49 protein-coding genes and 1 riboswitch (1 of these 50 cut by a window edge) are annotated in these 57671 nt (G+C 46.7%); of the genes, 25 read left to right on the top strand and 24 right to left on the bottom strand.

Annotated features, from left to right (window positions below; genetic code table 11):
- Nucleotides 1-30: 30 nt before the first annotated feature.
- The 3 genes from ACQEXP_RS06385 to ACQEXP_RS06375 all read right to left on the bottom strand — a co-directional run bounded on the left by ACQEXP_RS06385 (nt 31) and on the right by ACQEXP_RS06375 (nt 3298).
- A complete protein-coding gene (locus tag ACQEXP_RS06385) occupies nt 31-495 on the bottom strand; it encodes a hypothetical protein (RefSeq protein ID WP_426968892.1) in 465 nt (154 codons plus the stop codon).
- 242 nt (nt 496-737) lie between these two features.
- Nucleotides 738-2258 carry an aldehyde dehydrogenase (NADP(+)) gene (locus ACQEXP_RS06380; RefSeq protein ID WP_269375191.1) on the bottom strand — a complete coding sequence of 507 codons (1521 nt, stop codon included), beginning with the start codon at nt 2256-2258 and terminating at the stop codon, nt 738-740.
- 38 nt (nt 2259-2296) lie between these two features.
- A complete protein-coding gene (locus ACQEXP_RS06375) occupies nt 2297-3298 on the bottom strand; it encodes a 4-hydroxyproline epimerase (protein WP_269375190.1) in 1002 nt (333 codons plus the stop codon).
- A 111-nt stretch (nt 3299-3409) separates the two neighbouring features.
- Here ACQEXP_RS06375 and ACQEXP_RS06370 point away from each other — a divergent pair, with 111 nt between their 5' ends.
- The 7 genes from ACQEXP_RS06370 (at nt 3410) to ACQEXP_RS06340 (ending at nt 11317) form a co-directional block, all read left to right on the top strand.
- Nucleotides 3410-4675 carry an NAD(P)/FAD-dependent oxidoreductase gene (locus ACQEXP_RS06370; protein WP_426968890.1) on the top strand — a complete coding sequence of 422 codons (1266 nt, stop codon included), beginning with the start codon at nt 3410-3412 and terminating at the stop codon, nt 4673-4675.
- A gap of 157 nt (nt 4676-4832) precedes the next feature.
- Complete coding sequence (locus ACQEXP_RS06365) at nt 4833-5912, top strand: polyamine ABC transporter substrate-binding protein (RefSeq protein WP_426968888.1); 1080 nt, start codon at nt 4833-4835, stop codon at nt 5910-5912.
- A gap of 74 nt (nt 5913-5986) precedes the next feature.
- On the top strand, nt 5987-6952 hold the full coding sequence (locus ACQEXP_RS06360; RefSeq protein ID WP_426968886.1) for an ornithine cyclodeaminase family protein: 966 nt from the start codon (nt 5987-5989) through the stop codon (nt 6950-6952).
- Nucleotides 6953-7031: 79 nt separating this feature from the next.
- A complete protein-coding gene (locus ACQEXP_RS06355) occupies nt 7032-7946 on the top strand; it encodes a dihydrodipicolinate synthase family protein (RefSeq protein ID WP_269375185.1) in 915 nt (304 codons plus the stop codon).
- Nucleotides 7947-8067: 121 nt separating this feature from the next.
- Nucleotides 8068-9189: an ABC transporter ATP-binding protein gene (locus ACQEXP_RS06350; RefSeq protein WP_426968884.1), complete on the top strand. Its 1122-nt coding sequence runs from the start codon at nt 8068-8070 to the stop codon at nt 9187-9189.
- Complete coding sequence (locus ACQEXP_RS06345) at nt 9186-10466, top strand: ABC transporter permease (RefSeq protein ID WP_426968882.1); 1281 nt, start codon at nt 9186-9188, stop codon at nt 10464-10466. Before ACQEXP_RS06350 ends, ACQEXP_RS06345 begins: the two co-directional genes overlap by 4 nt.
- A 2-nt stretch (nt 10467-10468) precedes the next feature.
- The gene (locus tag ACQEXP_RS06340) at nt 10469-11317 is read left to right on the top strand and encodes an ABC transporter permease (RefSeq protein WP_269375182.1); all 849 of its coding nucleotides are present in this window, start codon (nt 10469-10471) and stop codon (nt 11315-11317) included.
- 143 nt (nt 11318-11460) lie between these two features.
- Here the strand turns inward: ACQEXP_RS06340 and ACQEXP_RS06335 are convergent, their stop codons facing one another.
- Nucleotides 11461-12348 carry an AraC family transcriptional regulator gene (locus ACQEXP_RS06335; RefSeq protein WP_426968880.1) on the bottom strand — a complete coding sequence of 296 codons (888 nt, stop codon included), beginning with the start codon at nt 12346-12348 and terminating at the stop codon, nt 11461-11463.
- A 177-nt stretch (nt 12349-12525) separates the two neighbouring features.
- On the opposite strand from ACQEXP_RS06335, the gene ACQEXP_RS06330 reads away from it, so the two are divergent.
- Nucleotides 12526-13737 carry a sugar efflux transporter gene (locus tag ACQEXP_RS06330; protein ID WP_426968878.1) on the top strand — a complete coding sequence of 404 codons (1212 nt, stop codon included), beginning with the start codon at nt 12526-12528 and terminating at the stop codon, nt 13735-13737.
- On the opposite strand, the gene ACQEXP_RS06325 is transcribed toward ACQEXP_RS06330, so the two are convergent.
- The 7 genes from ACQEXP_RS06325 to ACQEXP_RS06295 all read right to left on the bottom strand — a co-directional run bounded on the left by ACQEXP_RS06325 (nt 13727) and on the right by ACQEXP_RS06295 (nt 22993).
- Nucleotides 13727-14266 carry a nucleotidyltransferase family protein gene (locus tag ACQEXP_RS06325; protein WP_426968876.1) on the bottom strand — a complete coding sequence of 180 codons (540 nt, stop codon included), beginning with the start codon at nt 14264-14266 and terminating at the stop codon, nt 13727-13729. The genes ACQEXP_RS06330 and ACQEXP_RS06325 overlap by 11 nt on opposite strands.
- Nucleotides 14267-14294: 28 nt before the next feature.
- Nucleotides 14295-16520, bottom strand: coding sequence for an ATP-binding protein (locus tag ACQEXP_RS06320; RefSeq protein WP_426968875.1), 2226 nt, complete (start codon nt 16518-16520; stop codon nt 14295-14297).
- Nucleotides 16517-18733, bottom strand: a complete 2217-nt coding sequence (locus tag ACQEXP_RS06315; RefSeq protein WP_426968873.1) for a GGDEF/EAL domain-containing response regulator — start codon at nt 18731-18733, stop codon at nt 16517-16519. The genes ACQEXP_RS06320 and ACQEXP_RS06315 overlap by 4 nt, the downstream gene beginning before the upstream one ends.
- Before the next feature lie 158 nt (nt 18734-18891).
- Entirely contained in the window at nt 18892-19548 is a 657-nt protein-coding gene (gene ribB, locus ACQEXP_RS06310) for a 3,4-dihydroxy-2-butanone-4-phosphate synthase (protein ID WP_269375176.1), read from the bottom strand.
- Between the two features lie 108 nt (nt 19549-19656).
- Nucleotides 19657-19812: riboswitch (FMN riboswitch) on the bottom strand.
- A gap of 128 nt (nt 19813-19940) precedes the next feature.
- Nucleotides 19941-21326, bottom strand: coding sequence for a TRAP transporter large permease (locus ACQEXP_RS06305; RefSeq protein ID WP_269375175.1), 1386 nt, complete (start codon nt 21324-21326; stop codon nt 19941-19943).
- Complete coding sequence (locus ACQEXP_RS06300) at nt 21313-21855, bottom strand: TRAP transporter small permease subunit (protein WP_269375174.1); 543 nt, start codon at nt 21853-21855, stop codon at nt 21313-21315. The genes ACQEXP_RS06305 and ACQEXP_RS06300 overlap by 14 nt, the downstream gene beginning before the upstream one ends.
- Before the next feature lie 64 nt (nt 21856-21919).
- Complete coding sequence (locus ACQEXP_RS06295; protein WP_269375173.1) at nt 21920-22993, bottom strand: TRAP transporter substrate-binding protein; 1074 nt, start codon at nt 22991-22993, stop codon at nt 21920-21922.
- 213 nt (nt 22994-23206) lie between these two features.
- On the opposite strand from ACQEXP_RS06295, the gene ACQEXP_RS06290 reads away from it, so the two are divergent.
- The 6 genes from ACQEXP_RS06290 (at nt 23207) to ACQEXP_RS06265 (ending at nt 29837) form a co-directional block, all read left to right on the top strand.
- Nucleotides 23207-24592, top strand: coding sequence for a cache domain-containing protein (locus tag ACQEXP_RS06290; RefSeq protein ID WP_426968869.1), 1386 nt, complete (start codon nt 23207-23209; stop codon nt 24590-24592).
- On the top strand, nt 24589-25218 hold the full coding sequence (locus ACQEXP_RS06285) for a response regulator (protein ID WP_426968867.1): 630 nt from the start codon (nt 24589-24591) through the stop codon (nt 25216-25218). The genes ACQEXP_RS06290 and ACQEXP_RS06285 overlap by 4 nt, the downstream gene beginning before the upstream one ends.
- Complete coding sequence (locus ACQEXP_RS06280; protein WP_426968865.1) at nt 25218-26150, top strand: LysR family transcriptional regulator; 933 nt, start codon at nt 25218-25220, stop codon at nt 26148-26150. The genes ACQEXP_RS06285 and ACQEXP_RS06280 overlap by 1 nt, the downstream gene beginning before the upstream one ends.
- Nucleotides 26151-26255: 105 nt before the next feature.
- Nucleotides 26256-27836: an acyl CoA:acetate/3-ketoacid CoA transferase gene (locus tag ACQEXP_RS06275; protein ID WP_426968863.1), complete on the top strand. Its 1581-nt coding sequence runs from the start codon at nt 26256-26258 to the stop codon at nt 27834-27836.
- A 53-nt stretch (nt 27837-27889) separates the two neighbouring features.
- Nucleotides 27890-28624: a beta-ketoacyl-ACP reductase gene (locus ACQEXP_RS06270; protein ID WP_426968861.1), complete on the top strand. Its 735-nt coding sequence runs from the start codon at nt 27890-27892 to the stop codon at nt 28622-28624.
- Between the two features lies 1 nt (nt 28625).
- Complete coding sequence (locus ACQEXP_RS06265; protein WP_426968859.1) at nt 28626-29837, top strand: acetyl-CoA C-acetyltransferase; 1212 nt, start codon at nt 28626-28628, stop codon at nt 29835-29837.
- 51 nt (nt 29838-29888) lie between these two features.
- Here ACQEXP_RS06265 and fdhF read toward each other — a convergent pair whose 3' ends face one another.
- Nucleotides 29889-34097 (bottom strand): formate dehydrogenase subunit alpha, encoded by a 4209-nt coding sequence (gene fdhF / locus ACQEXP_RS06260; RefSeq protein ID WP_426968857.1) that lies wholly within the window; start codon nt 34095-34097, stop codon nt 29889-29891.
- Between the two features lie 317 nt (nt 34098-34414).
- Here fdhF and napG point away from each other — a divergent pair, with 317 nt between their 5' ends.
- From napG to ACQEXP_RS06245, 3 genes are all read left to right on the top strand, one after another.
- Nucleotides 34415-35176, top strand: coding sequence for a ferredoxin-type protein NapG (gene napG, locus ACQEXP_RS06255; protein ID WP_269375165.1), 762 nt, complete (start codon nt 34415-34417; stop codon nt 35174-35176).
- Complete coding sequence (napH, locus tag ACQEXP_RS06250; RefSeq protein ID WP_426968856.1) at nt 35176-36030, top strand: quinol dehydrogenase ferredoxin subunit NapH; 855 nt, start codon at nt 35176-35178, stop codon at nt 36028-36030. The genes napG and napH overlap by 1 nt, the downstream gene beginning before the upstream one ends.
- 339 nt (nt 36031-36369) lie before the next feature.
- Nucleotides 36370-37950, top strand: a complete 1581-nt coding sequence (locus ACQEXP_RS06245) for an ATP-binding cassette domain-containing protein (protein WP_426968854.1) — start codon at nt 36370-36372, stop codon at nt 37948-37950.
- On the opposite strand, the gene ACQEXP_RS06240 is transcribed toward ACQEXP_RS06245, so the two are convergent.
- Nucleotides 37947-38897 (bottom strand): endonuclease/exonuclease/phosphatase family protein, encoded by a 951-nt coding sequence (locus tag ACQEXP_RS06240; protein WP_426968852.1) that lies wholly within the window; start codon nt 38895-38897, stop codon nt 37947-37949. The genes ACQEXP_RS06245 and ACQEXP_RS06240 overlap by 4 nt on opposite strands.
- Nucleotides 38898-38916: 19 nt before the next feature.
- On the bottom strand, nt 38917-40683 hold the full coding sequence (locus ACQEXP_RS06235; RefSeq protein WP_426968850.1) for a tetratricopeptide repeat-containing diguanylate cyclase: 1767 nt from the start codon (nt 40681-40683) through the stop codon (nt 38917-38919).
- Nucleotides 40684-41103: 420 nt separating this feature from the next.
- Between ACQEXP_RS06235 and gloA2 the strand changes: the two genes are divergently transcribed.
- On the top strand, nt 41104-41517 hold the full coding sequence (gloA2, locus tag ACQEXP_RS06230) for an SMU1112c/YaeR family gloxylase I-like metalloprotein (RefSeq protein WP_426968848.1): 414 nt from the start codon (nt 41104-41106) through the stop codon (nt 41515-41517).
- Here gloA2 and ACQEXP_RS06225 read toward each other — a convergent pair.
- Together ACQEXP_RS06225 and ACQEXP_RS06220 are read right to left on the bottom strand one after the other, a co-directional pair.
- Nucleotides 41492-42292 carry a Cof-type HAD-IIB family hydrolase gene (locus tag ACQEXP_RS06225; RefSeq protein WP_426968846.1) on the bottom strand — a complete coding sequence of 267 codons (801 nt, stop codon included), beginning with the start codon at nt 42290-42292 and terminating at the stop codon, nt 41492-41494. The genes gloA2 and ACQEXP_RS06225 overlap by 26 nt on opposite strands.
- Nucleotides 42293-42419: 127 nt before the next feature.
- A complete protein-coding gene (locus tag ACQEXP_RS06220; protein WP_426968844.1) occupies nt 42420-44171 on the bottom strand; it encodes an SgrR family transcriptional regulator in 1752 nt (583 codons plus the stop codon).
- A gap of 189 nt (nt 44172-44360) precedes the next feature.
- On the opposite strand from ACQEXP_RS06220, the gene ACQEXP_RS06215 reads away from it, so the two are divergent.
- Complete coding sequence (locus ACQEXP_RS06215; RefSeq protein ID WP_426968843.1) at nt 44361-44483, top strand: hypothetical protein; 123 nt, start codon at nt 44361-44363, stop codon at nt 44481-44483.
- A gap of 184 nt (nt 44484-44667) precedes the next feature.
- On the top strand, nt 44668-46104 hold the full coding sequence (locus ACQEXP_RS06210) for a coniferyl aldehyde dehydrogenase (protein ID WP_426968842.1): 1437 nt from the start codon (nt 44668-44670) through the stop codon (nt 46102-46104).
- Here ACQEXP_RS06210 and ACQEXP_RS06205 read toward each other — a convergent pair.
- On the bottom strand, nt 46101-47000 hold the full coding sequence (locus tag ACQEXP_RS06205) for a LysR substrate-binding domain-containing protein (protein WP_426968838.1): 900 nt from the start codon (nt 46998-47000) through the stop codon (nt 46101-46103). The two genes, ACQEXP_RS06210 and ACQEXP_RS06205, sit on opposite strands and share 4 nt — an antisense overlap.
- Before the next feature lie 150 nt (nt 47001-47150).
- Between ACQEXP_RS06205 and ACQEXP_RS06200 the strand changes: the two genes are divergently transcribed.
- The 3 genes from ACQEXP_RS06200 to ACQEXP_RS06190 all read left to right on the top strand — a co-directional run bounded on the left by ACQEXP_RS06200 (nt 47151) and on the right by ACQEXP_RS06190 (nt 49137).
- Complete coding sequence (locus ACQEXP_RS06200) at nt 47151-47870, top strand: SDR family oxidoreductase (protein WP_426969058.1); 720 nt, start codon at nt 47151-47153, stop codon at nt 47868-47870.
- Between the two features lie 244 nt (nt 47871-48114).
- Complete coding sequence (locus tag ACQEXP_RS06195) at nt 48115-48882, top strand: PilZ domain-containing protein (RefSeq protein WP_269375154.1); 768 nt, start codon at nt 48115-48117, stop codon at nt 48880-48882.
- 81 nt (nt 48883-48963) lie between these two features.
- A complete protein-coding gene (locus ACQEXP_RS06190) occupies nt 48964-49137 on the top strand; it encodes a hypothetical protein (RefSeq protein WP_269375153.1) in 174 nt (57 codons plus the stop codon).
- A 66-nt stretch (nt 49138-49203) separates the two neighbouring features.
- On the opposite strand, the gene nagB is transcribed toward ACQEXP_RS06190, so the two are convergent.
- A complete protein-coding gene (gene nagB, locus ACQEXP_RS06185; RefSeq protein WP_269375152.1) occupies nt 49204-50004 on the bottom strand; it encodes a glucosamine-6-phosphate deaminase in 801 nt (266 codons plus the stop codon).
- A 385-nt stretch (nt 50005-50389) separates the two neighbouring features.
- Here nagB and ACQEXP_RS06180 point away from each other — a divergent pair, with 385 nt between their 5' ends.
- Complete coding sequence (locus ACQEXP_RS06180) at nt 50390-51535, top strand: tetratricopeptide repeat protein (protein WP_426968836.1); 1146 nt, start codon at nt 50390-50392, stop codon at nt 51533-51535.
- A gap of 50 nt (nt 51536-51585) precedes the next feature.
- Here the strand turns inward: ACQEXP_RS06180 and sstT are convergent, their stop codons facing one another.
- From sstT to ACQEXP_RS06150, 6 genes are all read right to left on the bottom strand, one after another.
- The gene (sstT, locus tag ACQEXP_RS06175; protein ID WP_426968835.1) at nt 51586-52806 is read right to left on the bottom strand and encodes a serine/threonine transporter SstT; all 1221 of its coding nucleotides are present in this window, start codon (nt 52804-52806) and stop codon (nt 51586-51588) included.
- 211 nt (nt 52807-53017) lie between these two features.
- Complete coding sequence (rsgA, locus tag ACQEXP_RS06170) at nt 53018-54082, bottom strand: ribosome small subunit-dependent GTPase A (RefSeq protein ID WP_426968833.1); 1065 nt, start codon at nt 54080-54082, stop codon at nt 53018-53020.
- Nucleotides 54083-54321: 239 nt separating this feature from the next.
- A complete protein-coding gene (locus ACQEXP_RS06165; RefSeq protein WP_269375149.1) occupies nt 54322-54768 on the bottom strand; it encodes a copper chaperone PCu(A)C in 447 nt (148 codons plus the stop codon).
- A gap of 4 nt (nt 54769-54772) precedes the next feature.
- Nucleotides 54773-55366, bottom strand: coding sequence for an SCO family protein (locus tag ACQEXP_RS06160; protein WP_269375148.1), 594 nt, complete (start codon nt 55364-55366; stop codon nt 54773-54775).
- Nucleotides 55363-55791, bottom strand: a complete 429-nt coding sequence (locus tag ACQEXP_RS06155) for a hypothetical protein (protein ID WP_269375147.1) — start codon at nt 55789-55791, stop codon at nt 55363-55365. The genes ACQEXP_RS06160 and ACQEXP_RS06155 overlap by 4 nt, the downstream gene beginning before the upstream one ends.
- Nucleotides 55792-55885: 94 nt before the next feature.
- Nucleotides 55886-56425 carry a GNAT family N-acetyltransferase gene (locus ACQEXP_RS06150; RefSeq protein WP_426968831.1) on the bottom strand — a complete coding sequence of 180 codons (540 nt, stop codon included), beginning with the start codon at nt 56423-56425 and terminating at the stop codon, nt 55886-55888.
- 223 nt (nt 56426-56648) lie between these two features.
- On the opposite strand from ACQEXP_RS06150, the gene ACQEXP_RS06145 reads away from it, so the two are divergent.
- Nucleotides 56649-57671, top strand: the 5' portion of a protein-coding gene (locus tag ACQEXP_RS06145) for an HD domain-containing phosphohydrolase (protein ID WP_426968829.1). Its footprint extends 255 nt past the window's final position; the window shows 1023 of its 1278 coding nt (coding positions 1-1023); it begins with the start codon at nt 56649-56651; its stop codon lies off the right edge, out of view.

Here is a 57671-nt window from a genome sequence, read left to right as displayed (position 1 = left end):
GAGTCATAAACGCCTTAAAAGTTCAACAAACTAATCCAGAGTCGGTATCTCACTAAGATGAGTGCGGCTTGATAGGCTTTGATTACGTTCAATATGCTGTTTAATCTGGTTGCTAATTAAGAATAAACAACCACTCAGAACAATCAGCTCGCCCACATGAGCAAAAAACGAGATTGAACTACTCACTAAGCCACGATCAATAAATGGCAAAACGACTTCAGCCGCAACGGCCAATGACATCGTGGTGTAACCGAGCAGTCTTTGCCAACCTTTGAGCATTTCGGACAACTGATGAAAAGCCAACAAGTAGAAGACAGAAAAAATCGGTAATATGAACCAGGTGATGACTTCTAATGAATTGATTAGCAAGAGCTCCTCCCCTCCTGTTACCCCAATAAGGATTGGCAGTACAAAATTAAGCAACGAGTAAGTAATCGGGTAAAGGACGATACCCAACCCTAATAGTTTGGACGCTCTCACAACTCTATTTTCCACTTGTACACCTTAATCAAGTTTTAGATTTTATCGATAGTGACTGAACTAAAATCAAACACGCCAATTATCGGTCTTATTGGCAGATTTGCTTGTAGAGTGGAATAGTATCACAGCAGATTAAGAAACTAGTGGCATTTTAAAGACATCTGTTGCTAATAAGTTCTTAAAATTCAATGTGGTTTGGGTTAGGACAAAATAGACGAAAACCAACCTGTAATGAGGTTGGTTTTGTCGCTGGCTTTTTAGGCAGACTGGCCATCAATACTGCGGCGAACATTGAGTGGGTTGGCGGTTTTCAATGCGTCTGGCAGCAAGGCTTCAGGGACAGACTGGTAAGCCACTGGTCTCAACCAGCGTTTGATAGCTTCCGCACCGACAGAGGTACTTGCCGGCATAGTAGAGGCGGGGTAAGGGCCGCCATGCACCATGGCATAACTGACTTCAACACCAGTTGGCCAGCCATTAAATACGATACGACCTGCAATCTCTTCAAGTTCGCAGATTAGGCGTCCGGCGCTGTGATAGTCTTCCTTTTCGGCGTGAATCGTGGCCGTCAGGCTACCGTCCAGAGATTGACTTAACTCAAGCATGTCTTGTTCGTCATCACACACCACGACGATAGATTGTGGGCCAAAAATCTCTTCTTGCCATTGTGGGTTATTACGCCAGTCGAGGCTGGTGGTCTCAAACAAGATCGCAGGAACGCCTTGTTCTGGGGAAGATTGGGTGTGGGTTAGGCCTTTTTGCAAAGCACGTTTTTCGCTTTGCTCGAGATAGTTTTGCTTGATGCCACAAGTGAGCATAGTTTGGCCTTGCTGACTGGCAATACCTTGGCGTACTAGCTGCATGAACTGTTCAGTCGCTTCGCCTTTTGTCACAAATACCACGGCTGGTTTGGTACAGAACTGACCGCAGCCCATATTCATTGAGAGCAAGTACTCTTCCGCGAGTGACTGGCTGTGCATTGCCATACGGTTTGACAGGATAAATACAGGATTCGAAGCGCCAAGTTCGCCATAAAAGGGAATAGGTTCAGGACGACTTTGAGCGAGATCAAAAAGGGCACGACCACCATGGATTGATCCGGTAAAACCGACAGCTTTAATCGCGGGATGAACCACGACCGACTGACCCAATTCATGAGTTGTGCCTTGCAGCAGGGTAAAAATAGCTTGTGGCATCGAAAGGGAGTCTAGTGCCTTAGCAATACAACTAGCCACGATTTGACTGGTGCCTGGATGGGCAGGGTGGCCTTTAACAATCACTGGGCAACCAGCGGCAAGTGCAGAGGCGGTATCTCCGCCGGCGGTAGAAAATGCCAGTGGAAAGTTTGATGCGCCAAATACAGCCACCGGGCCTATAGCGATGTTTTGGCGACGAATATCCGCTTTTGGCACAGGCTCACGATTTGGGTTCGCACTATCGAAGATCGCCTCTTGCCATAGACCACCTTCCACTACGTCAGCGAACAGACGTAGTTGTGCGGTTGTTCGGCTTAACTCGCCGTTAAGTCTTGCCAGCGGGAGGGCTGACTCAAGATTCGCACGTTCAACAATCGCGTCACGTTGCGCTTCTAAGCAGTCTGCGATTGTTTGCAGTAACTGGCTGCGCTGGGCTGGAGTGGTTTGGCGATAGCTTTTAGCGATCTCTTGGGCTGCTTTCGCTGCACAATCAACATCCTGATGGGTGTGTTGTGGAAAAACACCGGCGAGAGGCTGCTCTGTCGCTGGGTTAAGTGCCGAAAAAGTGGCAAGTGTACTCATAACATAATCCTAATTTTGTCGATGAAACATTCCATCGTTTATTTCAGTTCAAATCCGTAGGCATATGGGTCTTGGTCATCCACCCAAATCGTGTTGTGACCCGTTACCTGAGCCCAACCTTCAATACTTGGTAGAATCGCAACTCGACCGTTGACTTCAGTGATACCTTCAATGCGGCCGGTGAACAGGCTACCGATGATACTTTCATGTATGAAATCCTCGCCCTGCTTCAATTTACCTCGCGCGTGCCACTGAGCCATACGTGCGCTGGTCCCCGTTCCGCAAGGAGAGCGATCAAGGGCTTTTTCACCATAGAAAACGGCATTTTTAGCGGTTGATTCAGGGTGAGTCGGGGTGCCAGTCCAGAGAACATGGGAGACGCCGCAGACCGTTGGATCGTCTGGGTGGATGCATTCCACTGCTTGTGAAACGGCTTTACGTACTTTAGGACTTAGCATCAGGATCTCGTCAGAGGTGTAGTGCTCAAGTCCACGATAGTTTTCCTGAGGATCGACGATCACGTAGTAGTTTCCGCCGTAACAAACATCGACAGTGATCTCGCCCATTCCTTCCACTTCCACGGTGACGTCTTGGTGGGCTAGGTAAGCGGGAACATTAAAGATCTTCACTGATGTGACTTTCTCTCCGTCACGTTGATAGTGGACTTCGATTTGACCCGCAGGCACATCCAAGATCAGACGTCCTTCGACTCGAGGTGTAATTAAGCGGTGTTCAAGCGCTGAGGTCACGGTTCCAATCGTACCGTGGCCACACATTGGCAGGCAGCCACTGGTTTCAATGAATAGGATTGAAGCGTCGGCATTCTCGCTACAAGGAGGAAGAACGACAGAACCCGACATCATAGCGTGGCCCCGTGGCTCAAACATCAGTGCCTGACGGATCCAGTCATAGTTCTTGAGGAAAAACTGACGTTTCTCACTCATTGTTTTGCCCTCAAGTGGCGGAACTCCCCCTGCCACCAAGCGCACTGGGTTGCCGCAGGTATGGGCATCGATACAAAAGAAGGTTCCCTGTCTCATTTCTCGCTCCTTGAATAAGAAATTAGTTGAAGTGATGGGATTGGATGTTATCGTGATGTTAAGTATATTTTATACAATTTTGTTTTTGAAACGTGATAAGGAGCAAAATAAATGGTGAGCAATAAATCATCGCAAGGACAAAAAATCGCCGTAGTAGGCGGTGGGATTATTGGTTTGTGTATTGCACTTAAACTGCAACTTGAGGGGGCAGCTGTCACCATTTTTGATAAGCGAGGGATTGGCGAAGGATGCTCAAAAGGCAATGCTGGACACTTTGCCACTGAGCAAGTTTTCCCGCTGGCGACCCCCGCGCTTTTGCCTCAAATTCCCAAGATGTTGCTCTCATCAACGAGTCCGGTCTCGATCCGCTTTCAGGATATTCATAAGACCTCTCCTTGGATGATTCGATTCCTATTAAAAGCAAGAAAACAGCCGACTGAACACGCGACGCGAGCACTGACTAGTCTCAATGAAGTGGCTATGGAAAGCTGGTTTAAGCTGCTAGATCAGGTAGGTCTAAAACACTTGGTTGTGATGAATGGTTCGTTGCTCACGTTTGAAAGTGAAGCCCTGTTTAACAGTTACACCTCAACAGTTAAAGCGCTCGAAAAACAAGGGGTGAAGTGTGACATATGGGATAAAAACATGATTCAGGCCAAAGTGCCGAACTTGTCCGAATCCGTCAATTATGGGGTTTTCTTTCCCGATACAGGACATAGCTTAAACCCTTATAAATTGTGCCTTGAGCTGGGTTTTGTGTTTTCTCGGTCTGGTGGGCGTTGGGTGAAAGAGCAAGTTGAGGATGCGTTTTTTGATGGTGAGTTAGGGGTCGTGTTAACTGAAAGTGAAAGCCACTCTTTCGACAAAGTCGTGATTGCAACAGGCGCGGAATCAACCCCATTAGTTAAGAAACTGACGGGTGTCAAAGTGCCTCTCCAAGCTGAGCGAGGCTATCATCTGATGGTGCCAAAATTGAAAAATCTTTTGCCATTCCCCGTCAGCTCTGCGGACAGAAAATTCATCATGACTCCCATGGATGAGGGCTTGCGTTTAGCGGGTACCGTTGAGTATGCCAGCTTAGATGCACCACCAAATATGAAGCGTGCAAGTATGTTAAAGGACCTTGCCAAGGGGTTACTCAAATCAGAAGGTGAGCTGGATGAGTGTGGTGAAAAATGGGTGGGGAATCGTCCTTCACTACCGGATTCATTGCCTGTTATCGATAGCCGAGAGGGGGGCAAAATATTACTGGCATTTGGGCATCAGCATTTAGGGTTAACTCAGGCAGCCATCACTGCTGAACTGATCTGCGAGTTAAATAATGCGAGTCAAACATCGCTCGATATTTCACCATTTGCGCTGAGTCGCTTTTGCTAAAAATTTTTAAAATTAAATATTGTATAAAATATACATGCGTATTATGTTAATAAAAAGTTAATCAAAGAGTTTCAGTTTTGATGCCTAACAGCAGTATTGAGGCGTCCACAGATTTCGGGGCATGACCCCGATGTGACAACAATAAGGAGCAAAAATCATGTCAAGAAAGACAATGACACCACTAGCACTTTTGGTTTCTGGAATGCTGTTAGGAACAATCAATACTGCCAATGCTGGCGATAAACTAACGGTCGTCTCATGGGGAGGAGCGTTTACTAAGAGTCAAGTTGAGGCATACCATAAACCTTACACGGCAAAAACAGGTGTCGAGTTAGTGTCTGAAGACTTTAGTGGTGGCCTAGCTGAAATCAAGGCTCAGGTTGAAGCCAATAATGTCCGTTGGGACTTGGTTTCTCTCGATAAGCCAGACATCGTACGCGGTTGTGCCGAAGGTCTGTTAGAGACGGTCGATCCGAGCATACTACCGGCAGGTGCGGATGGTACACCAGCCTCAGAAGACTTTATTCCGGGTGCCATTCATGAGTGTGCAGTTAACACCATTGTTGTTTCTACAGTGCTGGCAATCAATGAAGATGCGTTCAAAGGTAAGTCTGCACCTTCAAAGCTGACGGATCTGTTTGATCTTGAGAACTACCCTGGTCGTCGTGCGCTACAAAAAATGCCACAGGGCAACCTAGAATGGGCTCTGATCGCTGATGGTGTTAAACCTGAAGATGTCTACAAGACGCTTGAAACAGCGGAAGGCCGAGCACGTGCGTTTGCCAAACTAGATAGCATCAAACCTCAAGTGGTGTGGTGGACTACCGGGGCGCAACCTCCGCAAATGTTAGCAGACAAAGAAGTGACTATGGCTTCGGCATTCAATGGTCGTATCCATAGTGCGACTGAGGAAGAAGGACAGCCGTTCAAAATCATTTGGGATCACCAGTTGGGTTATATGAATGGTTGGGCGATTCCAAAAGGCAGTCCAAATCTTGAGCAGGCGCTTGATTTTATTAAGTTTTCATCAGGTACCCAACCACTTGCAGAACAGGCAAAGTATGTCGCTTATGGCCCAACGCGTAAATCGTCATCCGCGCAGATCAGTCCAAAGATTTTAGCAAGTCTGCCGACAGCGCCAAATAACTTTCAAACCGCCTTTTTGATTGATGATGAATGGTGGTCAGATTACGCCGATGAGCTAAACGAAGAGTTCAACACTTGGCTTCTAAACTAATCAACCACTAGATACGGTTAGGTGTTGATCTGATTCTCCACAGGCAGCACCTAACCTTCAAAAAGGAACAAGCAATGATCAACCTAGATGCGCAGCAAATTGTCGACTGCCTGACGATGCCCGAGTTGATAGAGTCGATGCGTGAGACGTATCAACAACAATCGACGATACCGCAACGTCGAGTGATGCCGCTTGAGGAGAATGGCTACGACGCGTTTGCACTGCTCCCTGCATGGAGCGAAGATCTCATTACCGTCAAGGCGTTTACTTATTTTCCGCAAAATCCTATGCATGGAAAAGACAGCTTAGCATCGAAAATTTTGGCCTTTCGTCGCAGTGACGGAGAGCCATTGGCATTGATGGACGGCAAGGTTTTGACATTTTGGCGCACAGCCGCCGCGTCTGCACTGGCCGCAGACTATCTAGCACGTAAGAACGCGACGCGTCTTTTGATCTGTGGTACGGGTAATTTGGCACCATATATGGCCTATGCTTACGCCGCCGTTCGCCCACTGCAAAAAGTCATGGTCTGGGGTCGTAACGAGGACAAGGCGCGCCAAACGGTCGATACGATCTTGACCAGCCGAGAATATCAATCATTGCCGATTGAGCGTCAGTTTACGGTAGAGATTATTGATGATCTTGATGCTGCGTTGAGCGAGATCGACATTATTACTTGCGTTACTGGATCGGCATCGCCGCTCTTTGATGGAAATAAGATTCGGCCGGGAACACACATCGATTTGATTGGTAATCATGATATCGACAAACGTGAATGTGACAGTATCAGTGTCGAGCGTTCTAGCGTGTTTGTTGATAGCCGCATCAACGTATTAGCTGAAGCAGGGGATCTCCTTATTCCAATCAAGCAAGGCTTGTTCTCCGTCGAGCAGATCCAAGCTGAGTTGAACGAATTGTGTCGTCATCAGCACGGTGGACGACGTCATGAGCAGGAGATAACCCTGTATAAGTCGGTGGGTAGCGCATTGGCTGACCTCGCCGCGGTTAAGTTTGTGTTGACCCAAAAACAAGCCATGTAAATTTCTGGGGGAGCCCTTACTCATTTCGGTTTCGGCCGCTTACTTAAATTGCATACAATATACAAATGGAAGGTAAAAGATGAACGTAGATTGGAAAGGTGTTTACCCAGCAGTCAGTACTCAGTTTCGTGATGATCAAAGCATCGATCTCGATGCGACACAGACCGTCATTGATAACCAAATTAACGACGGCGTAAACGGCATTATCTGTTTAGGTACTGTGGGTGAGAACTGTGCACTTTATCCTGAAGAGAAGCGTCAGGTGCTTGCCGCGGCGCAAGAGGTCGTTGCGGGCCGTGTGCCGCTGATTGCAGGAACGGCCGAGTCAATTACGACTGCGGCTGTCGATTACATGCAGGATGCGAAAAAGATCGGTATCGATGGCTGTATGGTTATGCCAGCCATGGTGTACCGCACATCTGAAAGCGAAACCGTGGAATACTACCGCACACTGGCGCAAGCAACGCCAGACATGCCAATCATGATTTACAACAACCCAGTCGCTTACGGTGTTGACGTTACCCTTGACATGATGGCGCAACTTGCCGAGTACCAAAACATTGTTGCAGTCAAAGAGTCGACCACGGATACACGCCGTATCACGGAACTCTACAACCGTTTCGATGATCGTTTCACCGTGTTCAGTGGTGTCGATGACATTGCTCTTGAGTCTTTAATGTTGGGTGCGACGGGCTGGATCTCTGGTTTGACTAACGCTTTCCCTGCTGAGTCGGTCGCTATTTACAAGCTTGCGAGCCAAGGTCGCTACGCGGAAGCTCTCGAGATTTACCGCTGGTTCTTACCCCTATTGAGATTAGACACGATTCCAACCTTGGTTCAGTGCATCAAACTGGCTGAGCAAGTGTGTGGCCGCGGTAGTGAACAGGTTCGCGCCCCACGTCAAAAGCTTCAAGGTCAAGAACGTGCGCAAGTGATTGCTTTAGTTGAGCATGCCATTGCGACTCGTCCAGATCTCTCTAAATACAAGCTGTAAAAACCGCTATTGGGCAAGGATGCTCCTTGCCCTAAATCTCTCTATGTAAACGGCTTATTTTGGCGTTAAGCCCTTTACCTATATGGATTGCAATCGAATTTATTGTGCATAAGGAATGACAATGGCAGTAAAGAAGGAATACGTTAGCTTTCAGCATGTCCAGAAAACCTATGATGGGGAAAATCTGGTCGTAAAGGACTTTAATCTCGCCATCGAGCCCGGTGAGTTCGTCACCATGCTAGGACCTTCGGGATCGGGTAAGACAACTTGCTTGATGATGTTAGCGGGTTTTGAGACAGCGACGCGCGGTGAAATCTATATTGATGGTACTCCGGTTAATAATCTCGCCCCCCACAAGCGTGATATCGGCATGGTATTTCAAAACTATGCGCTGTTTCCTCATATGACTATTGCGGAGAACCTCGCTTTTCCGCTCAAGGTACGCAAGTTAAACAGTGCTGAGATCGATCAGAAGGTTCAAGCCGCATTGGCGATGGTTGAGTTGGAACATGTTGCGACTCGATACCCTAAACAGTTATCTGGAGGGCAGCAACAGCGTGTTGCATTGGCTAGGGCTCTGGTCTTCGAACCAAAACTGGTTTTGATGGATGAACCTTTAGGCGCTCTGGACAAGCAACTGAGAGAGCAGATGCAGCTTGAGATAAAACGCCTACACGAAAAGTTGGGAATTACGATTTTATATGTCACCCATGACCAAGACGAAGCATTGACTATGTCAGATCGTATCGCGGTGTTTAATAATGGTGCGGTGCAGCAGCTTGCCTCGCCAACCGAGTTGTACGAGTCGCCAAGCAATGCCTTTGTTGCTCAGTTCATTGGTGAAAACAACCAAATTAAAGGCATGGTTTCTGGTTTCGAAGGACAACGTTGCCAAGTCCGAGTGGGTCAACAGTATATCTTGGCAAAAGCCGTTAAAGTGACGCACGCTGGAGAAGCGACACTGCTGTCAATTCGACCTGAGAAAATCATCATTGATCCACAATCACACGAGTGTGACAACATTGTCACAGGTCAACTACGCGAAGTGATTTACCATGGCGACCATCACCGTCTAGTTGTTGGGGTAGCCGATGTGGGCGATTTAGTGGTTAAGGTTCCGAATGATAGCCGCGGAGCAAGAGCCTTTACGCCAGGGCAAGAGTATCATGTTGGCTGGCACAGCGTTGACTGCCACGCGCTTGATTGTGTTTCGTCATCCGCTGAACATGAGGTGGCTGCATGAGTCGTGAACTAACGGGGCTAAGTTCAGTGCTGTCGCTGCAACGAAAAATTGTCCGTTCAGACAAGGGACTCAAGGCGCAACTTAAGCGGGCTGAACGTCAGAAACAGACTCGCTCCATTTTGCTCATCCTTCCTTTGGTCTGTTTTATCTTGGTGACATTTGCTTTCCCTATCGTCGAAATGCTGTACCGCAGTGTAGACAACCACGCCTTGCCCAATGGCTTTCCCAAAACGGCGCAAGCGATCAAACAATGGAATTATCAGGGGGTACCGAGCTTAGAGGTTCAGCAAACCTTTATGGCGGAACTGAAAGAGAGATATCACGACAAGACCTTACCTAAATTGGCAAACCGAATGAACATCGAAGTATCAGGTATGCGCAGTTTGATGATGAAAACAGGGCGTCAGGTCGCGAAGCTAAACGCTCTGCCTGCTTCTATTCAAGATATCGTTAGATTAGACCAACGTTGGAGTGAACAACAATACTGGGCAGCACTGAAAAACCTCAGTTCGCCATATACGTTAAGCTACTACTTGGCCGCTCTTGATCTACGTTATGGTGAAAGCGGAGAGATCACGGCTCAACCAGAAACGAGACAGGTCTATGTAGACTTGTTTGCCAAAACCTTTGGTATGTCGCTGGTGATTACCTTGATCTGTTTGGTCATGGCATATCCCGTTGCTTATCTGCTGGCGAATCTGCCAGATAAACAGGCAAACCTACTCTTGATCGTAGTGTTGCTGCCTTTTTGGACCTCACTGCTGGTGCGAACGACGTCTTGGATTGTGTTATTGCAAAACCAAGGGGTGATAAATGATCTACTGCTTTGGTCTGGCTTGACCTCCGAACGTTTGGCGATGATGCACAATACCTTTGGCACCATTGTCGCTATGGTACATATCTTGTTGCCGTTCATGATTCTGCCACTTTACAGCGTGATGAAGGGGATCAGCCCTACTTACTTTCGTGCCGCCAGATCTTTGGGTGCAACGCCTATGGTCGCTTTTATAAAGGTGTATATGCCGCTGACCATGCCAGGCGTTGGCGCTGGTGCTTTATTAACCTTTATTCTCTCTATTGGCTTTTACATCACTCCGGCGTTAGTCGGTGGGCGCAGCGGTCAGATGATTTCAAATATGATTGCCTACCATATGCAAACCTCGCTGAACTGGGGTATGGCGGCGGCTCTGGGTGGTCTATTGCTCGCGGTGGTCACCGCTCTGTTCTATCTGTTTAACCGTGTTGTTGGAATCAACAATATCAAGGTTGGAGGTTAATCATGGCATTACCCGCTTATTGTACCGCTCGTGAGCGAGCAGGTTATTTTGGCTATCTGGTTTTTTGTACTTTGGTATTTTTGTTTCTGATCGCGCCAATTTTGATCATCGTGCCACTGTCGTTTAACGCGACCCCGTACTTCACCTTTACAGAAGGTATGCTAAGTCTGGATCCTGAAGCCTATTCGATACGCTGGTATGCGGATATGTTTACCAATAGCCAATGGCTGAATGCACTGAAAAATAGCACCATTATTGCCGTATGCGCGACAATCGTCGCGACGGTGCTAGGTACTTTAGCCGCGATGGGTTTAGCCGCCAATAACGTCCCGTTTCGCAACGTGATTATGGCGTTTCTAATCTCTCCAATGATCGTGCCCGTGATCATTTCCGCCGCAGCGATGTATTTCTTCTATACCCGCCTAGATCTGTCTCAGACCTTCACTGGCATCGTACTCGCACATGCCGCCTTGGGGACGCCGTTTGTCGTGATTACCGTGACAGCAACATTAAGTGGTTTTGACCATAGTTTAGTCAAAGCTGCCTACAGTTTAGGTGCGAATCCAGTCTATACCTTCCGCCATGTGACTTTCCCATTGATTCGTCCAGGGATGATCTCCGGTGGTCTATTTGCTTTTGGTACGTCATTTGATGAAGTTGTGGTGGCGCTTTTCATCACTGGGGTGGAGCAGCGTACCGTGCCAAGACAAATGTGGTCAGGGATTCGCGAACAGATCAGTCCGACAATACTTGCCGTCGCAAGTATGTTGATACTGATGTCGGTTTTGTTGCTGGTGACTTTGGAAATGTTACGTCGCCGCAATGCCAAGATTAGAGGCATCAGTGAATAATTCTTCTCGTGTGAGTTTTTTGGAATAACGCAATAACAACTGTCCAGGTAGAACATGTAGGCTATACCCCCTGTTTATGCGATTGCCAATGCGCTTCTGTCCGAAGCGCTTTTTTATTTGTGGCGAGAAGAGAGGGGATAAAATTAGTTAAAACGTGCTCTGAACTGCGATGGCGTCATCTGTTTTACCATGCGGAATTGGCGATTGAAGTTCGATAGGTTTTGAAATCCTGTCTTCTCTGCGACTAAGGCTATTGGGGTGGAAGAGCTGGCGAGGAGCTCACACGCTTTACCAACGCGATACTGTTTTAGGTGGTCAGAAAAACTTACCCCATAATGCTTCTCAAACAGACGATAGGCTGAACTTTCACTAATATGCAGTTCCTTACAGAGGTCGGAAATACGGACGGCGTGTTGATAGTTGCGTTCAATAAACTGTGTCGCCATGGCTACTCGTTTGTGTGCGTCGTTATCGCCTGATAACTCCTTGAGTCGATAAGGGGTTACAGACAGTTTTTCGGACTGTTTGTCATCGGCGAGATGGATCAATACTTCCATCACTTTCAGCGCTTGCAGGTGCCTTTCACTGCTTTCAATTCCACTTAATAGTGCAGACACTTTTTCGGCGCTTTCCGCACTGAATTTTAGACCAAAGGCGGCATTTTCCAGCAAGCGTTTGATATTGCGAGCCTCAGGGATCGCCGCTTGAAGTTTCTCTATCCAATGATGTTTAAGCCAGACGATAATCGAGCTGTGTGGCTTCTCGTCACTGCCTGCCAGCTGTCCGGTAATCATATGGGGTAGCCCTGGCCCATAGAGTAGGAGAGTGTTGTGATTCACTTGCCCGATGGCATCGCCAGCAAAGTAGTTACCGTTAAACACATGCTGAGGGTCTAGATAAAGCACCAGTTCATATTCAGCGTGGTAGTGCCATGAGCAGGCGAATTGCTCATTTTTAACACGACAGTGATACTCCCTGACCAGCCAGTCATAGCTGGGTGAGTTAAGGACATTTTCTATAAACGGCTTCATCTGACATCCTCCAATAATGGCAGTTAGAGTAATCGATGTGTTTATTTTCTGTCAAAGATATAACTGTTGTTGAAGGATTTGTATTAGATGTGGCTCGAATACCATCATTGAATCTCGATAACTTTGTATAGACTAACGCCATTCAATGTCAGTGGTTGGCTATAGGAGCGTTTAGGCATGTATCGAGACAAAACGGCAATATTGTTTATTTTTACAGCGTTCGTTTCAGGCTTGTGCGGTGCGTTCTTTTATCCGTTATCAAGCTTGTTTATCGTTGAGCAGCTAGGCGCATCCCCAATGATGCTGAGCATGTACATGGTGCTTGCGGTAGTAAGCTCTGTGATTGTTTCACAGTTGATTGCGACTCAGTCCGATAAAAACTGGCAGCGTAAAACGATTCTTATCGCCGCGTTATCTTGCTATTTGATCACTGTGCTGAGCTTTGTTTTTGTTCGCGATTATTGGCTGGCAGTCACGATAGCAACGGTGTTTGGTAGTGTTAGCGGTGCCTCATTTGGTCAGTTGTTTGCGATGGGAAGAGAGTATGCGGACAAGAATGTCGAAGATAGTACGACGTTTCTGTCAACGATGCGTGCTGGTATCGCCATAGCTTGGGTATTTGGTCCTCCGGCTGCCTTCATGCTCAAAGCGAGCTTCGGTTTCAGCGCGGCGTTTATGGTCTCAGCATCGATCGTTTCCATTGCAATTCTGGTGATCACAACCTCATTGCCATCTTGTGAAGCTACTGTGCCTTCTGGTGAACCATCGCAAGATAAACCGTCTCGCCGAGGTGTTAACCAACTGGTTGCGCTCTATTGTGTCGCGATGGTATTCGCCTTTGCGGCGAACAACCTCTATATCACGAGTATGCCGCTATATCTCTCTCAGGAGTTGAAAGTCGATGGAAACTGGCTTGGTTTTTTATTTGGTGCAGCGGCATTGTGTGAGATCCCAGTGATGCTATGGGCGGGACGTTTGGCGCAAAAGGTCGGTACGATTAAGTTAATGATGCTGGGTGTTGCGACGGGAATTGTGTTCTATACGGTGATGTTAACAAGCCAAACCTTTGCCACTATGTTGGCGGCGCAAATTTTAAATGGCTTCTTTATCGGCGTATGTGCAACGCTCGGAATGGTTGTGTTGCAGGATATGATGCGTGATCGTTTGGGAACCGCTTCGACCTTGTTCTCAAGTATGTTGAGTATCAGTATGCTGCTGGCCAGTCTCTCTGTCGGCGTGGTGGGTGAGTTGTATAACTACTATTCGACCTTATATGTCTCGTTTGCAGGTGTGATTGTTGCTGTGATTTTGTTGTGGTTGTTTACCTATAAAGTCCGTCAGCAACAAACCGTCTTACCAACAACGGTTCCATCGATTTCTAGTCACTAACCACGGTCAGTTTTGGCCAGCGATTCAACCAACCTTTACTTGATACTCGCTGGTCAAATACGGTTTTACATCGCTTGGGATTGTGAGTGAGTTTGAGCTCAAACAGTGACTGATAACCAAATGCAGCGGCACATTGATAGCGTTGCCCTTTATCTAACCGGATACCTATCGCTGTCTCTTTTTCAGGCCAGTAACTCATCGCATCAAGGCTACTGGTATATGCCTGATCGCCATTTCGGATGTGCATTAATGCCTGATTTCTCACTTGCCAATTGAGCTCGGGCATCATCTTGGTTAGCTGCTGCTGGTATCTCAGATTTTGATGGACTTGTGTTTCTAAGGGATCGAAATAGATCAGGTCGACGTCATTGAGTGGTGTTGCTTCACTCAGCCCATGTAAAGCATCCCACACTAGATTGCGGACAAAACCAGCAGCCAGATACCAGTCTGGAAGATCTAACGTTTCGGCACACCGTAAAGCTTCAACCCTGATAGGATCTTGCGTGATTAACTCAACAATTCTCTTCATAGGTGTACGGCACAACGGGTGATTGAACTTAGGACTCGATAGTATCACTTTTTGGTGCATTGAGCGGTAGCGTCAGTGTAAAACAACTGCCTTTGCCCGGTTCACTGGTCACTTGAATATTGCCGTTAAGTAGTCCGGTTACAAGGTTGTAGACGATATTAAGCCCCAGACCTGACCCACCTTGACCCAAACGGGTAGTAAAGAAAGGGTCAAAGATTTTGTTTTGATTCTCAATCGCTATGCCATGCCCATTGTCGGTAACTGTGATGATGGCATTGTGACCTTCAGAATAGCAGCGAATGGTTATCATCCTATGCGCCTGATCTGAGAATGCATGAACCAAAGCGTTTGAGAGTAGGTTCATCAGAACCTGTGTCAGAGGACCGGGATAGCTGTCCATTTTGATTGATTCTTCACATTCGGTTTCGAGCTGAATTTGTTGACGTGAAAGGCTTGGTACCATAGTCACTTTTAGTTCATGAGTGATCTCTTGCAAATCAAACACGCGTCTTTGATAACTCGACTGGTCAACTGCCACTTGCTTGAAGCTGGAAATCAGTTCAGAAGCTCGGCGTAAGTTGCGCTCGATACTTTCGGATGACTCGGTACTTTTGCTGATATAGCTATCGAGTGCGGAACGTCTTAATCCCTGCTGAATGGATTCGACAAACTGCTTATTAAAATCTTTTAGACTGCTGGCGACGATCATCGCATTGCCAATAGGAGTGTTGAGTTCATGGGCGACACCAGCGACCAGCGAGCCAAGCCCTGAGAGTTTTTCTGAACGGACTAACTCTTCTTGAGTCGCCTTCAAGGTTTCCAGCGTATGCTCCAGTTCTATGGTTCGTTCATTCACTCGACGTTCGAGATCTTGTGTTTGTTGCTCGATGGTTGCTAAGTAGCGGCGTCGATCCTGTTCCCTGTTTGCGGCGCGTTTAAACCAATTTTGCCAGCGAGAAGGTACATCTGGAATAACAGGGTTCTCTTGACTTGGCAGATCTTCAACGAATTGCGCCAAGCGCAGTGCTGGCTGACTAAAGTTCCAATGTTGGTAGAGTACGACGAACAACAAGAGTGCAGTAAAGGTTGAGGCCAGCATTAAGTTGGGTAACAGACTGTCGAAGACATATTGGTTTATTTCGCTGTTGGTCAGTTCTAAAACGAGTCGCCAAGGCGTATCGGGTAGTATGAAAGAGACCCAATAACCATCGGAGACGTTTTGCAACTCGCCATGGATCACTCGATGGGCTTCGCCAATGGACATCAACGTCAGAATCCCGTGTTGGGACTGACTCTCTGTTTTGTCTGTCAATGCTCCGTTACTGTCGCCAATCACTAAGCCTTTGTCATCGACAATCACTAAACGACCGAGGTCGAGTGGTCGTTTAGTGAGGATTTTATCTAGGACGGAAAGAGTGATATCCGTACCGACAGCACCAATAAAGTTCTCTTCGTGATAAACAGGCGCAAGCAGTGAAACCATCATGCCTTTCCCACCCGCATCCATATAGGGTGTTGTCCAAACTTTCTGCTTAGTCGGGTTTGCTCTAGGGTTAATGAGTTTAAGTGGAAAGGTTCCTCCGGCCTGATAGATGATATCTAGGGTGTCGTCCATATTGTTGGTTTCTGTCGCCGCCATAAGATCACGGTAGCCTAACCAAGGATAGAGGTAGGTTAGTACTTCATTGGCATCGTAATAATAGCTCCACTGAAAATCACTGTATTGCTGATGGGTTGAAACGACTTCACTGGTCATGGTGAGCAACGCACTGACGTCGAAGGTGTAATCTCTAGGATTTGAGCGAACAAAAAGTTGCCCCAATTTAAGTCTTACGTCTGGGGGCAAGTTTTCCCACGGCGCGTTTTGAGGCGAGTCTTGAGTGATCTGATTGAGATACTCAAGAGCACCATCACGGGGGATAAGCTCGGGATACAAATAGGCTGTTTCCAGTGCTCCACGCATGCGGTCGATATGGTTAAGAGAAACAGAGAGTGTCTTGTTGAGCGACAACATCGACTCCATTCCCTTTTGCGTCTGTTGTGTGAGGAGCTGTGATTTGAGCTGGTTACTAAGATACAACGTGTTGCCTAGAGTGAGCAGTACAATCAGAATCAGGCCACCATAAATCATAGCGCGATATCGACGAATCAAGGCTGCGGATCGGGCGTGAACTCTGGCAATAGCATCGTCAGCTGGTTGATCAGAGTTGGATGCTGGTGGGATGTCCGGATTCTTCATCTCTGGCTCACTCATTGTTTGTCGTCCTGTTGAGAGACGAAGGTAATTAACTGTTCCATTTCCATCGCTTTGGCAAACAACCATCCTTGCCCTTCTTCACAGTGAAATGCTTTCAGTTTGTCGTGCTGAAAAGAGGTCTCAATCCCTTCCGCTGTGATCTGCAAACCTAACGTTTGACCGAGGTTGACGATCATCTTCGCGATGCTGCAATCTTCTTCCATTGCATCGACAAATGAACGATCTATTTTCAGACGCGTTGCAGGTAATTTGTGCAGAATACTGAGTGAAGAGAAACCCGTGCCAAAATCGTCTATTGCGATCTTACAGCCCAAATCACGCACTTGATTAAGCACCTCGCACAATGCAGATAGGTTTTTAGCAGCAATGGTCTCAGTGATTTCTAACTCAATTTGCTGCGGTGCAATGGCATGCTGTTTGAGACTGGATTCGAGTAGATGAACGAACTCAGGCTCATCAAGTTGGGTTGGAGATATGTTGATCGCCATGGTTATCTGCGTGCCGACACTATTGAGCAGTTGGTTAAACTGTTGGCAAGCGCGTTCGATAACAAACGCGCCGATATTCACCATCATCCCAGACTGTTCTGCGAGAGGAATAAACTGATCTGGTGGAACAAGATCACCATGTTTATTGCGCCAGCGAAGCAAGGCTTCGATCCCAGTTAACTCGAGTGTGTTGAGGTTGTACTTTGGTTGATACATCAGAAACAGAGCATTCTCTTCCAGTGCTTGTTTCAGTTCGATAAGAAGTTGCATCCTGTCACGAGCATTTTGCCCCATGTGCTGTGAAAAGGTCATGGCAGCACCGCGATGATGAATTTTTGCTTGTTTCAGCGCGACTTGGGCATCTTTGTAACGTTCGGAGAGTTCATCGCCTTGGCAGAGTTCAACCAGACCGATGCTTGCCATTACCTTGAAAGGTTGGTCATCAACCGTGAAGTTACATTGGAAAACGTTGCTAATGGTCAAGTCGGTCACATCTTTTTGCGAACCAATGATGGCGAATACATCACTGCCAACTCTTGATAGAAAACAGTTTGGAAAAGCGTGGCTAAGTCGTTCGGAAACTGCGATGAGCAGATCATCTCCTAGTTTGTGACCGAAACTGTCGTTGAAAACGGAAAAGTCATCAATGTCAATCAGAGCCATGACTTGTGAGTGCTCCGATTGAGAAGAGGAAAGTTGATACTGCAATAGGCTGTTTAGGTTGGGTATGTTGAGCAGAGGATCGGTGAATGCTTGCTGCTCAAGGCGGTTATAAAGCAAGACATTGTCAAAACCAACCGATAGATTAGCGCACAACACTTCGAGAAGATGCTGATCCACACTTTCCAAAGGGCGATTCACATCGACATAAGCGGCCAATTTTCTGCCATGCTCAGTGGAAAAATAGAGAGTTAGCCCATCTTCAAGTTGATTTTCACGTTTTTCAAGACAAGCTAGGATTCGGTCTCGGATGTTGTGTGAGTCCAGTTGCTCTATTGGAGACTGAACATACTGTTGGTAGCGGCCAGCTGCGGCGATGATCTGCGCGGAAGATGAAGCGCAATCCGATAGACTTTCCTGAACGCAAATTAAGCCATCGGGTTCTATCTGAATGATGGCGCTGATCTGTTTTACTGCCCCCTCTGCAAACATACGCATGCCATGATAGTGGGCGAGTTCAGTGCTAGCTTTGACCACCTTCTCTAAGCCTTGTCGCATAGTATGTTGGTTGCAAATCTGTTGATAGGCTCTGATGGCACTGGTCAGAATGGTAAAGAGGCGAATTCGAGTCAGTTCAGGCTTGGTGCGATAGTCGTTGATGTCATAACGCTGAATGGTTTCCATTTCAGGAGCATAGCCTGGCTGACCTGTACGAAGAATGATCCTTAACGCGCTTAAATGCAGTTTTTCTCTAATGGTTTCGACCAACTCAAGCCCTGCGTGGTCGGTTTCCATGACGACATCAAGCAGTATCACACCGATATCCGTTTCATGACTCAGTACCTGTTCTGCTTCAGCAGCGGAATAGGCGTGAAGGAACTCGACTGGGCGGTTTTCGATGATGATGTCTTTTAGGGATAAGGTTGTCGCATGATGGACATCGGGATCATCGTCAACGATCAGCACTCGCCAAGTTAGTTTCGGAGACGTTGTGTCAAGCGTATCTGGCTCATCTTCAATAATGACCAGCAAATCATCGTTTGAGTTTTGTTCCTCGTCCATTCGATCCTCTATCCTTGGAGATATCACTAAGATAAAAGTTTAGTCCTAGAAGTATAGAGATGCGAAATATGACTGATTTTAGAAAGGATAGCGGCAGAGGGTTTTGGCGATAAGACTTTTGTAAGCCAAGCCCAAACGATGGGCTTGGCATTCAGATTTTATGCAAGCTTTAGGTCGAACTGTTGACGGTACATCACCATATCTTCGATGGTCAGAACAGGCATATTATGCAGTTTACCAAAAGCAACGATCTCTGCTGTTTTGGCCATTGTCCCATCTGGATTGGTGACTTCGCAAAGCACACCAGCAGGCTGGAGCCCTGCCATTTGCATCAAGTCAATAGTACCTTCCGTATGCCCACGACGGACCAAAACGCCACCTTTGCGTGCACGCAGAGGGAACACATGGCCTGGACGAGCCAAATCCGATGGTTTTGCCAGAGGGTTTGCAGCGGTTTTAATCGTCGTTACGCGATCTTGAGCAGAAACGCCAGTGGTGACACCGACTTTCGCTTCGATTGAAACCGTGAAGGCAGTTTGGTTGGCACTATTGTTGTTGCTGACCATTGGGGTTAGCTCTAAACGATCCGCTTGCTCTTCTGGCAAACAAAGACAGACAATCCCGCTACACTCGCGAATCATCAATGCCATTTGTTCAGTGGTAAGAGATTCGACGGAATAGATAATATCGCCTTCATTTTCACGGTCTTCATCGTCAAGAAGCAGTACGCCTCGGCCTTGTTTGAGGGCAACGAGTGCTTGTTCAACGCGCGTGATTGGGTCGCCGAATTCGGCAAGTAGTGATGACTGATTCATGGTTAACTCCTAAATATCACCAGAATCAGGGCATGCATGAGTACTGCGACGTTAAAAGTCACAGCCAAAACGAAATGCACCACAGCAGCAGGGGCTAGCGTGGTGTGTTTTCATTCTCTCTCATCCGGACTATAACCGTCGGCTCTGGGTTTTCACCAGATCTGCTGACCTCGACGTATCGAGCGCTCGCGGGCTCACCCCAATGTCAAAATTGGCTAGGGGAATACCGCCGGTGGGGAATTTCGCCCCGCCCTGAGAATAAATTAAACGTTTGCTAATATAGCGAGGGGATTGTATCGGTTCTGATAGGAAAATCAATACAGTAGCTCGACGGGCTAGAATAAAAAAGCCAACGAGGATTCGTTGGCTTTAGGTTTGGTTAGTGGTTCATATTATCCATAGGCGACACTGGGAAACCAGAGCACCAATTGTGGCCAAGCAACCAGGCAGACCAAGGCGACAATTTGAATCAGGATAAATGGCACGACTCCACGGTAGATATCCTTTAACGCCACCCCTTCAGGGCAGACCCCTTTGAGATAAAAGAGCGCAAAGCCAACAGGCGGAGTTAAGAAGCTGGTTTGCAGCGCCATTGCGACCAGCATGACAAACCAAACCAGACTTGGATTGTCCACGACACCATGCCCATCGAGTTCAATCCCCAAACTGGCAATCACCGGCGCAAGCAGAGGAAGGGCTATTAAGGTTATTTCGATCCAGTCGAGGAAAAAACCGAGTAAGAACACAATCATTAGAATGAACGCAATGATTCCGTAAGGACCAAATGGCAAGCCACTCAAAAATGATTCAATCAGTTCATCTCCACCAAGTTCACGCAAAACCAATGCGAAACAAGACGCGCCTAAGAAGATCATAAAGATATAGGCCGTAGTGCCATAGGAAGCCAGCAAGACTTCTTTGAGTACTTTTAGACTGAGTTTTTTATTGTAAGCGGCCAGTAATGTCGCGCCTAATGCCCCGATTCCTGACGCTTCTGTGGGGGTTGCGACACCCGCAAATATCGATCCCAGTACACAGAAAATCAGCATCACTGTTGGAGTGATATCTTTGAATACTTGTAAGATCAGTCCCCAATCAACGGGCTCAACATGCTCAGGCACAGGTGCTTTGTCGGGGTTTATTTTACCGACCACTAAGATATAAATAATGTACAGAGTGCCAAGCAACAAACCCGGTATGATGGCACCCATAAAGAGATCACCGACCGATAGACCAAGTTGGTCTGCCATAATCACCAACATGATCGACGGAGGGAGTAAGATTCCGAGCGTTCCAGCGGAGGCCACCGTCCCGAGCGCGAGAGGCAAGTGGTAACCTTGACGCATCATACTCGGTAGTGACATAACGGTCAGGAGCACAACGGATGCGCCTATGATGCCGGTCGAAGCGGCTAAGATAATACCAATCGCCATAACGGTGACGGCCAGACCACCATGTACTTTGCCAAACAGAGCTTGCATTGAAGACATCAACTTTTCAGCAATTCCAGATTTGTCGAGCATATTTCCCATAAAGATAAACATGGGCAATGCCACCAAGATCCAGTTATCCATGATTTTATAAATGCGATTGACCACTAACCCCAAACTGGTGTAATCCAAGCCTGTGAATGTATCGAGATAGAGATCGGCGAAGTATCCGACGGCAGCAAACACCACACCTATCCCACCCAGCACATAAGCGACAGGTATGCCGGTAAACAGCAACAGAATAAATGAGCCAAACATGGCGATAACAATCCATTCATTTGCTTCCATGTGTCGCTCCTTTCGTCAGAGTTTCGATGTTGCGTAAGATCCGTGCGATCATGGATAACAAGAGCATGCTAAAGCTAAGAGGGATGATACTTTTGATGATCCAGCGGTAAGGCAATCCTGAGGGGGATGCCGAACTTTCATTGACCCGCCATGACTCGTAGGCGAAATCATAGGAATGCAGGATAACGACCAACACAAATGGGATCGCGAGCAAAGCCAGGCCGAGAATATCAATGATGGCTTGTTTACGCGGCGAGAACTTGTGATAAAACAGGTCAACGCGAACATGTAGGTTCGTCACTTGTGCATAGGCGGTGCCGAACATAACCGCGGTGGCGTAGAGATGCCACTGTAACTCTTCGAGCGCGATTTGGCCGTTAGAGAAGACTTTACGCAACACGACTTGAATAATGATTACCGCGACCAGAACGAGATTGGTCCATGCGAGTAGACGGCTAGCACTGACAATCGCTTTTTCAATTTGGTAGTACATAGGGATAGTAGGGGTAGAATATAGCACCTTGCTCATTGGCAACTCCTTACAACCATTGGCCGGCAAAAAATGCCGGCCAGCAGGTCCAATTCACATCAGGTTATTGATTCTGCGTTTCACGTGGTAAGAAACCATTAGCAGACCAAAGCGCATAACCTTCTCGGAATTTACTTAGGTCACTCCAGACTTTGTCAAAGAACGGATCGGCGGTTTTCTTCTCATCCACGACTTCTAACCAAGTGCTCTTAAACAGACTCAGCATTTCATCGTTCCAATAGCGGATCTCAACGCCATTCTGTTTTGCTTTTTCCATCGCGGCATATTGAATGGCTTCACCTTCGGCGATTGAGTAAGTCATCGTTGCCATACAAGTGGTCTCAATGGCTGACTGCTGGGTCGGGCTCATGCTGTTCCACGTGTCTTTGTTGATCAGTAGCTCGAATACGGTCGATTGTTGGTGCCAACCTGGGAAGTAGTTGTATTTGGCGACTTTGTGGAATCCTAGTCGTTGGTCAATGGCCGGTTGAGAGAACTCAGACGCATCAATTGCCCCTTTCTCTAGAGCACCAAAGATCTCACCGCCAGGCAATTGCACGGTGCCAACTCCGAGTTTCTCCATAACAGACGCGCCAAGGCCGAAGAAACGCATATTCAGCCCCTTAAGATCTTCCGGTTTTTCAATAGGCTTACGGAACCAACCGGAGGTTTCTGGAGAGATAATCGCACAAGGAGTGACCTTAACGTTGTAACCGCCTTGGTCGTACATTTCCTGATAGAGTTTTAAGCCATTTCCAAAGAATAACCACGCCATGTATTCGCCAGCTTCTGGCCCAAATGGAACCGCAGAAAACAGCGCTGATGCAGGTAACTTACCTTGCCAATAGCCCGCCGTTGAATAGCCAGCATTGACTTTTCCGGTAGAGACCGCATCGAGAATCTCGGCAGGATTGACTAACTTGCCGGGCTCATAAATCTTCATCTTGATCGTACCGCCTGAAGTTTGGCTGATGTGATCGGCGTACCACTGAATTGGTGTTCCCAAAGCAGGTAGGTGGCTGCCGAAAGCGATAGGTGTTTTAAGCAGTACTTTCTTATCGGCAGCGTGTGCAACAGCAGAAATGCCCGTTGCGGTGATAGCGAGAGCAGTCGCTAGAGCGGCTTTCTTCAGGTTCATTCGGTCTCTCCTTGTTAGACTGAGTTCCTTGTCAATATTGAGAAATGTGAACATTGCGTAGTAAATCGTGTTAATGCAATGTTACATTTGAGCCTAAGTTTAGAGGGGGGATTTATTGCTCTCTATTGGGGTAATTGCGCAAATTTTGTCGGTAGAAAGTGCAAAATTCCGCACAAAATATCAGTAAAACTACGTACACAGCTGGATGTGGATATGGGATTTGTCAGTAACAGAAGACTCACGATTAACATTATTTTACTCTCGATCGTGCCCTTGATCGTGGTGGTTGTGATCGTCGCTAGCCTTCTGTTTAGTCAAGCAAAACAACTCGTTGGTGAGCAAGTGCAGCTAACACGTGACAATGTGCTGGCGATAAAAAAGCAAGAATTACAGCAGTACGTAGAAATGGCAGTCAAAAGTATTGAGCCTTACTACTCAGATAACAGCCTAGCGCCTGACCTTGCGAAGCAGATTGTTATCGAAAAATTGAGCCAGCTCACGTATGGCAGTGATGGATACTTCTTTGCCTATACCTGGGATGGCGATGCGTTGGTATTGCCATATCAACCCGACCGAATCGGAAAAAACTGGTGGCAAGTCGAAGATGTGCAAGGAAAGAAGCTGCTGCAAGAACTGATTCAAGCTGGCAAAAACGGTGGCGGTTTTGTTGACTACTTGTGGCATAAACCATCCAAAAAAGAGCCACTTCCCAAACTGAGTTACGCAGTATCACTCGATAAGTGGCAGTGGATGATAGGGACAGGCGTTTATCTAGACGATATAGAAAGGCAAGTCACTCATATGCGTTCTGGCTTTGACCAGAGCGTCGGAAAGAGCAGTACAGCGTTATTTGGTGTGATGTTTGTCGCGGTCACGGTGATCGCGGCATTGGGGGCGTCATTGAACCTCAATGTAAGACGACTTGCAAACCAGCAGCTCAGTGTTTTGAATCAGCAAATCATTGATTCTCAAGAGAACGAACGTCGTCGCGTATCACGTGAACTGCATGACGGTGTCAATCAATTGCTGGTGGCCGCAAAGTATCGATTGGACAACGTTTCTCAGGAAAGCGACGACGCCATTAAAGGTGCGGAATTAACAGCCAGTAAAGTCGCCCTTGAACAGGCGATAGTCGAGCTGAGGAGAATCTCACGGGACTTGCGACCTCCTCAACTGGATGATCTTGGGCTGGTTGCGGGTATCGAGGCCTACATCAATGAGTTACGTGACCGAACTCAGTTAGAGTTGGTGTTTGAGCATGATATTGAGGGGCAAGAGTTTTTACCTGAAGTGGAAACCACCTTGTATAGAGTCGTTCAGGAGGCGCTGCACAACGTCGAAAAGCACGCTCAGGCTCAAGGGGTCGATATCATTATGCAGCGCGAAGGGCGAATGTTGATTCTGACTGTCAGTGACGATGGAGTGGGGATGCCTGACAAGCAACTGAAATCAGGTAAACGTAAACAACCGATTCTTCAGCATATGGGATTGCAAAACATGAAGGAGAGGATTCAAGCGATCGGTGGCACCTTTGTTGTCACCAGCGAGCAGGGACAGGGCACGGAAGTGCGTGTGAGCTTAGACATGGAGTTTATATGATTAGACTAATACTCGCCGATGATCATCGATTGATGCAGGACGGGCTAAAGTCACGACTGGAAAGGGAAGACAATCTTGAGATTCTTGCGTGTGTAGGTACCGGCAAGGAAGCACTGGAAAACACCTTAGCGCTCAAGCCTGATGTGCTATTGCTTGATATTAATATGCCTGAGTTAAACGGCATTGAAGTGTTAGAAAAACTTGAAAAGAGCCGTAGTGACACTGCCGTGATCATGCTCTCTATGCACGATAGCCGTGACTATGTTGTTAGGTCGGTTAAGTGCGGTGCGAAAGGCTACGTGCTGAAAGATGTAGGGTCTGAAGAGTTGGTTATGGCAATCAATCAGGTAGCCCAAGGTCGCTCCTATTTGTGTCCACAGGCATCGGATCGTCTGCTTGAACAGCTCAATGAAAAACCTCAACCCAAAGATGATACCTTGTCAAAACGAGAAGCGGATGTTCTGAAAGAGATCGTTAATGGTTCTGGTAACAAAGAGATTGCAGATGCTCTGCATATCAGTGTCAGGACGGTTGAGACTCATCGCTTGAGAATCAAAAAGAAACTTGGTGCAACCTCAACCGCTGCGTTGGTTAAGCTTGCGTTGCAAAAGGGGTTAGTTAACTGATGGCGGCCAATCTGTTATCTAGTCGCCAGCCTATTTTGGATAAGATTGTCTTCTTTTGTGCTGTCATTCAAACGGGCTCTTTTCGACTCGCTTCCGAACAGCAAGGCATTTCAGCCGCGGCGGGAAGTCGTTGGGTAAAAGAGCTTGAAGAGGCGATGTCGGTAGAGTTGATCAAGCGCAGTACACGCCAATTGGTTGCGACTCAAGCAGGTCAACTGCTGTATGAACGCTTTTCTCCGATCCTTCCCGATATCAACAGCCTATGCGAAGAAGTACAAAACTTAGCAGAGCAGCAGCGCGGAGAAATACGTATCTCTTCTACCCCACTTTTTGCTCGTCAATATTTGACCAAAATTGTCGCTGAATACATGCAGCTTCATCCTCAAGTGCACTTCAAAATCTTTATTGAAGCGGGTGAGTTTGATCCACTCAAGGTCGACTTTGCATTTCGTGCTCGAGCGAGCTTTCAGGGCGAATTGCCTCAAGACAGCTTACTGGTGCGAAAACGTCTATTACGCGAGCCGCTTTACCTTTGCGCGTCCTCAACTTATCTAGCGGAACACGGTACTCCGACTAATCCCGATGAGCTGGGTATGCACCGATGTCTCTATGCTCGAACACTGGTGGGTGGAAATCGCTGGTGTTTTGAACGAGATGGAGAGATGGCGATGGTCACTATCCGCGATACTCTTGAGTGTGATAACAGTGAGATGTTGCTGGATCTGGCAATGGAGCATGCTGGAGTGGCTTATCTTCCTCACTCTCTGGTTAGCCAGCAGCTTACTAACGGCGAACTGCAACACATCATGCAAGATTACCAGTGTGCGAGCTTCGATATCGATCTGATTTTCCGACCTCGGACACCAATGCCAGAACGGTGTAGTGGCTTCAAGCAATACCTCTATCAGAGAGTCGATGAACTCCAAAGATAATGCCATATTTGAAATTCACAATCTCTATTTGTGTAATTAACAAGCGAGAATTTAAGGTCTAAGCTGAATTCAATATTGAAGTGAAGGTAACTAAGGAAGGTTGAAGTGGTCACTCAGCTAACGGCACAGCAAGCTGCTGAATGGATTGAAGATGGCGATGGTGTGTTACTCGGGGGATTTATTGGCAGTGTTGTGCCAGAAGCGATTGAACGAGCAATTGGTCAACGCTTCGCCCGAAACCAAACACCCAAAGATCTCACACTGCTTTTTGCCGCTGGACAAGGAGACGGACAGGGGCGAGCAGTCAATCATTTAGCCCAGCAAGGTTTGGTCAAACGAGCAATTGGTGGGCATTGGGGGCTGGTTCCCAAGTTGCAGCAATTGGCGGTGGACAATCTCATCCAAGGCTACAATCTTCCTCAAGGGATCATTTCACACCTTTTGCGTGACACCGCTGCGGGTAAACCGGGCACAATAAGCAAAGTCGGACTTGGAACCTTTGTCGACCCTCGTATTGAAGGGGGCAAGATAAACTCAGTAACAAAGCAGGATTGGGTTGAAGTGATTGACTTGCTGGGAGAGGAGTACCTTTTCTATCGCAAGCTACCGGTTAATGTCGCGATTCTACGGGGGACGAGCGCCGATGAGAATGGCAACATTACCATGGAAGATGAGTGTTTGATTGTCGAAAGTTTGGCGGCAGCACAAGCGGCTAGAAACAATGGCGGTAAGGTCATTGTGCAAGTGAAACGTATCGTCGCCGCCGGTCAGCTTGATCCCCATGCCGTTAAGATACCGGGGATTTTTGTGGATGCTGTTGTCGTGTGTGAAGACCTTAATGAACATATGCAAACCTTCGCAACCACGATGAATCCCGAATTTGTCGGAATTGCCAGCCACAAGGGGGGGCAGGATTCGCGGACGGAGATAGCGGTAAAGAGTAAGTTGGATGCCAAAACCATTATTGCTCGTCGCGCAGCGATGGAGCTTGAAGCCGATTCGATTCTAAATTTGGGCATTGGCGCGCCAGAGCACATCGCAGACGTTGCCCAGCAAGCCGGGATGCTTGATAAGTTTACTTTAACGGTAGAACCCGGAGCCATCGGAGGCATACCACAAAGTGGGCTGGATTTTGGAGCTTCACGTCTGCCTCAAGCGATAATCGGGCAAGATCAGATGTTTGATTTTTATGATGGGGGTGGGGTCGATCAGGCTTTCCTTGGTCTCGCTCAGTGCGATGCGCAAGGCGACATCAATGTGTCTCGTTTCGGAAGCAAAATAGCCGGTTGTGGCGGTTTTATCAACATTACTCAGAACGCGAAAAAGGTCTATTTTTGTGGCACTTTTACCGCCAAAGGATTGAGTGTCGATGTCATCGACCAACAACTCAGAATTAATCGCGAAGGCTCTCAACGCAAGTTTATCGATCAGGTTGAACAGATCACGTTCAGTGCTCAACAGGCAATGACGTCGAATAAACCCGTTCTGTATATCACAGAGCGAGCGGTGTTTCGTTTGACTCACTCGGGACTGGAGCTGGTAGAGATAGCGCCTGGTGTTGACCTTGAGCAGGACATTCTTCAGCAGATGGCGTTTAAACCAATAGTGAGTCCGTCATTAAAACTTATGAATAACGCCATTTTTCGAACACAATTTGAGCTCACAATAAGCAGTAAGGCGAACTAGCCGTCAGTTCAGCTTCGTCAGTTAATGTTTCGTTGTATACAAAGGATAAGGACATGTTTGACAACAAAATTTGCATCGTAACGGGTGCTGCCCAAGGCATAGGTCGGGCTATCACTGAACGTTTTTCTCAAAATGGAGCCAAGTGCGTGTACGCGCTGGACATGAATGCGGAGGGGTTATCTGAAGCGTTTAACCATTGTGACAATGTAGAGCCTGTCGTGCTCAACATCTGTGATCGTCAGGCGATTGCAGCCTTTATCGCTCAGGTGAAAGAACGTCATTCAAGAGTTGATGTCTTGATTAATAATGCGGGCGTGACACGTGATGCGCTGATCGAGAAAATGACCGAGCAAGAGTGGGATTTTGTTATCGATGTCAATTTAAAAGGCGTGTTCAACCTAACTCAAGCGGTTGCGCCACTGATGATTGAAAATAACTATGGATCGATTGTCACCATGTCTTCGGTTGTCGGCACCGATGGCAACATTGGTCAAACTAATTACGCAGCGTCAAAAGGTGGCGTTATTGCAATGACCAAAAGTTGGGCCAAAGAGTTTGCTCGCAAAGGAGCTCAGGTTAGAGCCAATTGTGTGGCTCCAGGCTTTATCCAGACACCAATGACGGAAAATCTGCCAGAGAAGGTGCTCGATTTAATGAAGCAGAAAACCCCTCTTGGACGAATGGGAACCACAGAAGATATTACCAATGGTGTCGAGTTTCTTGCCAGTGACAAGTCAAGTTTTATCACAGGTCAAGTGTTGAAAATTGATGGTGGGTTGGTGCTATAAGATGAACAATAAAGTCTATATCGTCGCAGCGAAACGCACTCCAATTGGCAGTTTCCTTGGCAGCTTAAGCTCGGTATCTGCGGTCGAACTGGGGCGCATTGCTATTGACGCTGCGCTAAAGCAGAGTGGTATCGATGGCGCACTCATTGATGAGGTGATTGTCGGGAATGTACTTGGTGCAGGGCAGGGACAAGGCGTGGGTCGACAGGTGGCGATACATGCGGGCATCCCCGCTAAGACGCCTGCATATACGTTGAACATGATTTGTGGCAGTGGCATGAAAACCTTACTTAATGCGGTCAATTCCGTACGTTCAGGTGATGCCGATCTGGTGGTGGCTGCGGGGACGGAAAGTATGAGTAATGCCCCGTTTGTGGTGGATGGAAAAAGTCGTTCTGGGAACAAAATGGGCGATATGGCCTTGATCGATACCATGCTAAGAGATGGATTAACCGATGCATTTTCCGCTATCCATATGGGTGTGACTGCTGAAAATATCGCTCATCAATATGAGATTGGTCGAGAGGAACAAGATCGCTTTGCCTTACGCAGTCAGCAGCGAGCGCAGCAGGCGATTGTCGCTGGAAAATTTGAGCAAGAAATTGTTCCAGTGGCTATCCAGTCACGCCGTGGAGAATGTGTCGTTAGCCAAGATGAACATCCTAGATTTGATGCAACAATGGAGAGTTTAGCGGGGCTGAAACCGGCATTTGATAAGCAGGGTACGGTCACGGCAGGCAATGCTTCAGGCCTAAATGATGGAGCCGTGGCCCTGATTGTGGCTAGCGAGCAGGCGGTTAAGCAGCATCAATTGACTCCCTTGGTTGAGGTGGTGGCAACTGGACAAGGCGGAGTAGAGCCGGAAGTGATGGGGCTGGGTCCTGTACCCGCAGTTAGCCAAGCGTTAAGCCGCGCTGGGCTTGAGTTAGAGCAAATCCAACGTCTAGAACTTAATGAAGCGTTTGCGGCTCAGGCAATCGGCGTTATTAAAGGTCTATCTCAGCAACATCAGCTCAATCAAGCTTGGTTTGATGATAAAACCAATGTGAATGGGGGCGCGATTGCGTTAGGCCATCCGATTGGTGCGTCAGGTGGACGAATCGTTACGTCTTTGATTTATGAGATGCTTCGTTCTGATAGTCAACTTGGACTTGCTTCACTGTGTATTGGGGGCGGGATGGGCACTGCGGTTATTCTGCGCCAAGTCGCTTAATCATAAGGAAAGCCAACTCAAGTGAGTTGGCTTTATTCTCTTTATTAACCTTTAAACGGCGGTCTCAAAAGGCAGGGGGTCCACTTTCACCGCCGCGACTTTGAATTCTGGTATCTTGGCATGGGGGTCGGTTGCTGTGGTTGTAAGTCTATTGACTGGCGACTCAACAAAATGGAAAGGAATAAAGATGACGCCTTTTTGGATACGTTTTGTCACGAATGCATCTATCTCAATCTCTCCTCGACGGGTCGAGACTTTAAGTCGCTGACCGTTAGAAATACCTAATGCTTCAGCATCCTGAACACTGATCATGGCACGTGGCCCCGCGAGATTATCTAACCCTTTGGTTTTACGCGTCATGGTACCAGTATGGAACTGTTCTAGAACACGTCCCGTGGTGAGCACCAAAGGAAATTCCTCGTCAGGCAATTCTGCCGCATAGCGAAATGGTACGCCCACCATCTGACCTTTGCCGCGAGTGAACTGTGTCTGATGCATAATGCGAGTGCCATTCGGATTGTTTTTGTTGCTCGGCCATTGAACACCTTCAGGGGTAATCGCATCCCAGCGCAGTCCCGCATATTGAGGGGTGACGCGTGCGATCTCGGCCGTAATATCAGAGACGTGTTGATAGTGCCAGTCACTGCCCATCGCGTTAGCAATTTGTTGGATGATCCACCAATCCTCTTTGGCTTCTCCAGGTGCTTTAACGGCAGCATTGACACGCTGTACGCGACGCTCAGTGTTGGTAAAGTGGCCTGATTTCTCCGCAAATGAACATGAAGGAAGAACCACATCTGCGTACTGAGCGGTTTCCGTTAAGAAGATGTCTTGTACAACCAAGAAATCCAGTGCCTCCAAACCCTCGATAACATGCGCTTGATTTGGGTCACTAAGGACAGGGTTTTCCCCCATGATATAGAGACCTCGAACCGTACGCTGGCATGCGCCATCAATGATTTCAGTAAGAGTTAATCCTGGTTCAGTAGGTAGATGAGTTGCGTTCCATTCGATCGAGAATTTCTGACGAATCATTGGGTTGTAGACTTTCTGATACCCTGGGTAGCTGTTGGGCAGCGCGCCCATGTCACAGGCTCCCTGTACGTTTGATTGACCACGGAGTGGGTTAATACCGCCGCCTTCAATACCGATGTTGCCACACAGTAGTTGCAAGTTGGCGACAGAGCGGACGTTGTCATGGCCTGTGGTGTGTTGTGTAATCCCCATCGAGTAGTAAACAGCGGTTCGTTTGGCTGTCCCTATCATTCTCGCCATAGCAAAAATGTCTTCACCGCTGACGCCTGTCACTAGCTCAACTTTATCCAAAGCATAGGCGGGTGACATCACTTCTTGAAGCAAGGTATCAAAGCCATCAACACGCTCTTCTATATACTCTTGGTCGTACCAACCATTTTTGATGATTTGCTGCATGATGCCGTTAAGCAGCATAACATCTGTCCCTGGACGATGCGCGAGATAGAGCTGAGCATGATCGGCCATATCGATACGTTTTGGATCGGCAACGATCAGACGTGCGCCGTGATGGCGGATAGCTTGCTTGATATGGGAAGCGATAATCGGGTGAGCGGAGGTGGTGTCTGAACCAATAATAAAAATAACATCCGAGTGTTTGATGCTTGGAATGTCGTTGGTCATCGCGCCACTACCGAGTGAGGCTTCTAGTCCGGTGACACTCGACGCATGGCAGAGACGAGCACAGTGATCAACGTTGTTTGTCCCTAGTTCGCGACGAATAAATTTCTGGAACGCATAGTTGTCTTCGTTGGTGGTTTTTGCTGAAGAGAATCCTGCCAGTGCATTGCCGCCGAAATCTTGCTTGAGAGCGGTAAATTTACTGGCAATCAGAGTAATGGCTTCATCCCAACTTGCGGGTTGTAGCCATCCGTCTTTACGGATAAGCGGCGTTGTTAAGCGAGCTTCATCGCCGATGAAATCGAAACCAAAACGTCCTTTGACACAGAGCATGCCTTGGTTGACTGGAGAATTGGCACCGGTTATGCGACGAATTCGGTTGGCTTTTTCGTCAACATGCATGGTTAACTTGCACCCCACACCACAGTAAGTACAAATGGTGTCGACATGTTTGAGCGAATCTTCGCGACCTTGTGAGCGATCTCGACTGTCAACCATAGCGCCCGTCGGACAGGCCTGAATACAAGCACCACATTGAACGCAGTTCGAGTCCCCCATCAAGATTCGACCATGGCGGCTGGAACCGAAGTGCGGTCTGTCATCTGGTCTCAGTGCAGGACGACCATTTTGGTCGTGAACAAAGTTGAGAATGCCATGCACCGCTTGTTCACTGCATGCCTGAATACATTGACCACAACTGATACATCGGTTGGCATCAAACTCGATAAACTCTGAGCTGCGGTCAACTGTAAACTTATGTCGTGTGTCTTTGTGACGGAGATTGATCCAGTCTTGGTGTGTTTTTATTTCAACTGGCAACGAAAAGTTCTGTTGTGCGCCATATTCGGTTGAGTAATCCCGCAAATCACAACTGGTGTTGGCTTGGCAGCCGCATTCTAGGCAACGAGCCGCCTCTTTCATTGCTTCATCATTGTCAAAACCGAGTTCGACCTCATCAAAGCTTTGCTCACGTTGAGCGGGTGTTAGCTCGGGCATAATGCTGCGCGCGACTTTCTGCAAGTTCTCAAAGTGGAGAGGATCGACCTGAGCGAGCTTCTCCTCTTTACGTGAGTTAAAGGCAGGTTTTGGCATGTCAGCCATATCGCCGTTCAGAAATAGGTCGATGGCTTTGGCTGCTATTCGACCGTCACCAACCGCTTCAACCGCGGTCGCAGGCCCCCGACGAAAATCACCTATGCTAAAGATATTGCCTGTGCCAGTGTGCATGGTTTGGTCGTCGGACTGAGAAGTATTCCAGCGCGTTAGCGGGATTGAAAGTGAATCGTCGTCGAGGAAACTTAAGTCCGGTTTTTGCGATACAGCGGCGATTACAGTGTCAAATTCTTGGGTGAAAAACTCTCCTGTCGCCTCTGGTCTCCGGCGGCCAGACGAATCGGGGGCACCTAATGCCATACGTTCCAACTGGACTTTTTCTACTCGTCCATCTGAGCCCGCAATATTTTGAGCTGGATTCGTTAAGAACAGAAATTGTACGCCTTCGTGTTCAGCCTCTTCGATTTCATAATCTTCAGCGGGCATCTCTTCACGAGTTCGGCGGTAGATAATCGTGGTTTCAGCACCCGTTCTGCGAGCGGTTCGCGCACAGTCAATCGCGGTGTTACCCCCACCGATGACCGCGACCTTTTTCCCAGTAGTGTAGTGTTGTTCGGTGACATAATCTTTCAGGTAGTCGGCCCCGAGATAACAGCCTGCTAAGTCACTGCCCGGATAGTTCATCTCAACCGCTAAAGACGCACCAACAGCCAAACAGACTGCATCATACTCGTTGCTTAGCTGAGATAAGGTAAAATCGACGCCGAGTTTTTTACTGGTTTGAATCTGCATGCCGTTGCGGCACATGAGTTCGATCTCTTTATCTAAGATCGCTTTTGGCAATCGGTATTCAGGGATCCCGTAGCGCAACCATCCGCCCGCCTTTGGCATCGACTCAAACACCGTCACATCATAGCCTTCATTGGAGAGATAGTAGCCAGCAGTCAAACCGCCAGGGCCACTGCCCACCACGGCAATAGAGAGACCTTTGGCTAGTTTTTTCTCCGCTACATAGGATTCTTGCGCAGCAAGGTCTGCATCTGCGGCATGTCGTTTTAGCTGGCGGATTGCAATCGAGTCGTCGACCAAAGAGCGGCGACATTCACTCTCACAGAAAGCAGGGCATACACGGCCAATAGAGAGCGGCATTGGCAGGGTGCGTTTGATGACCTCAATCGCCTTTTGATGGTCGTTCTGGGCAATGAAGTAGAGATAAGATTGTATATCGACACCAGCAGGACAAGCGGTTTTGCATGGCGCTTCGCAGTCAGCATAGTGGTCTTGCATGATGGTGTTAAGCGCTTTACGCCGGTGAGCACTGAGTTGCTCTGATTGGGTTTTTACGTTGAGACCGCGATAAACTTTGAGTTCGCATGCCCGTTGAGTGCCGCCACTCTCCACTTCGACGACACACAGGTCGCACGGCACCTTGGCCTTGGATTTATTTAATCCACACAATGAAGGTATGTCGACGCCACACACTTTTGCTGCTTCCAGAAGGGTAGAACCCTCTTCCACAATCCGGAACTTTCCGTCAATTACGATTTCTATCATAAGACCCTCACAGCGTAATTTTTAAAGCCTTACATTTTATAAGGATAACACCTGGCAAGGAAACAACGTGTGACAAAAAACGCATTGTGTGGCGTTTTTTTGAACAAAAGTCATCATTGTGCTTCCGTGCTAATTGATCAATATGCGCTGTCGCTCTCCTCAGTTAGTTGATTCTTATCAATAGATGTTTGATACACCCCTTTAGGGTTATATATAACCCTATAAACTGTATTGAAAATGCATTTATTATCTTCAGGATTGCTATGCTTACGAAGAGTGTTGAGCCTAGCTAAACCGCTGGTGTGAGGAAGTGAATCATGAGTGGGTCTAAATCAAAGACATCAGAGAGCCGACGTCGGTTTTTGCGTGATGCTGTTCGGACAGCAGCCGGTGTTGGGGCAGCGGCAAGTGTATTGGGGTTGCAGTCAATGCAAAGTCAGGCGAGAGACGGCACAGGTGTTCCGATTCGTCCACCAGGTGCTTTGCCAAAGGGTGAGTTTGAAAAAGCGTGTGTTCGCTGTGGATTGTGTGTACAGGCATGCCCTTATGACACATTGAAACTGGCCACTCTGTTGTCTCCTGTAGAGTCAGGAACGCCCTATTTTACTGCTCGTAGCATTCCATGTGAGATGTGTGAGGACATTCCTTGTGTGCCGGTTTGCCCGACGGGAGCACTCGATCCTAATTTGACCAACATCGATGATGCAAGAATGGGTACCGCAGTACTCATTGACCACGAAAGTTGTCTCAACTGGCAAGGTTTACGTTGTGATGTCTGCTATCGAGTTTGCCCGCTTGTTGATGAGGCGATAACGCTTGAACACGTGCGCAATGAACGTACCGGTTATCATGCCAAGTTGATACCAACCGTCCATTCAGACAAATGTACAGGCTGCGGAAAATGTGAAGAAGCTTGCGTGACAGAGATTGCTGCAATCAAGATCATTCCCACTGAACTGGCAAAAGGCAAGATGGGAGCTCATTACCAATTGGGATGGGAAGAGATCAACAAAACACTTGAAAACAGTGCGCCCGAGGTGCCAAACGAAGCCCTCGAAACCTTGGGAGGTAAGTTGTAATGGCTAAGAACCTAGCAAAAGACGCGGGTAAAGATGCTGTGCGAAAACTTGGCTGGTGGCAAGCTCATCGTTTTTTAATTCTGCGTCGATGTTGCCAACTGCTTATTGTGGCTCTGTTTATGGCGGGGCCTACTCTGGGAGTGCTCAAAGGAAACCTGTCATCCAGCACTTTATTTGACGTGGTGCCAATGAGTGATCCACTCATCATGATGCAGACGATAGCAGCCGGTCATTTACCTGAGGCAACCGCCTTAATCGGTGTTTTGGTTGTGGTCGCTTTTTATGCGGTTTTGAGTCCACGTGCATTTTGTGGCTGGGTCTGCCCTCTGAACATGGTTACCGACTTCGCCGCTTTTTTGCGCCGTAAGCTGAATCTTAAATCCAGCTTTCGTTGGTCATCGACCATTCGTTACTGGTTGATCCCAGTATTACTTATTGGCAGTGCACTTTCGGGCAGCGTACTTTGGGCTTGGATTGACCCTGTCGCCGCTTTGCATCGTGGCTTGGTGTTCGGTTTTGGTGCGGGTTGGGTCTTGATTGGCTTGGTTTTCGTACTCGATCTTCTGTTAGTTGAACATGGTTGGTGTGGCCATCTTTGCCCGCTTGGTGCGACTTATGGCGTGATTGGCCGAAAAAGCTTATTGCGTGTCGTGGCGGTCGAGCGAGAACAGTGTACCAAGTGTATGGATTGTTATTACGTTTGCCCTGAACCAGATGTATTGCGTCAGCCATTAAAAGAAGGGGATCGACGAGTGATGGATCAAAACTGTATCAGTTGTGGCCGTTGCATCGATGTTTGTGCAGAGAAGGTCTTTGAGTTTAAAAATCGCATTTCTATCAAGCAGCTCGATTAAAAGTAACGGCGACCCAGTTAACGGTGCTCGCCCAATGCACAGCGGCCTAGCCATAGTCTGCTGTGCAACTGTACACGCTTATGGTTGCTCGGTGAGCAAAAAGTGTTCTATAATCTCACCATCATTTCTTTAGGAGATTACGCCAATATGAATAACTAACACCTGTTATCCATTGTTTACATTATTTTCGGATTTCACAGGGTTAGTCGGCGTAGCTCGTCACTGCTTATTCTCAAGCATACTTCTCTAAACACAATTGAATATAAGGTTCCTTAGCATTATCGGGATCGATCTATCCAAACTTTGCTACGCCTAATCCTGTTGCACAGGAGGCAAAGTATGCCAGTAATACAAGCAAATAAAATCAGTTACCAGTTTGACAACGGTGATCGTCTATTTAGTGATATTTCATGTTCATTGTTCGAAAAAAGGGTTGGTCTGGTCGGCCGAAATGGGGTGGGGAAGTCACTCCTAGCGGGTATGTTGACCCAAAAGTATCGGCCTACATCAGGGAGTGTTGTAGTTAATGCGACGCACGATACTTATAGTCAACAGCCGTCGCAATGGCTTATGAACTCAATAACCGTAGCAGACTATTTAGGGGTGGCAGATAAAATCACAGCCTTACAACATATTGAAAATGGCGATTGTGATGACAAGTGGTTTGAAATGCTCGCTGATGACTGGACGATTAAGCAGAGACTCAATCAGCAGCTAGCGGATTTGGGGCTGCCGAGCGAGGTGCATTTTCCTTGTAGTAAGCTCAGCGGTGGACAGTTGGCACGGCTCCAATTGTGGCGACTGTTTAATAGCGAGGTTGATCTTTTGGTGCTGGATGAGCCGTCGAACCATCTTGATGGAGAAGCCAAGACTTGGCTGATTGAGAGAATGGCACAATTTGCGGGGCATATTTTGCTCATTAGTCATGACAGACAACTATTGCGTCAGATGGATCAAATTTGGGAGCTGAGCCAGTTGGGGTTGGTTCAGTATGGTGGCAATTATGATGTCTATTCAGAGCAGAAACAGCGAGAACGTAACGCGCTTGAACGTCAGATTGAAGCGGTGCGAGGAGAGCAGAAAAAGCTCGAAGTTCAGGCTCAGAGAAATCATGAAAAAGCACAGCAAAGAGAGGCGCAGGGCAATAAATTACGTAAGTCGGGCAGTCAGTCAAAACTGATATTGGACGGTATGAAAGACAGCGCGACGGCATCACTGTCCAATCGGTTAAAAAATGACAACAACCGGAGGATGATGCTGGCCCAGAAACATCATGCTCTGAGCGGTCGTTATGAGCAAATAGCGCAGCAAAAGATCTATCTTGAACAAGGCGAAGCTAGCCGCGCAAAGCGACTCAATATTGTCAGTGGCATACTGCCTTTCGGCAGCCGAGAGGCGATCAACCTGATCCTTGAGGGGAATAGTCGACTGCATCTTTGTGGTGGTAATGGTAGTGGAAAATCGACCTTGCTGAAGGTCCTACTGGGCGATATTTGTCTAGAGTCGGGTGAGTTAAAGATAAATCATCCGGTCTGTTATTTGGATCAGCATTTTGGTTTGATCAACGAATCACTCTCGATATTGGACAACCTAATGGAGCATTGCTCTGGGATAATTGAAAGTGATGCGCGAACCTTACTGGCAGGTATTGGTTTTCGTCGTGACACGGTCTATCGACAGGCCAGTTTACTCAGTGGTGGTGAAAAGATGAAATTGGCCATGTTGATCGCCAGTCACCAGCCACAATCGCCAATATTGTTACTTGATGAACCAGATAACCATCTCGATTTAGACTCAAAACAGTTGCTGGCTGAGGCGTTACGAAGCTATCAGGGCGCTTTCATTCTGGTTAGTCACGATGATGATTTTGTTAAGGAGAGCGGTGCTACGCAGCGATATACGCTCGGAGGAGGGTTCTAAAGGATAAACCTGACCGTTGTGGCGACAAAGGCGTGATCGCTGGCCTGCTTATCAAGCTCGAAATTCGGATTGGTTAGATGCTTGTCCAGAATCAAATAGTCCGTTACGTCTGCAAGAGAGTAGGGACTGTGAGGTTGAAACTCCTGTGACAAAAGAATGTAGTCGAGTACATTGCCGTTGGCAAAGTGGTAGTGCGTGGCTTTTCGTTCTGCATTGGGACGGGTTAAGTTGAACAGTTGCCAGCTATCTTCAAGTGTCAGAGCGCTGCTTGGTTGCTCAATTTGCTCAGTGAGCAGCCCAGTAATATCACTGGATATGGCTTGATTAAAGTCACCTAACAACACCGTGGGTCGAGGGCTGTGCTGATACTCTCGTTGCATAAACAGGCGAAGCATCAGCGCTTCCCAACCTCGCTGCTGACTGGAAAGCCAACGACCGACTAATGGCTGATCTCGTTCAGGAGAACGGCTTTCCGTCGCTCGCTGCGACTTTAGATGGCAGACGTAGACTGCGATGTCTCCAATCTCCGGCACGCGGATAATGGTTTGAACCGGCTGACGGCTAAAACTAGGAATCTGGGTCTGATAATCCAATGTAATTTCGCTGATAGGACTTACTGGATTGACCTGAGTGATGGGGTATTTTGACGCAATAGCGACAACGGGTTTGGAATAGATATAGTCTTGTTCCACTGTAGGGGTTTCCACCGTCGCAAAATAGGAGTAGCCGAGCTGTTCCATCATCTGTTGCGCCGCACCGATACTAAATATTTCTTGTAGCCCGACTATGTCAGCATTGAGTTGAGTTAACTGATGTTGCGTCCAACGTTTTTTCTCACTCCACGCTTGGTGATCATAGATGTTTTCAAAATCATAAAATGCGTTCGGGGGCTCAACAAAGTTGAACAGGTTGGCGGTGGCGAAAGTGATTTTTTTGTCTGCAAACAATGCGTTATCCAACCGATGATTATTCAGGGTCAATGGAGTACTGGTTGCGTCCACCATTTTTAGCGCGATAGAGCGCTGAGTCAGCTTTAGCGAAGATCGATTCCCAGTCAGACTGGATATTTTCTGCATCGCTAATAGAGGCGCCCAAAGAGATCGTAACTTTAAACGTGTGTTGTTCGTACAGAAACTCGTGTTGTTCGATGGTCGTTCTCAGGCGCTCTAAAGTTTCATTGACCATACTGGCACTCTCTAGTGGCATGATGAGGATAAACTCTTCTCCTCCCCAGCGAACCAGTAGGTCGTCTTTTCTGAGTTTAGCCTGTAACACGCGCACCGTTTCGCGCAATACCGAGTCCCCAACCTCATGACCGAATTGATCATTGAAGTTTTTGAAATGGTCGATATCGATAATGCTGACGAGATATTGAGTTTTGCTTTTCAGTGCTGACTGTTGTTCAAGCCACTCATCAAGAAAGCGGCGGTTGAAAGCGCCAGTGAGAGGGTCGGTGGTATTCTGGCTCTTTAGCACTGCGTTTGCTTTTCTGAGACGAAGAATGCCACGCAGAGAAAAGTAAGCCAAAATGCCAAACAGAGTAAGGTAAAGGATCTCTCGCGAACGTTGCTCTTTTAACGTGATGTCTTGCAATTCATTCTGTGCTTCTAACAGTTCCACTTCACGGCTATTGAGTTGGCGTTCTAGCGCACTTTTTTCACTCAATATTTCTTCGCTGTAGGTCTCACGGTAGAAAATTTGTCGCACCAAGGATTCGCGTTTCATGTAATTGAGCGCTTGTTGGTAGTCCCCCTGAGCTTCGTATGCTTGAACGAGCTTACCTAGAATGTCCATCTCCCACACGACTTCATCGCTTTCTGAGTCACTCAGTTTATCCAGTACCTTTTGTGCATAGTGGATGGCTTGAGAGTAGTTCTTCTCGGCCAAAAACGCAGTCGCAAACGCTTCATAGCAGTTAGCTAACATGTGGTCAGTGTTGCCAGATTCTTGAGATACATCGACACAACGCTGCGCCATGGCCAACGCTTCGGTAGTCTGACCAACCTTTGCATACTGCATGGAAATATCAGCAAGAGTAGAAAGTTTTATCCGACTTGAGCCCGTCTGGTCTGCCTCGGTAAGCGCCAGTTCCATATAGGTTGTTGCTTTGGAATGTTCACCGAGCGCGAAGTAAGTCGTGCTCGAATTGGCGTAAAGAATCGCTTCAAACAAGCTGTTGTCGTAGTGGTTGATTTTGTAGAGATCAAGTGCCCGTTTAAGGTAGTTATGCGCTTTGTGCCACTGATCCGCCATCATATAGACGGTGGCGATATTGTTAAGCGTCATCGTTGTCTGGAAATTATCACCAATTTCTGTGACCAGCTCGAACGCCATTTTGTAGTAGTTTAAACTCGCTTTTACATCCGATTGCTGCACATTGACGTTACCCAGCCAACGATAAGTTCGCGCAAGTAGGCGTTTGTATCCGATATCTGCCGCTACAGGGACAATTTCATGAAGCAGCGATTCACCCTCAATGAGTAAATCGGAGTCAATCAGTTTAATGGCTTTGATTAGCTTGGCTTCTGCGCTAATCCATTCGATCTTTGATTCGATACCGAGCGCTAACATATCCGGGCCATCAGGCACGGTGATACCTTCGTATTTACTCAGATTATGCAGGCCAAAGTAGTACAACGCTTTGGCCTGAGGCGACGCGTTATCAGGCAAGGAAATATCTTTGAGATCAACGAGCCCCGGCTGACACAAGGAGGAATAGTAAAATGTCAGCATCGAATGCTCCTTAACGGAGATATTCGAATGGAGAAAATCATGCTCTGACTCTATGTTACAAGCCGCTTGTGCGTGAGCAACACTACCGATAGCGAATAGAGTGGTTAAAAGAGACCAAAGATGCTTCATTAAAACTTATACAGCTCACAAAAAAGACAATTAGACTTAAAGTTTACCATTTTATCAATATCCTGCACTTTATTGTGGTAAATAAAAGTTACGTTTTGACCTGTTTGACGAATAATCGATAAAGGTTTAACGCACACTCGATTTCAGTGCGTTGTGAAACGGTTCTTTTGAGATTGCAATAGCGCTAGAAAAGCGCACTATGTAAGTCGCTTATGGTGACTGCTGGTCATGCAAACCAGATGGATTACTCGTGATTGACTGAAGGTTTAGATATAAATAAGGATGCCTAACTTGCAATTAAAAGGTATACACCATGTCGCCATCATCTGCTCTGATTACCAAAGATCTAAGCAGTTTTATGTCGATGTACTCAAATTGACCGTGATTGCGGAAAACTATCGCGCTGAACGAGACTCTTACAAGCTAGATCTTGCTCTGCCGGATGGTAATCAAATTGAGTTATTTTCATTTCCAAATCCACCTTCAAGGCCTTCGAGACCAGAAGCTCAGGGGCTCAGACATTTGGCGTTTCGGGTCGAATCGGTAGAGGGTTACGTCGATTACCTAGCGGCAAAGGGGGTTGAATGTGAACCGATCCGGATAGATGAATTTACTGGTAAATCATTTACCTTCTTCAACGACCCGGATGGCTTACCACTGGAGCTTTACCAAGACTCGCTTAGTCAAGCAGCTCACGTTGTATAACCGTTAATACACCAGCCTCGCGGTTAGATGGTGCTGCAAAGCGGGCAATTTGCTTGATTCTAGGATGCGCGTTGTCCATAGCGTAAGAATGGTAGCTGGCTTCTAGCATCTCTAGGTCATTGAGGTAATCCCCAAAACTCATGGTTTGCTGGTGAGTAAAGCCTAGGGTTTGCTGTAAGTGTTCAATCGCAGCCCCTTTCGATGCTTGTGCATTCATCACATCCAGCCAGATTTTTGCACTGACAACGACTTGGTGGCTGTTGCCGAATGCTTGATCGAAGGTTGGAAATACCAGTTCTTCCGTTCCGTCGAAATGGCAAATTGCCACTTTGATAAAGTCGTCATCAACAAGCAGCAGATCGGGAACATACTGGCAGCGGTGATAGTATTTTGCGAACTCTTCTAGTGCGCGGGGATCGTTGGTTTCAATATAGGCAGATTGCTTCCCACACAGCACGATGTGCGCCCCTGAAATAGCTCGAGCTTGCTTAATGATGGCGGCAATAGATGGTTTGTCTATTTCACAGCTGTAAAGCTCCTGACCTTGATGCATGACCAAAGTGCCGTTTTCAGCGATGAACATCATACGATCTTTGATTGGAGCGAAGGTTTCCATCAGGCTGTAATACTGACGACCTGATGCTGCGGCAAAGATGATCTCTTTATCTTCAAGTTGTTGGTATATATCGTAAAATTTTGGGTTTAGTTGGCTGTTTTCATCGAGGAGTGTGCCATCCATATCGGCGGCAACAAATCTAATGTTTGGCTTTTGCATAATTAAGGTTTGTAGTGTGTGCTCTTAGGCAAGACAGAAGCGTTAACTTACATCAGTTTGTCTACTAGACAAGTGATTTTAGTCAATCGGCAGAGATTCTTTTGTGTAGTGCTCCGGCGTTTTCGGACTAGTCTGCGGACCAAACATTTTTTATATCAGGCCAGCCCCAGTTTGTTAGCGCCACATCTTTCAAAACCCCCTGAAAACGTAATGTTTGGCGATGGTGGAAGAGCGGTGACAGCCAGTATTGGTTGATGAGTGCTGATGCGATAGGTTCGAGAGCGTGTAGATACTCATCCAACGCAGTTTGAGAACGAAGTTCGTTAAGGCTTTCGACTAACCAACGTTTTGATTGTTCTCCAATGCATCGCTGAATAATGGGGTTATGGTACAAGCTGTTAAAGGCTGACGCATGTCGATTATCGTCAAGGTTAATGTTGGTCACTATGATGGATTCAGAAAGTTGACCTGACGTAGAAAGTGCCGTCAGTTGGCGGTAACTATAGGTGTTAATAGTGACCTCAATACCTTTCAGTTTGAGTAAGTGTCGAATGGCCAAGGCACAATTTTTCAATGAGCTGTAATCATAGATAGCGATGGTGAGCTTATCTGGTAAAGCAACTTCTTCGGTCGCTGGGCGAGTGATTTTGTGCCACATAGGCAGCAGGTTATGTGCGATTTCACAGCCGAATAAACGTTCGGTTTGCTCGAGATAGTCGTGCACTTTATCTGGCGTTAGATAGCTAGAAAGGAAGCGACGCTGACCATCGTTAAGCACTGTATCAGCACATTGGTTGAAGAGAATAAACATGCATCCGTCTTCTGTACGGCTCTGTTTTACATCCCTTTCTACGGTTTGGCTTACTGCATGGGATACGTAGTAGTTACAATGTTGATCAGATTGCGCGCCGGGCTGATTGGTTTGTATCTGTTTATTGGACAGCTCGCTCTCATCCAGATGCCATATCGTGACATTATCTGTTAGTGCACGGCATGCGTAGTAGCGCTCGAAAGCTTGTAAATTTAGGCGAGCATCAGAGTGTTCGATCACTTCAAACGGGCCTGAGCCGATAATCATTTTATTGGCAGCATTGTTGACCTGTTCGCTCGGTTGGATGGAGTATTTTACTCCGGAAACTAAACCACCGAATCCCTGATCAGGGGTGGTCAGCTTAAACACGATTTTGTTGTTGCCAGCACACGACACACTCTCTAAATGGCTCAACTCGCTACGGTAGTCTTCAAGTTGTCTGAGTTTATTAAACAGTTCAACGACGGTTTTTCCATCAATCGGCGTTCCGTTGTGGAAAGTGAGGCTAGGTCTCAGATAGAAAGACCATTCCAGTGTCTGCTCGTTGTATTGCCAGTGATGAGCCAGTTGGGGTTCTAGTACCCCGTCGGCGGTACTCGCGACTAAACAACAGTATATTTGTCGCAATAAGTAACGTTCGCTAGAGCGTTGTAACTGATGAGGAACCAATCGTTCAAATGGACGTTTGTAGGTGAGCTGGATATGTAACTGCCCTTGACGAAACGATGCTCCGGAGGTGCTTTGCAGCAGCCGACCAAAGGCGGTTTGATCGTCGTCTAGTATTGCCAGAGCCTTCTCATATTTTCCTGCCAATATTCTTTTTATCGCCAACTGATTTTTGAGTTCGTCTACTGAGAGATTAAGAATCAATGTCGAACGTTGATTTCGACCAACTTTAGGAGCCCAAGTTAACCAAGCTAGCTGCTGCATATTATTCAGGAGATTTCGAGCATGCCTTGGACTGGTGTATAGAGCCTCTGCTATCGCAGGCAAAGCGGTTTTGATTTCGACACCGACACCAAGGGGCGTCAGGCGCTGGTAGTAGCGAAGTAGGTTCAGATCGGACACAAGTGGCTCTCAAACAAGATAACAAGCAATTTGTATGGTTATTTTGTTCCCTATTTAGTCAAGAATCCACAGATATTTGGTTTTATTTGCTGAACCTAAGCCTTAATAGGAAAAAAGAAACTAAATATAAACTCTTTTTGTTTTCCCTATTAAGCAGCAAACTTAATGGGTCAACCGAGAGGAATTTCTATGAACCATGAATCAGAGGCGGGACCTCTATTGGCGTTTTATCAGCAGCGATTGATCCGTTGCTCTGGGACAATAGAGAGACTTGCGGTGTTATCGCTACTCGCTCTAATGAGTGGTAGTTAGTTAAGTTTAAGCAGCATTACGATGAACATGCTCCTGACCCCCACGAAGAGTTCCGTGATGCTGCTTATTTTCTCTCCAATGCCTCAATGTTGATAAGGCAAAAAAGTGCTTCAGTACGGGACATTATGGTCAAAACTGACTAATATTAAGCCAGAAATCATGATAATACCTGTTGGCTACTAATATGGAAAAAGTCGTAGACCTTAATCGTTGGCATAAGGAACATGTCAAAACGGAGCAGGAGCTGCAGCACCTGTTTGCGGAAGTTCAAGCGCATTACTCTACCAACCCTTATCCAGAACTTGAGCAAAGGCTGGACATTCTAAAGAGTATCAAGTCAGAGCTACTCAACAACAAGCGAGCTCTGGTTGATGCCTTACATCAAGATTATGGCTATCGCAGCGATTTTGATTCGTTAATTTGTGACCTGTTACCTGCCATTGGACACATTAACTATACGATTCGGCATCTTAAAAAATGGCTTAAACCAAGTAAACGTCATTCAGGCTTGCTGCTAATGCCTTCAAAAGTGCGTGTTGAATATCAGCCTCTTGGTGTTGTCGGTGTAATAGTGCCGTGGAATTTTCCTATAGTGCTAAGTATTGCACCAATTATCACTGCTTTGGCGGCAGGTAACCGAGTGTTAGTTAAGCTAAGTGAACACACGCCGCATACCAATCAAGTATTAAGTGAGATTTTTGCTCAGTTTGGTGAATACGTTCGACCAGTAGAAGGTGGCGCTGATATTGCTCAGTACTTTTCGTCTCTGCCGTTTGATCACCTTATTTTTACTGGCTCAACCAAGGTCGGTAAATTGGTTGCGGCTTCAGCCGCTCGTAATTTGACACCGGTGACATTGGAACTGGGAGGAAAATCTCCCGCAATAATTGCCGATGATGCAGATATGAGTAAAGCGGTCGATGCTGTCATTTTAGGCAAATCGATTAACGCTGGGCAAATCTGTGTAGCTCCAGACTATGTAATGGTGCCTCAAGGGAAAGAACTCTCGTTTATCGAGTGCTATCTGGAGAGATATACTCAGCTCTATGTCCGCAAAGGTCGATTGGATTCGGCAACACAAATCATCAATGAGACGCAATGGTTGCGTTTACAAAGCTATGTTCAAGATGCAAAAAATTTAGGGGCATCCGTTCACTCGATTGAGGGTGTTGAGTTAGATAAGCAGCAGATGTTGCCTCAATTGGTCACCGGTGTGACAGAAGAGATGCTGGTGATGCAAGAGGAAATTTTTGGTCCCATACTGCCTGTGATTGGTTATCGTCACTTGAGCGAAGTCTTTGCCTTTATCAATGCAAGACCTCGCCCCCTCGCTCTCTATCTGATGTCTAACGATAAGGTGCTTCAGCAGCAAGTTATTGAGCAGACACATAGCGGTGGAGTGGCTATTAACGATACGCTACTTCATGTTGCGGCTGATGACGCCCCATTTGGTGGCATTGGTGAGTCAGGTATTGGCCAATATCATGGAGAGGAAGGTTTCAGGACTTTCTCCAAGGCGAAAACCGTACTCTCTACACCAACATGGTTACCGCGTAACGTGATGATATTGAAGTATCGACGATTGGCTGTAAAAGTGTTGTCGCGGCTTTTCCTCCGCTAAACGACCCCAGAAGCAAAACGGGTAACAACGAAGTCGATGAAGGCTCTAAGTCGTTTCGGCTGATAACGATCCTTGTGATAAATCGCTGAGAACGCGACACTTGGGATGTGCCATTCATCGAACACTTCGACCAGTTGTCCTGTTTTTACCTGTTTGAGGCAGTAGACTTTAGGCACTCGAATGATGCCCTGATGGTTAAGCGCGCCTTTGACCAGTACTCGACCATTTTTACACTGTAAATGCCCTTTTATCACCACTTCCAACTCACTGTGAGTGGCTTTGTGTTGATATCCCCAACGTTTAACAGATCCCGTTAGGCACTGGTGAGAGATGAGTTGTTTGGGGTGTGAGGGTCTTCCCATTACCTTGAGATAATCAGGGCTGGCTAGTGTGCTCATCTCGACAGTCATGAGCTTACGTGCAATAAAGCCTGAGTCGTCCAGTTGCCCCATGCGAAATGCGATGTCGAAATCTTCTTCTAAAAGATCAACTCGGTGACTACTAAAATCGAGGTGAATTTGAGTTTGTGGGTACTCTTGCATAAAGTCGCAGGCAATTTGCCCGATCACATCTTCACCTAAGTAGCCGCCTACACAGTTGATGCGGATCTCCCCTTGAACTTTTTCTACGTCGTCTACCGCCCCTAGTACAGCCTGCTCTATGCCGTTTAGCGCTTGCTCGCATTGCAGGTAGAATCGCTTGCCAGCGTCCGTCAGCTTGAGTGTGCGCGTGGTACGGATCAGCAAGGTCACGCTCATTTGGTTCTCTAAGTTGCTGATCTGCCTTGAAACATGTGAACGTGATACATCTAGCGCTTGTGCTGCTTTGGTGAAACTGCCTAGCTGGGCAATCAAGACAAACGATCGTATGTCAGCGAGATTTAGACTGTTGAGCATGGGAGTACCTATGAGAATGAGCTGTCTTTATTGTTGCAGCATGGCAACAGTGTTTCAACCTAAGTGATATATATCAACAAAATAATTGATCTTACTATTCCCTCATCGCAGCGAATCAGGCTGCAACGTTAATCAACAGAGGAAATAATGATGAAGAAACTCATTGTAATCACAGGTGCAAGTTCAGGAATTGGTGAAGCGATTGCTCGTCGTCTTAGTAATGAAGGCCATCCTCTACTTCTATTGGCTCGTCGCGTTGACCGTCTGGAGCAGCTAAACCTACCAAACACGCTATGTGAAAAAGTGGACGTGACAGACAAGGCGACCTTTGAAGCTGCTATCGCAAAAGCGGAAGCGAAATATGGTCCTGTAGATGGACTCATTAATAACGCTGGTGTGATGTTACTTGGTCAAATAGATACACAAGATGCCGGTGAGTGGAAACGGATGTTTGATGTTAACGTGCTTGGATTATTGAATGGGATGCAAGCGGTGCTGGCTCCTATGATGGCGCGTAACAGTGGAACAATTATCAACATCAGCTCTATTGCGGGTAAAAAAACATTCCCTAACCATGCAGCCTACTGCGGCACTAAGTTTGCCGTTCATGCGATTTCCGAGAATGTGCGAGAAGAAGTTGCGGCGTCTAACGTGCGTGTTACCACCATTGCCCCTGGTGCAGTAGAAACCGAGCTTTTATCACATACAACCTCTGAAGAGATTAAGCAGGGTTACGACGATTGGAAAGTCGATATGGGGGGGGTCTTAGTTGCGGATGACGTTGCTCGCGCTGTTGAGTTCGCTTATAACCAGCCACAAAATGTCTGTATTAGAGAGATTGCTCTCGCACCAACTAAACAGCAACCATAAATGAAAAATCAGAGTGGCCGACGTCAGTTCGGCCTCTTTTTTAAAGGACACAACCGAAAAACCTGTTTTACACACGCTAAAGGGGAGAACAGAATGGCAGCCGTTGACAAAAAATAGGTCAATATCGCTGCTATAGACTAATTGGCTAGATGAAAAGTATTGAGCTTTGTGATCACTGAGGTAGGACAATTGATTATTTGATACTATAACTGCTATATGTGTTTTATATGCAAAAAGGTCAATAATGGCGAAGGCAGAAGAAACAGCAGAATCTATTGAATTGTCGGCAAAAAATGAAAATATAGAAAAAGCGCAAGAGCCGTCATCGTCGATTCGATATGGAGAGGATGCTTTTCAGGATGTGATGCCTCTTTGTGAAGTGGCATGTATCGTTACTACACCCACTGGCAAGGTACTTAAGTGTCGAACTAAGTACATTGGGCTTCATTCAAATAACATCTTACTGATGGAGATGCCGGACATTTCAGCAAAGGAAATGTCGCTGTTTATGCAGCGAGGCTACTCTATCAAGGCTTGTGTTATCTCTTCCAAAGGGGAAGGGGCGCGCGTCTATTTTAAGAGTAAGATTGAGTATGTACTGAGTGGCGGCGACAATGATTTACTCTTGATTACCTTACCTAAGGCAACTCAGGTTGTGGTGGGTTTGCGAGAAAGTGCCCGTTTGGAAATCAGTCTTGATGGCATTTTAGCGCCAGACAGTCACAAGTATATTTGTCAGATTCGAGATATTTCTCAGCATGGTTGCTTGATCGTTGTTGATAGAGGGAAGACAAACTATAACGTCGGTTCTGGTATAGAGTTAAAAGTATTTAGCGGCAGTGATGGCAACGAGCAGGATTCAGAAGTGTTGCGAGCTGTGGTGAAAAACGTGACTAAGACAAGCCATTATCGAAAATACGGCGTGAAGTTTGATGATGATAGTTTAGAGTTTGTCAGTTCCTTTATCGAAGGTCTCAACTTCTGTTCGATTCAGCAAAAATTTACCCTTTGATTTAAGCTTCTCGCCTAACGTATGCCTCATTATTGCTTATACTGAGTAGTGAGGACATCAGCATATTGGGAGGACGAAAGCATGGAACTACGCAATGAGCATGGTGAAGTAACTCAAGTCGCAGATAACCTCACCATCAAAGAAGTGTTAGAAATGGGCTATTCGATAGACTTGTGTGACGAAACCTTTGACCCAAATGAGCATTGGACCGCAAGTGCCGATCTAGGTGCGAAAGGTGAGTTTCCCGAAAGCTAATCAACACCAATAAAAAATCCGAGCGATGCTCGGATTTTTTGTGTTAGTCACAGCATGAAAAATGCGTTAGAAGCCTTTAATGTTTTCAGCTTCTAGTTCAGTGAAGTATTTCACTGTTTTCACTTTTAGTTCTTGAGTTGCTGGCTCGTCACAAACAATCACCGATTTAGGGTGTAGCTGTAGAGCAGATACAGTCCATAGGTGGTTAACACAACCTTCAACTGCGGCTTCAAGTGCTAGCGCTTTGTTGTGGCCAGTAACAAGAATCATGATCTCTTCTGAATCTAGCAGTGTACCTACGCCGATAGTAAGTGCGTACTTAGGTACTTGGTTGATATCGCCATCAAAGAAGCGCGAGTTTGCAATACGGGTATCTTCAGTTAGCGTTTTAATACGTGTACGTGAAGATAGAGAAGATGCAGGTTCGTTAAATGCAATGTGACCATCGTTACCCACGCCACCCATGAATAGGTTGATACGGCCGTAAGACTTGATCTTGTCTTCGTAGCGCTTGCACTCTGCTTCGTTATCCGCAGCGTTGCCATCAAGCAGGTTGATGTTTTCGTCTTGGATATCGATGTGGTTAAAGAAGTTGTTGTACATGAAAGAGCGGTAAGACTCTGGGTGATCGGCAGGGATACCAATGTACTCATCCATATTAAATGTAACAACGTGCTTAAAGCTTACTTCACCAGCGTTGTAAAGTTCGATAAGTGCTTTATATGTCGCAAGAGGAGTGCCACCAGTTGGTAGGCCTAATACGAATGGACGCTCAGCTGTTGGTTTGAAATCGTTGATGCGTTTCACGATGTGTGCCGCTGCCCACTTACCGACTTGTGCTGCTTTGTTTAACGGGATAAGTCTCATTTTGTGCCCCTAATATTGGAATTTATGATGCTCTGAAACATTAATTCGCATTATAAAATAAGTTTCTGCCTTCTGCTATTGTTTTTGGTCAATTTTTCTCGAATTGGTCAGTTTAGGTGTAGAGATCTTAGCTTGCATTCGTTTGCTTTGTATAAAAAGGCACCAAAAAAGAGGTTCGACGAATGAAAATTTCAAGGCTAAAACTAAGGTAGCAGTCACTGGGTTAAGGGCGACACGTATCACGTTGTGATGCAAATGAAATGCTTTACGCTAAGGTAACTTATGCGAGTATTTAGTTATTCAGGTATGATGGTAAAGTTCAAACAATTGAGCTCACTGCCGATACAGTGTTTATTAGAAATATAAAGACAACAAAGAAGACTAAATGAATATTATTGGGATCGCGATTGGTGCGACCGGGCTTTTGTTACTAGGCATGTTTATGTGGATGCTCGCCTTGTCCATCCGCAAGAAACGCTTAGAACAAGAGCGTAGAGAACGAGAAGTTGCTCAGCGCAAGGCGATGGATAAGCATCGAAAGCAGGAACACGAAGAGCGGATAATGAGGGCCGAGGGGGGACATATCCCAACGATTCTCTATTTGGCGAAAGAGGCTGAACGGACTCGAACCAAAGAAGCTATCTACTGGTACACCAAAGCAGCGAAGCTGGACAGCGTAACAGGTATGTACGGTGTTGTGCGCATTAGCAATAAAATGAAGCAAGACGTGATTCTCCGTGAGCAGTCTAAATTTTGGCAAATTTGTATCGCCGCGAGTGAAGGGAGCCTAGAGCACAAATATGAAATGGCTCAGTCGCTGTTTTACGGGCGAGGTACCGAAGAGAATCGACCAAAAGCGGTAGACATATTGGAATCCGCTGCGCAGCAAAACCATATTGGTTCTATGCTGTTTCTCGGTGATTGGTGCCTGGCTGACAGTAACCCACAAAAGAGTCGATCTCGTTCAACGGACTACTATCGTCGAGCGGCTGAATTGAAAAGCAATGAAGGCCGTATGAAGCTGGGAATGAACTACATACGTGGTTATGGTGTTGCAAGTAACTTCAATTTAGGCGTTTATTGGTTGGAGCGTGCTGCAGAAAAAGGTCACTTGGAAGCCATGTATAAGGCTGGCGAGACATGGATGGATCAACGTCCAAATGGAAATGCGATTGCCTATATTTGGTTGTTTCTTGCGGGTCAATTAGGCCACGACTCAGCGCGTGTACTGCGTGATCAAGTGGCACTTAATATTGGTGTGGATACTGTCGTCGGGTTGCAGAGCCTTGCCAAGCCGATGATTAAGAAGATTCGTGATAATAAAGTGAACAAGCACTCTATCATCAAGGCTCTTAACAAACTGTATAAGCGTTCGATTCCCATCAGTGATCAAGGTTCACCACCCGTTACAGCAGTATTTGATGCAGAGAGTGTCGAGCAAGTTGACGAAACGAACCTCACCGAACAACCAGATGCAGAACCACAACAAGAGCGGTTGGATTACTCGCAGTCACCAATGGATAAGCAATAAAAATGGCCTCTTTAATGAGGCCATTTTTTGTATCGTTAAGAGGCACTTAGTTATTTAAGTGCTTCTTTTTGTTTTGATTTACAAACCGCTGCGGTAAAGACAACGTCCGTTGAGCTGTTTAGAGCCGTTTCCGCTGAATCCTGAACCACACCAATGATGAAACCAACCGCGACAACCTGCATAGCAATCTCGTTTGGAATACCAAACAAACCACAAGCTAGCGGGATCAATAGCAAAGAACCACCCGCAACGCCTGATGCGCCACATGCTGAAATTGCTGCCACAACACTCAATAGCAATGCGGTCATAAGATCCACTTCAATGCCTAAGGTATGAACTGCTGCTAGCGTTAGCGTTGTGATCGTAATCGCGGCACCTGCCATGTTGATGGTAGCGCCGAGAGGAATCGAAACTGAGTAAGTATCTTCATCGAGCTTAAGTTTTTCACATAGTGCCATGTTGACAGGAATGTTTGCTGCACTTGAGCGAGTAAAGAATGCTGTCACACCACTTTCGCGGATACATTGTAGAACCAGCGGGTATGGATTCTCTCCAGTCTTAACCAGCACGATTAGTGGGTTAACAATCAGCGCAATGATCGCCATTGAGCTTAAAAGAACCGCGAGTAGCTGAGCGTAGCCAGCCAACGCTTCGAAACCTGTTGTCGCCAGTGTTGAAGCGACAAGTCCGAAGATACCAAATGGTGCTAAACGGATAATAAAGCGAACGATCTGTGAAACGCCGTGGCTAAGGTCTTCAAATACCGCTTTAGTGGTGCCTGATGCGTGATGAAGCGCCAAACCAAGACCTACTGCCCATGCAAGGATACCGATGTAGTTCGCGCTCATTAGCGCGTTAACTGGGTTATCGACTAGCTTGAACAGAAGTGTGTTAAGTACTTCAGCAATGCCTTGAGGTGGTGTAGCACCTTCTGCACCTGATACTAGCGTCAATGTGGTTGGAAAGAGGAAACTCAATGCAACAGCGGTTAACGCTGCTGTAAATGTGCCGAAAAGGTAAAGAACCACGATTGGACGCATGTAGGTATGTTGGTTTTTCTTTTGATTGGCGATCGAAGCCGCAACCAAAATAAACACAAGAATTGGTGCAACCGCTTTAAGTGCACCGACAAACAGGCTTCCGAGTAAACCGACACTTTTCGCGTGCTCTGGAGATACAGTTGCCAGACCAACACCAAGAATGATGCCAGCTAGGATCTGCAGTACCAGATTGCCACGTGCAAAGCGCGCAATGAGTGAGTTGTGTTGCATAGTTATCCCTGCAATGAATAGATTTATGAATTTATAGTAATCTCAGTTATTGCTAACTGAGTCGTTAATACTAGCGACTTGAAATAATGTGTCTAGGATTAATTGAAAACTAGCATGAAAAATTAAGATAATTCATTTCATGTGAATTATATGTTTTAAATGTGTATTAAATTGGTAAATAACAAAAGGGGGCGATTGCCCCCTTTATGTTTTAGTAATCGCTCACGTGTTTTTGGTTACGGTGAGCATTTTGTACTCTCTTGTAATACTTGGTCTGTTGTTTATATGTGGCCCGTTTTTGCGCAATAGTTGCACTGTTGTGCTGTTGCTCGCGGATAAGTTTAAGGTAGTTATTCAGCCTTCTTTGATCGAGATGACCTGATTCAATCGCTTCGCGAATACGGCAACCTGGCTCGTCTTGGTGTTGGCAGTCTGAGAAGCGGCATTGTGCAGCAAGAGATTCTACGTCAGAGAAGGTTTCTGCAACGCCATCGGCACAGTCAACCAACTGGAGTTCGCGCATTCCAGGAGTATCAATGAGCACTGCGCCGCTAGGCATGAAATGTAAAGAGCGACTTGTTGTCGTATGGCGTCCTTTACTGTCACTCTCCCTGATTCCACCCGTTTGCTGCGCCTGTTGCTGCAATAAACTGTTGACCAAGGTTGACTTACCTACCCCTGAAGAGCCCATAAACGCAACGGTTTTACCGCTATTACACCAAGCAAGAAGACGTTGACACTGTTGATGGTCCAATGCATTGACTGACTCAACCATTAGCAGAGGGTCTAGCTTTTGAACTTGTGTCTTTTTCTCATCGAGTTGCTCGGTTAGGTCTGCTTTCGTTAAGACGATAACAGGCTCTACCTCTGCTTCATGAGCGATAGCCAAGTACCGTTCGATCCGGCTGAGGTTGAAGTCATCGTTCAACGAGCAAACAATAAACAGAGACGTCACGTTTGCGGCAATGAGTTGTTCAGAGACTTTACTGCCGGCCGCTTTGCGTTGAAAGAGCGACTGACGTTCTAAAAGACGGACAAATCGAGTGTCAGCATCGAGCAAAACCCAGTCACCTACCGTCATGGAAGGTAGAGACTTGTGAATTTCTAAGTTGACTTCGCCTAACTCACACAGCAACTTGTATCCGCTTCTATGGTGCTCAATGACTCGTGCGGCGATTCGTTGTTGTTCTATATCTTCAAGTGTTAACTGTTGTTGAAAAAGATTGTTCCAGCCAAGCGTCGTTAATGACATTGCTGGTTGTGCTTTGGTATTCATATATGCCCCAAGCTTACAGAAAATCTGTATCTATTCATTAGATTTGCTAGGGTCTAAGACCCCGGTTTGAGATACACCGGGCAATGAGAAGGGAAGGGGAGTTTTAATTAACCAAGCTTCGCCGTTCCTGCCGGGTGGGTTGTTAGTACAATCATCGTATCCTCCTATGGAACTGTTTCAGTTTTGTGCAATTCTAGCAAAAGAGGAGGGCGAATGCCCACCTCTGATCGTCACTATTTTTAGTGCTTGTGTTGCATTCCGCTCATGACTTTTTTCACCGGTGCGGTGAAAGTGTATTGTTCACCATTTGCGAAGGTGAGTTGGACGTCGATTTCTTGATTTTCCGCTAGTGGCTGTTTGAGATCGAATAGCATGATGTGCAAGCTACCCGGCTTTAACTCAACTTTTCCTTTCGCAGGGATGGTAATGCGGTCAACCTGACGCATTTTCATCACTTCACCCTCTTTAATCACATCGTGAAGTTCAACCTTGCCTGCCGCTTCGGTTGTAGCAGAGACAATATAGCGGTCTTGTTCACCTCTGTTCATAAATTCACCGAATACGGCGCTCGTTACGGCTGTTGGTGGCGTCGCACGCGCATAAGTGTGATGTGCCATGATGTCCATTTTAGCGTGAGCCATTGGACTAAGAACCAACGTCGCTAGTAAGAGGGCTTTAAGTTTCATTCAACTATCCTTCTGAGATAACAGTTTTAAAGGCTTCGACCAGCGGAGCTGGTGTCAGTGTGTGTGGCACTTTGGTAATTAATGTGCCATCTGGTTTTAGGAAATAGAAATAAGAGCTGTGATCGAGCGTGTATTTCAACTGCGAGTTTTCTAACTCGGTCTTGCGAAAAATAACGCCATATTTATGGGCAAGCGGTGTCGTTATTTCAAGTGGTGCAGATAACCCCTCGATCATCGGGTGGAAATATTGTGCGTACTTGTAAGAATCAGAGGCGGCATCACGCTCTGGATCAAGGGAAATAAATATTGGTCGAAATTGTTTTTTCACCTCGTCATCGACTTGATTTAACGCACCCGCTAGCATGGCAAGTGAGGTCGGACAAACGTCAGGACAGCGAGTGAAGCCAAAGTAAACAACGCGTATACGAGTATCCTGGCTGTCGAACAGGTCAACAGGCTGATTATTTTCTCCAAATAACACTACCTTCGAATCAGATTGTTCTACTGACGCTGATTTAGGTTGTTGATCAAGGTAGCTTTTTAGCCCAAAACCAAGCACAAATGCGACGACTAAAATTAACGACCAATTACGACTCATCGTTCCATCCTTATTGAGGTTTTTATTGATTCTTTGCTATCGCTGACCGTACCGTACCAAGTCATTGCCTCAGTTGTGCAAACAGGTAGGATTATCTGACCAGAAAAGCCACCTTGTGGAGTTTTATCCAGCTTGAAGACCACGGTTCCCATGTCCATTTCATACCCTTGTAGAGACAAGAGAAGATATTCACTGTCGGATTGCGGCCAAGTAACATCGATTTGGGTTGGGACTAATGGCTGACTGGTATCTTTGTCGACATATATCGCCACTTCGTTATGTTGGCAGCTCTTGGTTGTTAGCAAACAGTATTGATCAAGAGAAACTGATTGCTGCGTCGACTGGAACCAAGAAATTAGGTCACTGGCAAAGAACCCACCACCAAGAGCGGCAATGATTAGCAGTAACTTTGCGATTGTAGGCATGATGTCCATCTCTAGGATTTATAGCGAGTTCAATGCTAGCACATAACGCCATAAATCTATGAGATAACGAGTAAAAATGTGCTCATTATCAAGCCTAGCGAGCTCGACGGTTCTTGATACCATAAATGGCGTGATCGAGAATACGTGATCCAATTTTTTCCTGATTAGTCAGGATTCCTTCTAACGTCATTCCGACTCTTTCAGCCACCTGCCGACTGGCTTGATTATCTACTGCGGCAGAAAGTTGTACTTTCTCTAGCTGTAGTTGCTCAAACGCATATGTAATCAGGAATGTGACGACTCGAGTGATGATTCCTTTGCCTTGATGGTGCTGAGATAGCCAGTAACCAACTTCAGCACATAGCGTATCGTAATTGATGCTATTGAAACTGCAGTTTCCAACCAGTTCTCCCCGATAGAAAATCGCACAAGTCATAGATTTTCCATCGGCATATTCGTGCAACGCTCGTTGAACAAATAGGCGAAAATCTTGCTCACTATTGCAGTGCCGAGGCCATGCCAACCACTGTGACAGATAGTCTATCTGTTCTTGAATCAATGATGTGTACTTTGGTGCGAACGACTCTTGGACAAGGGCGATAGAAATGTCGTCATCAATTTTTTGGCTAAACATAGTGTCTCATTTGCATATTTGTTTAGTTCCAAACTAACAGACTTAAAAGGTGATGGCTATATGCTCAGATTGTAAATTAATGCCATTTCTAGCACGAAAATAATGCACTACGTTGCACAAGTCACAAATCTGTTAATAACCTTTCATAAATTGTGGTTAGAGAGTAGTCCTATAGTTTACCCTCGTACGATAAAAATTATTAATAATCAGTTTAAGTGTTCGAATGAAATTGCCCAAGGAAGACGTAAATGTTGATTTACGTCGAGTGTTGTTTGAAATCGCTTATGCACTGGACGCGGTTGGAGTAGACGATATTTATCATGGCCACAGGGTTGCCTACATTGCTTATCGATGTGCGCAGCGACTGGGGTGGAGTGAAGAGAGAGCACAAACCGTGTTTTCTCTTGGCTTGATTCATGATTGTGGAGTATCTGAAACGGCGGAACGTACAGAGCTACTACAAAACTTTGTTCCGCGAAGTACAGAGAGTCATTGTGTTAAAGGCTATGAGCTGTTACATGCTTGTCGCCATCTGTCTGATCTCGCGATCCCCATTCTCTACCATCATACATGGTGGAAGGATTTGTCTCGGCTTGACGTTGTAAGTGAAGAAAACAAGCAGTATGCAGCGCTGGTTTTTCTCTCGGATCGTCTCGACTATCTGCACAGCCAAGTATCACTCGACGCATTCGGCAACATTACCGATGAAGGAAAACAAACGATACTCTGTGAGTTAAAGGCGAATTCGGGAACCATGTTTGAACCGAGTCAGGTCGAGCAGATGACCGATTTGATAGCGTGTGATGACTTTTGGTTTTCTATGGAAGCCAGATACATAGAGAATCTATCTAACACTTTCTCGCAAATGCCCCTGTTTTCCAGTGAGATTGGTCTGGAAGGTTCGATTGAAGTGGCGGAGCTGTTTGCACAGATTGTTGATGCGAAGAGTTCGTTCACCTATCAGCATTCGTTACACGTAGCCCAACTGACCGAGTTTATGGCTCGACAACTGGGGTATTCCAACCAAACTAGTCGAACGCTTTATCTCGCTGGTCTTATTCATGATATTGGCAAGCTTAAAACGCCAAGCTCTATCTTGCATAAGCCAAGCGCACTGACAGATGAGGAGTATTCGTGTATTAAGCGCCATGCTACGGACTCTAGGCATGCGTTACAAAGTATGTTTACTAACTCGAAAGTGATTCAGTGGGCCTCTAACCATCATGAGAGGCTGGATGGGTCAGGC

The sequence above is a fragment of the Vibrio sp. TRT 1302 genome, assembly GCF_050113875.1.
Classification (GTDB): Bacteria; Pseudomonadota; Gammaproteobacteria; order Enterobacterales; family Vibrionaceae; genus Vibrio.
The sequence above is the reverse complement of the archived record's forward strand: the minus strand, read 5'-3'. Positions and strand labels throughout refer to the sequence as shown.

Excerpts from the sequence above, each read along its gene's own strand:
- ACQEXP_RS06380 (WP_269375191.1), bottom strand. The coding sequence starts at position 2,258 with ATGAGTACACTTGCCACTTTTTCGGCACTTAACCCAGCGACAGAGCAG.
- ACQEXP_RS06375 (WP_269375190.1), bottom strand. The coding sequence starts at position 3,298 with ATGAGACAGGGAACCTTCTTTTGTATCGATGCCCATACCTGCGGCAAC.
- ACQEXP_RS06370 (WP_426968890.1), top strand. The coding sequence starts at position 3,410 with ATGGTGAGCAATAAATCATCGCAAGGACAAAAAATCGCCGTAGTAGGC.
- ACQEXP_RS06365 (WP_426968888.1), top strand. The coding sequence starts at position 4,833 with ATGTCAAGAAAGACAATGACACCACTAGCACTTTTGGTTTCTGGAATG.
- ACQEXP_RS06360 (WP_426968886.1), top strand. The coding sequence starts at position 5,987 with ATGATCAACCTAGATGCGCAGCAAATTGTCGACTGCCTGACGATGCCC.
- ACQEXP_RS06355 (WP_269375185.1), top strand. The coding sequence starts at position 7,032 with ATGAACGTAGATTGGAAAGGTGTTTACCCAGCAGTCAGTACTCAGTTT.
- ACQEXP_RS06350 (WP_426968884.1), top strand. The coding sequence starts at position 8,068 with ATGGCAGTAAAGAAGGAATACGTTAGCTTTCAGCATGTCCAGAAAACC.
- ACQEXP_RS06345 (WP_426968882.1), top strand. The coding sequence starts at position 9,186 with ATGAGTCGTGAACTAACGGGGCTAAGTTCAGTGCTGTCGCTGCAACGA.
- ACQEXP_RS06340 (WP_269375182.1), top strand. The coding sequence starts at position 10,469 with ATGGCATTACCCGCTTATTGTACCGCTCGTGAGCGAGCAGGTTATTTT.
- ACQEXP_RS06335 (WP_426968880.1), bottom strand. The coding sequence starts at position 12,348 with ATGAAGCCGTTTATAGAAAATGTCCTTAACTCACCCAGCTATGACTGG.
- ACQEXP_RS06330 (WP_426968878.1), top strand. The coding sequence starts at position 12,526 with ATGTATCGAGACAAAACGGCAATATTGTTTATTTTTACAGCGTTCGTT.
- ACQEXP_RS06325 (WP_426968876.1), bottom strand. The coding sequence starts at position 14,266 with ATGAAGAGAATTGTTGAGTTAATCACGCAAGATCCTATCAGGGTTGAA.
- ACQEXP_RS06320 (WP_426968875.1), bottom strand. The coding sequence starts at position 16,520 with ATGAGTGAGCCAGAGATGAAGAATCCGGACATCCCACCAGCATCCAAC.
- ACQEXP_RS06315 (WP_426968873.1), bottom strand. The coding sequence starts at position 18,733 with ATGGACGAGGAACAAAACTCAAACGATGATTTGCTGGTCATTATTGAA.
- ribB (WP_269375176.1), bottom strand. The coding sequence starts at position 19,548 with ATGAATCAGTCATCACTACTTGCCGAATTCGGCGACCCAATCACGCGC.
- ACQEXP_RS06305 (WP_269375175.1), bottom strand. The coding sequence starts at position 21,326 with ATGGAAGCAAATGAATGGATTGTTATCGCCATGTTTGGCTCATTTATT.
- ACQEXP_RS06300 (WP_269375174.1), bottom strand. The coding sequence starts at position 21,855 with ATGAGCAAGGTGCTATATTCTACCCCTACTATCCCTATGTACTACCAA.
- ACQEXP_RS06295 (WP_269375173.1), bottom strand. The coding sequence starts at position 22,993 with ATGAACCTGAAGAAAGCCGCTCTAGCGACTGCTCTCGCTATCACCGCA.
- ACQEXP_RS06290 (WP_426968869.1), top strand. The coding sequence starts at position 23,207 with ATGGGATTTGTCAGTAACAGAAGACTCACGATTAACATTATTTTACTC.
- ACQEXP_RS06285 (WP_426968867.1), top strand. The coding sequence starts at position 24,589 with ATGATTAGACTAATACTCGCCGATGATCATCGATTGATGCAGGACGGG.
- ACQEXP_RS06280 (WP_426968865.1), top strand. The coding sequence starts at position 25,218 with ATGGCGGCCAATCTGTTATCTAGTCGCCAGCCTATTTTGGATAAGATT.
- ACQEXP_RS06270 (WP_426968861.1), top strand. The coding sequence starts at position 27,890 with ATGTTTGACAACAAAATTTGCATCGTAACGGGTGCTGCCCAAGGCATA.
- ACQEXP_RS06265 (WP_426968859.1), top strand. The coding sequence starts at position 28,626 with ATGAACAATAAAGTCTATATCGTCGCAGCGAAACGCACTCCAATTGGC.
- fdhF (WP_426968857.1), bottom strand. The coding sequence starts at position 34,097 with ATGATAGAAATCGTAATTGACGGAAAGTTCCGGATTGTGGAAGAGGGT.
- napG (WP_269375165.1), top strand. The coding sequence starts at position 34,415 with ATGAGTGGGTCTAAATCAAAGACATCAGAGAGCCGACGTCGGTTTTTG.
- napH (WP_426968856.1), top strand. The coding sequence starts at position 35,176 with ATGGCTAAGAACCTAGCAAAAGACGCGGGTAAAGATGCTGTGCGAAAA.
- ACQEXP_RS06245 (WP_426968854.1), top strand. The coding sequence starts at position 36,370 with ATGCCAGTAATACAAGCAAATAAAATCAGTTACCAGTTTGACAACGGT.
- ACQEXP_RS06235 (WP_426968850.1), bottom strand. The coding sequence starts at position 40,683 with ATGCTGACATTTTACTATTCCTCCTTGTGTCAGCCGGGGCTCGTTGAT.
- ACQEXP_RS06225 (WP_426968846.1), bottom strand. The coding sequence starts at position 42,292 with ATGCAAAAGCCAAACATTAGATTTGTTGCCGCCGATATGGATGGCACA.
- ACQEXP_RS06215 (WP_426968843.1), top strand. The coding sequence starts at position 44,361 with ATGAACCATGAATCAGAGGCGGGACCTCTATTGGCGTTTTATCAGCAG.
- ACQEXP_RS06210 (WP_426968842.1), top strand. The coding sequence starts at position 44,668 with ATGGAAAAAGTCGTAGACCTTAATCGTTGGCATAAGGAACATGTCAAA.
- ACQEXP_RS06205 (WP_426968838.1), bottom strand. The coding sequence starts at position 47,000 with ATGCTCAACAGTCTAAATCTCGCTGACATACGATCGTTTGTCTTGATT.
- ACQEXP_RS06200 (WP_426969058.1), top strand. The coding sequence starts at position 47,151 with ATGAAGAAACTCATTGTAATCACAGGTGCAAGTTCAGGAATTGGTGAA.
- ACQEXP_RS06195 (WP_269375154.1), top strand. The coding sequence starts at position 48,115 with ATGGCGAAGGCAGAAGAAACAGCAGAATCTATTGAATTGTCGGCAAAA.
- ACQEXP_RS06190 (WP_269375153.1), top strand. The coding sequence starts at position 48,964 with ATGGAACTACGCAATGAGCATGGTGAAGTAACTCAAGTCGCAGATAAC.
- nagB (WP_269375152.1), bottom strand. The coding sequence starts at position 50,004 with ATGAGACTTATCCCGTTAAACAAAGCAGCACAAGTCGGTAAGTGGGCA.
- ACQEXP_RS06180 (WP_426968836.1), top strand. The coding sequence starts at position 50,390 with ATGAATATTATTGGGATCGCGATTGGTGCGACCGGGCTTTTGTTACTA.
- sstT (WP_426968835.1), bottom strand. The coding sequence starts at position 52,806 with ATGCAACACAACTCACTCATTGCGCGCTTTGCACGTGGCAATCTGGTA.
- rsgA (WP_426968833.1), bottom strand. The coding sequence starts at position 54,082 with ATGAATACCAAAGCACAACCAGCAATGTCATTAACGACGCTTGGCTGG.
- ACQEXP_RS06165 (WP_269375149.1), bottom strand. The coding sequence starts at position 54,768 with ATGAAACTTAAAGCCCTCTTACTAGCGACGTTGGTTCTTAGTCCAATG.
- ACQEXP_RS06160 (WP_269375148.1), bottom strand. The coding sequence starts at position 55,366 with ATGAGTCGTAATTGGTCGTTAATTTTAGTCGTCGCATTTGTGCTTGGT.
- ACQEXP_RS06155 (WP_269375147.1), bottom strand. The coding sequence starts at position 55,791 with ATGCCTACAATCGCAAAGTTACTGCTAATCATTGCCGCTCTTGGTGGT.
- ACQEXP_RS06150 (WP_426968831.1), bottom strand. The coding sequence starts at position 56,425 with ATGTTTAGCCAAAAAATTGATGACGACATTTCTATCGCCCTTGTCCAA.